At 60.8% G+C, this 57,671-nt stretch carries 41 protein-coding genes and 2 riboswitches (3 of these 43 running past the window's edge); of the genes, 22 read left to right on the plus strand and 19 right to left on the minus strand.

The window, feature by feature from the left end:
• Window positions 1-8: the 5' portion of a hybrid sensor histidine kinase/response regulator NahK/ErcS' gene (gene nahK / locus IB254_RS04605; protein WP_192416568.1), read on the minus strand. The gene continues 2,626 nt to the left of window position 1, outside the view; only the first 8 of its 2,634 coding nucleotides appear in the window; it begins with the start codon at window positions 6-8; its stop codon lies beyond the left edge, outside the window.
• On the minus strand, window positions 1-1,101 hold the 5' portion of the coding sequence (gene nosP, locus IB254_RS04610; RefSeq protein ID WP_192416569.1) for a nitric oxide-sensing protein NosP. The gene continues 63 nt to the left of window position 1, outside the view; the window shows 1,101 of its 1,164 coding nt (coding positions 1-1,101); it begins with the start codon at window positions 1,099-1,101; the stop codon falls past the left edge of the window. Before nosP ends, nahK begins: the two co-directional genes overlap by 71 nt.
• A 493-nt stretch (window positions 1,102-1,594) precedes the next feature.
• Window positions 1,595-2,779 (minus strand): porin, encoded by a 1,185-nt coding sequence (locus IB254_RS04615; protein WP_192416570.1) that lies wholly within the window; start codon window positions 2,777-2,779, stop codon window positions 1,595-1,597.
• A gap of 175 nt (window positions 2,780-2,954) precedes the next feature.
• Window positions 2,955-3,761, minus strand: coding sequence for a sulfite exporter TauE/SafE family protein (locus IB254_RS04620; RefSeq protein WP_192416571.1), 807 nt, complete (start codon window positions 3,759-3,761; stop codon window positions 2,955-2,957).
• A 160-nt stretch (window positions 3,762-3,921) separates the two neighbouring features.
• Here IB254_RS04620 and IB254_RS04625 point away from each other — a divergent pair, with 160 nt between their 5' ends.
• Window positions 3,922-4,785, plus strand: coding sequence for an MBL fold metallo-hydrolase (locus IB254_RS04625; protein WP_192416572.1), 864 nt, complete (start codon window positions 3,922-3,924; stop codon window positions 4,783-4,785).
• A gap of 320 nt (window positions 4,786-5,105) precedes the next feature.
• On the opposite strand, the gene bkdR is transcribed toward IB254_RS04625, so the two are convergent.
• Complete coding sequence (gene bkdR / locus IB254_RS04630; protein ID WP_008034067.1) at window positions 5,106-5,594, minus strand: Bkd operon transcriptional regulator BkdR; 489 nt, start codon at window positions 5,592-5,594, stop codon at window positions 5,106-5,108.
• 186 nt (window positions 5,595-5,780) lie between these two features.
• On the opposite strand from bkdR, the gene IB254_RS04635 reads away from it, so the two are divergent.
• The 5 genes from IB254_RS04635 (at window position 5,781) to IB254_RS04655 (ending at window position 12,009) form a co-directional block, all read left to right on the plus strand.
• Complete coding sequence (locus tag IB254_RS04635; RefSeq protein WP_008034068.1) at window positions 5,781-7,016, plus strand: 3-methyl-2-oxobutanoate dehydrogenase (2-methylpropanoyl-transferring) subunit alpha; 1,236 nt, start codon at window positions 5,781-5,783, stop codon at window positions 7,014-7,016.
• A gap of 1 nt (window position 7,017) precedes the next feature.
• Complete coding sequence (locus IB254_RS04640) at window positions 7,018-8,076, plus strand: alpha-ketoacid dehydrogenase subunit beta (protein WP_008040031.1); 1,059 nt, start codon at window positions 7,018-7,020, stop codon at window positions 8,074-8,076.
• Entirely contained in the window at window positions 8,077-9,348 is a 1,272-nt protein-coding gene (locus tag IB254_RS04645) for a dihydrolipoamide acetyltransferase family protein (protein ID WP_192416573.1), read from the plus strand.
• A gap of 17 nt (window positions 9,349-9,365) precedes the next feature.
• A complete protein-coding gene (lpdA, locus tag IB254_RS04650; RefSeq protein ID WP_192416574.1) occupies window positions 9,366-10,748 on the plus strand; it encodes a dihydrolipoyl dehydrogenase in 1,383 nt (460 codons plus the stop codon).
• 241 nt (window positions 10,749-10,989) lie between these two features.
• Complete coding sequence (locus IB254_RS04655; RefSeq protein ID WP_008034076.1) at window positions 10,990-12,009, plus strand: branched-chain amino acid aminotransferase; 1,020 nt, start codon at window positions 10,990-10,992, stop codon at window positions 12,007-12,009.
• A gap of 170 nt (window positions 12,010-12,179) precedes the next feature.
• Here the strand turns inward: IB254_RS04655 and IB254_RS04660 are convergent, their stop codons facing one another.
• Entirely contained in the window at window positions 12,180-12,983 is an 804-nt protein-coding gene (locus IB254_RS04660; protein ID WP_192416575.1) for an ArsR/SmtB family transcription factor, read from the minus strand.
• 82 nt (window positions 12,984-13,065) lie between these two features.
• Here IB254_RS04660 and IB254_RS04665 point away from each other — a divergent pair, with 82 nt between their 5' ends.
• Window positions 13,066-14,178, plus strand: a complete 1,113-nt coding sequence (locus IB254_RS04665; protein ID WP_192416576.1) for a cytochrome P450 — start codon at window positions 13,066-13,068, stop codon at window positions 14,176-14,178.
• A gap of 116 nt (window positions 14,179-14,294) precedes the next feature.
• A complete protein-coding gene (locus tag IB254_RS04670) occupies window positions 14,295-15,326 on the plus strand; it encodes a D-cysteine desulfhydrase family protein (RefSeq protein WP_192416577.1) in 1,032 nt (343 codons plus the stop codon).
• A gap of 114 nt (window positions 15,327-15,440) precedes the next feature.
• Here the strand turns inward: IB254_RS04670 and IB254_RS04675 are convergent, their stop codons facing one another.
• A complete protein-coding gene (locus tag IB254_RS04675; RefSeq protein WP_032832522.1) occupies window positions 15,441-15,779 on the minus strand; it encodes an FKBP-type peptidyl-prolyl cis-trans isomerase in 339 nt (112 codons plus the stop codon).
• Window positions 15,780-15,942: 163 nt separating this feature from the next.
• On the opposite strand from IB254_RS04675, the gene IB254_RS04680 reads away from it, so the two are divergent.
• The 4 genes from IB254_RS04680 to IB254_RS04695 all read left to right on the plus strand — a co-directional run bounded on the left by IB254_RS04680 (window position 15,943) and on the right by IB254_RS04695 (window position 20,753).
• Window positions 15,943-17,016 (plus strand): sensor domain-containing diguanylate cyclase, encoded by a 1,074-nt coding sequence (locus IB254_RS04680; RefSeq protein ID WP_192416578.1) that lies wholly within the window; start codon window positions 15,943-15,945, stop codon window positions 17,014-17,016.
• A 127-nt stretch (window positions 17,017-17,143) separates the two neighbouring features.
• Window positions 17,144-17,749 (plus strand): LemA family protein, encoded by a 606-nt coding sequence (locus tag IB254_RS04685; RefSeq protein ID WP_192416579.1) that lies wholly within the window; start codon window positions 17,144-17,146, stop codon window positions 17,747-17,749.
• Window positions 17,750-17,773: 24 nt separating this feature from the next.
• Entirely contained in the window at window positions 17,774-18,793 is a 1,020-nt protein-coding gene (locus IB254_RS04690) for a M48 family metallopeptidase (protein ID WP_192416580.1), read from the plus strand.
• 151 nt (window positions 18,794-18,944) lie between these two features.
• Complete coding sequence (locus IB254_RS04695) at window positions 18,945-20,753, plus strand: monovalent cation:proton antiporter-2 (CPA2) family protein (RefSeq protein WP_192416581.1); 1,809 nt, start codon at window positions 18,945-18,947, stop codon at window positions 20,751-20,753.
• A 50-nt stretch (window positions 20,754-20,803) separates the two neighbouring features.
• Here the strand turns inward: IB254_RS04695 and IB254_RS04700 are convergent, their stop codons facing one another.
• Together IB254_RS04700 and IB254_RS04705 are read right to left on the minus strand one after the other, a co-directional pair.
• On the minus strand, window positions 20,804-22,363 hold the full coding sequence (locus IB254_RS04700; protein ID WP_192416582.1) for a TerC family protein: 1,560 nt from the start codon (window positions 22,361-22,363) through the stop codon (window positions 20,804-20,806).
• Window positions 22,364-22,711: 348 nt separating this feature from the next.
• Complete coding sequence (locus IB254_RS04705) at window positions 22,712-23,578, minus strand: LysR family transcriptional regulator (RefSeq protein ID WP_192416583.1); 867 nt, start codon at window positions 23,576-23,578, stop codon at window positions 22,712-22,714.
• A gap of 165 nt (window positions 23,579-23,743) precedes the next feature.
• Here IB254_RS04705 and IB254_RS04710 point away from each other — a divergent pair, with 165 nt between their 5' ends.
• Complete coding sequence (locus IB254_RS04710; RefSeq protein ID WP_192416584.1) at window positions 23,744-25,285, plus strand: MFS transporter; 1,542 nt, start codon at window positions 23,744-23,746, stop codon at window positions 25,283-25,285.
• 108 nt (window positions 25,286-25,393) lie between these two features.
• The gene (locus tag IB254_RS04715; protein ID WP_192416585.1) at window positions 25,394-26,617 is read left to right on the plus strand and encodes an NADH:flavin oxidoreductase/NADH oxidase family protein; all 1,224 of its coding nucleotides are present in this window, start codon (window positions 25,394-25,396) and stop codon (window positions 26,615-26,617) included.
• Between the two features lie 122 nt (window positions 26,618-26,739).
• Here IB254_RS04715 and IB254_RS04720 read toward each other — a convergent pair whose 3' ends face one another.
• The 5 genes from IB254_RS04720 to cobW all read right to left on the minus strand — a co-directional run bounded on the left by IB254_RS04720 (window position 26,740) and on the right by cobW (window position 35,334).
• Entirely contained in the window at window positions 26,740-28,386 is a 1,647-nt protein-coding gene (locus IB254_RS04720) for a phospholipase D-like domain-containing protein (RefSeq protein ID WP_192416586.1), read from the minus strand.
• A gap of 202 nt (window positions 28,387-28,588) precedes the next feature.
• Window positions 28,589-29,200 carry a vWA domain-containing protein gene (locus tag IB254_RS04725; protein ID WP_192416623.1) on the minus strand — a complete coding sequence of 204 codons (612 nt, stop codon included), beginning with the start codon at window positions 29,198-29,200 and terminating at the stop codon, window positions 28,589-28,591.
• A 53-nt stretch (window positions 29,201-29,253) separates the two neighbouring features.
• Window positions 29,254-30,252 (minus strand): ATP-binding protein, encoded by a 999-nt coding sequence (locus tag IB254_RS04730; protein WP_192416587.1) that lies wholly within the window; start codon window positions 30,250-30,252, stop codon window positions 29,254-29,256.
• A gap of 153 nt (window positions 30,253-30,405) precedes the next feature.
• A complete protein-coding gene (gene cobN / locus IB254_RS04735; protein ID WP_192416588.1) occupies window positions 30,406-34,263 on the minus strand; it encodes a cobaltochelatase subunit CobN in 3,858 nt (1,285 codons plus the stop codon).
• A 3-nt stretch (window positions 34,264-34,266) separates the two neighbouring features.
• Window positions 34,267-35,334 carry a cobalamin biosynthesis protein CobW gene (gene cobW / locus IB254_RS04740; protein ID WP_192416589.1) on the minus strand — a complete coding sequence of 356 codons (1,068 nt, stop codon included), beginning with the start codon at window positions 35,332-35,334 and terminating at the stop codon, window positions 34,267-34,269.
• 95 nt (window positions 35,335-35,429) lie between these two features.
• Window positions 35,430-35,642, minus strand: a riboswitch (cobalamin riboswitch).
• A gap of 193 nt (window positions 35,643-35,835) precedes the next feature.
• Window positions 35,836-36,064: riboswitch (cobalamin riboswitch) on the plus strand.
• Between the two features lie 119 nt (window positions 36,065-36,183).
• On the opposite strand from cobW, the gene IB254_RS04745 reads away from it, so the two are divergent.
• The 4 genes from IB254_RS04745 to cobM all read left to right on the plus strand — a co-directional run bounded on the left by IB254_RS04745 (window position 36,184) and on the right by cobM (window position 38,334).
• Window positions 36,184-36,378, plus strand: coding sequence for a CbtB domain-containing protein (locus tag IB254_RS04745; RefSeq protein WP_192416590.1), 195 nt, complete (start codon window positions 36,184-36,186; stop codon window positions 36,376-36,378).
• An 11-nt stretch (window positions 36,379-36,389) separates the two neighbouring features.
• On the plus strand, window positions 36,390-37,094 hold the full coding sequence (locus IB254_RS04750) for a CbtA family protein (protein ID WP_192416591.1): 705 nt from the start codon (window positions 36,390-36,392) through the stop codon (window positions 37,092-37,094).
• Window positions 37,091-37,504: a cobalamin biosynthesis protein gene (locus IB254_RS04755; protein ID WP_192416592.1), complete on the plus strand. Its 414-nt coding sequence runs from the start codon at window positions 37,091-37,093 to the stop codon at window positions 37,502-37,504. The genes IB254_RS04750 and IB254_RS04755 overlap by 4 nt, the downstream gene beginning before the upstream one ends.
• Window positions 37,505-37,587: 83 nt before the next feature.
• A complete protein-coding gene (gene cobM / locus IB254_RS04760) occupies window positions 37,588-38,334 on the plus strand; it encodes a precorrin-4 C(11)-methyltransferase (protein WP_192416593.1) in 747 nt (248 codons plus the stop codon).
• 167 nt (window positions 38,335-38,501) lie between these two features.
• Here cobM and nfuA read toward each other — a convergent pair whose 3' ends face one another.
• Together nfuA and IB254_RS04770 are read right to left on the minus strand one after the other, a co-directional pair.
• Window positions 38,502-39,086, minus strand: a complete 585-nt coding sequence (gene nfuA / locus IB254_RS04765; protein ID WP_008035804.1) for a Fe-S biogenesis protein NfuA — start codon at window positions 39,084-39,086, stop codon at window positions 38,502-38,504.
• A 356-nt stretch (window positions 39,087-39,442) separates the two neighbouring features.
• Entirely contained in the window at window positions 39,443-41,740 is a 2,298-nt protein-coding gene (locus IB254_RS04770) for a fatty acid cis/trans isomerase (RefSeq protein WP_192416594.1), read from the minus strand.
• A gap of 156 nt (window positions 41,741-41,896) precedes the next feature.
• Between IB254_RS04770 and metH the strand changes: the two genes are divergently transcribed.
• Complete coding sequence (gene metH, locus IB254_RS04775) at window positions 41,897-45,607, plus strand: methionine synthase (protein WP_192416595.1); 3,711 nt, start codon at window positions 41,897-41,899, stop codon at window positions 45,605-45,607.
• A 54-nt stretch (window positions 45,608-45,661) separates the two neighbouring features.
• Here the strand turns inward: metH and IB254_RS04780 are convergent, their stop codons facing one another.
• Window positions 45,662-52,633, minus strand: coding sequence for an NEL-type E3 ubiquitin ligase domain-containing protein (locus IB254_RS04780; protein ID WP_192416596.1), 6,972 nt, complete (start codon window positions 52,631-52,633; stop codon window positions 45,662-45,664).
• 193 nt (window positions 52,634-52,826) lie between these two features.
• Here IB254_RS04780 and IB254_RS04785 point away from each other — a divergent pair, with 193 nt between their 5' ends.
• Window positions 52,827-53,045, plus strand: coding sequence for a DUF2970 domain-containing protein (locus tag IB254_RS04785; RefSeq protein WP_192416597.1), 219 nt, complete (start codon window positions 52,827-52,829; stop codon window positions 53,043-53,045).
• Here the strand turns inward: IB254_RS04785 and IB254_RS04790 are convergent.
• Complete coding sequence (locus IB254_RS04790; protein WP_192416598.1) at window positions 53,042-54,115, minus strand: ABC transporter substrate-binding protein; 1,074 nt, start codon at window positions 54,113-54,115, stop codon at window positions 53,042-53,044. The two genes, IB254_RS04785 and IB254_RS04790, sit on opposite strands and share 4 nt — an antisense overlap.
• 523 nt (window positions 54,116-54,638) lie before the next feature.
• Here IB254_RS04790 and IB254_RS04795 point away from each other — a divergent pair.
• The gene (locus tag IB254_RS04795) at window positions 54,639-56,297 is read left to right on the plus strand and encodes a nitrite/sulfite reductase (RefSeq protein ID WP_084322801.1); all 1,659 of its coding nucleotides are present in this window, start codon (window positions 54,639-54,641) and stop codon (window positions 56,295-56,297) included.
• On the plus strand, window positions 56,281-56,775 hold the full coding sequence (locus tag IB254_RS04800; RefSeq protein ID WP_192416599.1) for a DUF934 domain-containing protein: 495 nt from the start codon (window positions 56,281-56,283) through the stop codon (window positions 56,773-56,775). The genes IB254_RS04795 and IB254_RS04800 overlap by 17 nt, the downstream gene beginning before the upstream one ends.
• 47 nt (window positions 56,776-56,822) lie before the next feature.
• Here IB254_RS04800 and IB254_RS04805 read toward each other — a convergent pair whose 3' ends face one another.
• On the minus strand, window positions 56,823-57,671 hold the 3' end of the coding sequence (locus IB254_RS04805; protein WP_192416600.1) for a leucine-rich repeat domain-containing protein. Its footprint extends 2,997 nt past the window's final position; 849 of the gene's 3,846 nt are visible here — the last part of the coding sequence; its start codon lies off the right edge, out of view; its stop codon occupies window positions 56,823-56,825.

A 57,671-nucleotide genomic window follows, 5' to 3' on the forward strand; every position in this document is an offset into this window, starting at 1 on the left:
CATGCCATTGAACTGTTCTCCGTAGGTGTTGAAACCCATCACCCGCTGGTCGCGCAAAAACCTGCCGATCTGCTCCAGATTGCCGCCGTCTTCCAGTTCCAGGCGCCTGAGAAAACAGTCGCAGCCGATGGTCAGCAACAGGTCACCGAGGCGCTCCTGCAAACCGTCGAACAGGGTTTGCAGATTGGGCAGCATCGGCCCTGGGGTCATGACGGTGAGGACGATGCCGTTTTCCACGGCACAGTAGAAACTCAGGCTCAAGTCCGGGTGCACCTGCTGGATGGCCCGCACGTAATACTGATCGTTGATCCGCACTGCCAGCGGGTGGGCGGCGAAGATCCGATGATCGAGTTCAGCCACGGGCACGCCGATGTGCCTGGCGTACTCCTCGGCGGCCGGTTCGGCATTCAGTTCGAAGACCCGGCGCGAGGCACTGTCGGCGCCAGTGACCACCAGTTTTTCCGCCCTCGGCAGGATGTGGTGGGTGGTGAAGACTTCGAAGTCGAGCCAGGTGTTGACCAGCACCACCACCGCCGCGCCGCTGTGGAACTCGCCGCCGAAGTAAACGTGGGTGTGGGTCAGGTAATTGTCGTCGCCGGCCGAGCCACCGAAATGCGGAATGTCACCCAGCGCCGCGCTCAACGCCGCGAGCACCATTTCTTCACGGCTGGACAAACCATCGAGCAAGGTCAGGGCGAAGCTATTGCCCTTGATCGGCGCCAGGGTGTTGCTGCGACAACCACTGACCAGTCGCTCGACCATTTGCTGGGCGTCGATCAGGCTGAAACGCTCCATCTCGTCGATCAATTCGGCATCGATGGAAAAATGCCGATGGTCGAAACCCACCGCCGTCACGCAGTTGCGCCCGTAACCCAGCGGGGTGATTTCCCCGGCGCTGGTGCAACCGACCAGACGGATACCGCCAAAGCTCTGCTGCAAGGCTTGGCCCAGCGCCTGCAAGTCGTACTCGGCGGAGCAGAAAAACAGCACAAAGCCCAAATGTGGATGCAACAACTGCCGCGCCAACTCCTGGGCCACCTGCTCGGCATCGGTCGCCTGGGACATCGCACTGACGACCCCGTCGCTCTGAACCTGCTGCATCGTCGCCTCCCGCAGGTGCGCATGTGTGAGGTTGGAGTGTACGAAGGCAGCGGTCGGCGACGTATGCTACTTGGGTAGCGGTCAGGCGCTTCGATGGGATGAGAGTTCCAGCAAACACCACAAAACCTGTAGGAGCCGGCTTGCTGGCGATAGCGGTAGGCCAGACAACAATGATGGTGACTGATGCGCCGCTATCGCCGGCAAGCCGGCTCCTACAATTCCGCGTCCGGCGTTCCATTGTCTGCCATCACACAAAACCTGTAGGAGCCGGCTTGCTGGCGATAGCGGTAGGTCAGACAACAATGATGGTGACTGATGCGCCGCTATCGCCGGCAAGCCGGCTCCTACAAATCCGCGCCCGGCGCGCCGCTTTCTGCCATGACACAAAACCTGTAGGAGCCAGCTTGCTGGCGATGGCGGTGGGTCAGGCAACAATGATGGTGACTGACAGTCCGCCATCGCCAGCAAGCCGGCTCCTACAAGGGATTGGGGGTTACCAGGTCAACACCGCCCCCACCGCGAAGGTGTCGGTGTCTTCGTTTTGCGCGCTGGTTTGGTGGCCATTGATTTCGAACTGGTTGTACTCGGCCACCAGTTTCAGGTTGTCGTTTACGTCATGGAACAGCGCAATGCCGCGAGTCTCATAGTCCGCGCCGCTGCCCACCACGCCGTTGCCGTCGTCCTTGGTCTTGCCGTAGGACAAGGCCAGGCGGTTTTTGCCCAGCTTGTACGAGCCCTGCAACAGGTAGCCGTCGCTGTCGACATTACGCAGCGTCGGTTCGCCGGCGTTGTTGGTGAAAAACGGGTTGATGCCCTTCGCCTGGAATCCGGAACCGGTCAATGACAAACCGCCCATTTTCGCCTGCACGCCATAACCCAAACCTTTGGAGGTCACTGACTGAATCGTGGAATCGGTGTTGTCCGAAGTCTGGTAGCTGCCGTTGACCCAGCTGTAAATCTTCGCCCCGGCAAGGTCGAACTGGTAAGTGATCTCGCTCTCGGTGCGCGGGTTTTCCTGATAGGCCTTGCCGGTCGCGCTGCTGTCGTTGGTGTCCACCGGGTCCATGATCCCGACCGCGACTCGCAAGCCGTCCATCACCGGGGTTCGGTAAGTGATCTGCGACGTCGGGAACGGGTACGGATAGCCGCTGCCGATGTTGCCGAACGACACCCCGCCGCCATCCACCAACCCGAGCGTGTCGCTGACCTGGCCGTAACCGGCCAGCAACTCATCGAGCAGAATGTTGGAACGGGCAAACAGACCGAAGTCCTTGCCGATCAGCACTTCGCCCCATTCCGGGTTGGCCACTGTGCCGTAGAACTGCCGCACGTCGATGGCGGTGTCGGTGCCGTTGGTTTCGCTGTCGTTGATGGTCACCCAGAACGACGCCCGGGCACCGAGCTTGAGGTCGTCGACCTGCTTGCCCATGTTGAAGCCCAGGTAGTTGGGCAAAAAGCCCATTTTCACCCGCGCCTGTCGACGGTCGAACTGCTCGCCGGCACGGTCGACGTCGCTGTTCACATAGAAGGCGTTGATGTAGCCATCGGTGGAAAACGTGGTCTGGTCCTTGTCGTACAGCATGATTTCGGCTTCGGCCATTGAGCTCAAACCCAGGGTCGACAGGCTGGCGATGAAGGCTGGCAAGTAACGGTGCTTGAAATTCTTATTGTTGTGCATGACGCGCTCCGCAGCGGGGGACTGGATGTCGGAGGCGATTATCGAAAGCGGACCGGCGGCGTCATACGCTGCCTTGGGGGTGGTTTTGAAGTGCTTTGGCGTGGCCGGTGGAGTGCAGCAAGTTGGGTGTAAGACCGGGCCACGACGAGGGCCCGGAACTTAAGGTGTAAGACGCCTAGACGCCGGCCTTGAACAGCATGTAGGCCGCGACCACCACGCAGAGGCTGGCGAAGCCGATCTGCAGGGCCCGGGCCGGGACTCGGGCGCACAACTGTCGGCCAACGATCATGCCGATGACGCTCGCGACGATGAACGACACGCCCAGACCATCGATCCGCACCCCGGCATGAAATGCACCAATCACGCCGATGGCAGAAATCAGGCTGATGACCATCAAGGACGTCGCGACGATCCCGCGCATCTGCACATCGGTCAGTTGCTTGAACGCCGGGACAATCAGAAACCCGCCGCCGACCCCGAGCAACCCGGAGACCACGCCGGTCACCGCGCCGAGTGCGGCCAGGGTTGCGGTGCATTTGGCGGTCCAGGAAAAGCGCCCGGTCTGTTGATCGAGCATGCAGTTTTTCTGGCCCCAGTTGGCATGGCCGTGATCGCTCGGCCCTTCTTCATGGCGCTCACGGCGCAGCATCCGCCAGGCCACCATGACCATCAGCAGGCTGAACAGAATCATCAGGATTTTTTCCGGCAGTTGATGGGCAAAGTAGATGCCGACCGGGGAAAAAATCGCCCCCAGCAAGGCGATCAACAACGCCGCGCGATAACGCACCAGGCCATGGCGCAACCCATCGACGGCCCCGACCGCCGCCGCGCTGCCCACCGCAAACAATGCAACGGGGGCCGCTTGTGTCATGGTCAAACCCAACCCCAGCACCAGGGCCGGAACCGCAAGAATGCCGCCACCGGCGCCGGTCAATCCGAGGACCAGGCCCATGGCCACACCAAAAAAACTTGCCAGCAACATAAAACGCTCGTGATCCATGAGAAGAGCCGGGAACGCCCGGTATCGATGACTGACAGGATAGAGCCCGCGCAGCTTTTTTCCTGCATTGAATTGATCGGGGCTGGTCAGCGCAGGGAAAATGAAACTACCCTGAACACCTGTCCCAAAAGAAACGGCCACCATGCCCGCCTTGATTGAAGCCTTCCTCGACCCCGCCTCATCGACCTACAGTTACGTCGTTTACGAGGCCGACGGTGGCCAGTGTGCAATCGTCGACCCGGTGCTCGACTACGATCCCGCCGCCGGGCGCACCGCCACCACCCAGGCCGATAAAATCATCGCCTTCGTGGGTGAACATCAGTTGCAAGTGCAATGGCTGCTGGAAACCCACGCCCACGCCGATCATATGTCTGCCGCGCCTTATCTGCGTCGGGAGCTGGGCGGCAGGATTGCGATTGGTCAGTCGATCAGCAAGGTGCAGGGCGTGTTCAAAGGCCTGTTCAACCTTGAACCGGAATTTGCCGTGGACGGTTCGCAGTTCGATCACCTGTTTGCCCCCGACGAATCGTTCATGATCGGCAACCTCAAGGCCACGGCGCTGCACGTGCCCGGTCACACGCCGGCGGACATGGCCTATTTGATCGACAGCAGTGTCATTCTGGTGGGCGATACGTTGTTCATGCCGGATGTCGGCACTGCACGCTGCGACTTTCCCGGTGGGAATGCCAATCAACTGTTCGCCTCGATCCAGAAGCTGCTGGCGTTTCCGGCCAGCGTGCGGCTTTACGTTTGCCACGACTATCCGCCTGAAAATCGCAAGCCCCAGTGCCAGACCACGGTGGGCGAGCAGCGCAAGAGCAATATCCACATCCATGACGGCATCGACGAAGCGGCATTCGTCGCTATGCGCACCCGGCGCGATGCGGGACTGGGCATGCCGACGCTGTTGTTGCCGGCGATTCAGGTCAACGTACGAGCCGGGAATTTGCCACCGCCCGAAGAAAACGGCATCACCTACCTGAAAATCCCCCTGAACAAACTCTGACTCTTGCTGACGATGGCGATCCCGAAGCCGCCATCGCTGGCAAGCCAGGCTCCTACAATTGCACGGTGCCGCACCAACCCGCCCCCACCACAAAACCTGTAGGAGCCGGCTTGCTGGCGATAGCGGCTTCGGAATAGCAATCGCCGGCAAGCCAAGCTCCCACAATTGCGCGGTGCCGCACCAACCCGCCCCCACCAAATAACTGTAGGAGCCGGCTTGCTGGCGATAACGGTGTGTCATGCAACAATGATGGTGGCTGATGCGCCGCCATCGCCAGCAAGCCGGCTCCTACAGGTTTTGTGTTGTTTTGGGGGGGCAGGTCAATTGGTCAGGGTCAATCCATTCGCCGGCAACGGCAGCGCGGTTTTATAGCGCACTTGCTTGAGCGCAAAGCTTGAGCGGATGTTCGCCACACCTGGCACTTTGGTGAGGAAGTCCATCATGAAGCGCTCCAGCGACTGAATGGTCGGCACCAGCACCCGGATCAGATAATCCGGATCACCCGCCATCAGATAGCACTCCATCACTTCCGGACGATCCGAGATCGCTTCCTCGAAATGCTGCAACGCCTCCTCCACCTGCTTCTCCAGGCTGACATGAATGAACACATTCACATGCAGCCCCAACAGGTCGGCGTCCAGCAGCGTCACTTGTTCGCGAATCAATCCCAATTCTTCCATCGCCTTGACCCGGTTGAAGCACGGCGTCGGCGACAGATTCACCGAGCGTGCGAGGTCGGCGTTGGTGATGCGCGCGTTCTCCTGAAGGCTGTTGAGAATGCCGATATCGGTACGGTCCAATTTGCGCATGAGAAAAAACCACCTGTTATTTTTGTTTATGCAGATTTTTTAACCTCAAATGACCACCAACGCAACGAAACACAGATAAATATTCTCCTGCGCCGGGCCTATGATGTTTGTAGGACAAGATTTCCATAACACGTGGAATGACGGTCAGCTCACTACAAGAAATTCACAAGATCGAGCGTAGAAGCCATGAACCAAGCGTATGAACCGCTGCGCCTGCACGTCCCTGAACCCTCGGGCCGTCCAGGCTGTAAAACCGACTTCTCCTACCTGCATCTGACCGATGCCGGCACGGTGCGCAAACCCCCAATCGACGTTGAACCCGCCGACACGGCCGACCTGGCCCGCGGCCTGATTCGCGTGCTCGACGATCAGGGCAATGCCCTGGGCCCGTGGGCCGAAGGCGTACCGGTGGAGATCCTGCGTAAAGGCATGCGCGCCATGCTCAAGACGCGGATCTACGACAACCGCATGGTGGTCGCCCAGCGTCAGAAAAAAATGTCGTTCTACATGCAAAGCCTTGGCGAAGAAGCCATCGGCAGCGCCCAGGCCCTGGCCTTGAACATCGACGACATGTGCTTTCCGACCTACCGCCAGCAAAGCATCCTGATGGCACGTGAAGTGCCGCTGGTGGACCTGATCTGCCAATTGCTGTCCAACGAGCGCGATCCGCTCAAGGGCCGTCAGTTGCCGATCATGTACTCGGTCAAGGAAGCCGGTTTCTTCACCATTTCCGGCAACCTCGCCACCCAATTCGTCCAGGCTGTCGGCTGGGGCATGGCCTCGGCGATCAAGGGCGATACCAAAATCGCCTCGGCCTGGATCGGCGACGGCGCCACTGCCGAGTCGGACTTCCACACCGCCCTGACCTTCGCCCACGTGTACCGCGCGCCGGTGATCCTCAACGTGGTCAACAACCAATGGGCCATCTCCACCTTCCAGGCGATTGCCGGTGGTGAAGCCACTACGTTCGCCGGTCGTGGCGTCGGTTGCGGCATCGCCTCCCTGCGCGTCGACGGTAACGATTTCTACGCGGTCTACGCCGCTTCCGCCTGGGCCGCCGAGCGCGCCCGCCGCAACCTTGGCCCGACCATGATCGAATGGGTCACCTACCGCGCCGGCCCGCACTCGACCTCCGATGATCCGTCCAAATACCGTCCTGCCGACGACTGGAGCCACTTCCCGTTGGGCGATCCGATTGCGCGCCTGAAGCAGCACCTGGTGAAAATCGGTCACTGGTCCGAAGAGGAACACGTCGCCGTCAGCGCCGAACTGGAAGCCGAAGTCATCGCCGCGCAGAAAGAAGCCGAGCAGTACGGCACCCTCGCCGGCGGCCAGATTCCGAGCGCCGCGACCATGTTCGAAGACGTCTATAAAGAGATGCCGGAGCACTTGAAGCGCCAGCGTCAAGAGTTGGGGATCTGACATGAACGATCACAACAACAATATTCAACCGGAAACCGCCATGACCACGACCACCATGACCATGATCCAGGCCCTGCGCTCGGCCATGGATGTGATGCTTGAACGTGACGACAACGTCGTGGTGTTTGGTCAGGACGTTGGCTACTTCGGCGGCGTGTTCCGTTGCACCGAAGGCTTGCAGAACAAGTACGGCACCTCCCGCGTGTTCGATGCGCCGATCTCCGAAAGCGGCATCGTAGGTGTTGCCGTGGGCATGGGCGCCTACGGTTTGCGTCCGGTGGCCGAGATCCAGTTCGCCGACTACGTGTACCCGGCGTCGGACCAGATCATTTCCGAAGCCGCCCGCCTGCGTTATCGCTCGGCCGGCGAGTTCACCGCCCCGATGACCCTGCGCATGCCTTGCGGCGGCGGCATCTACGGTGGCCAGACGCACAGCCAGAGTATCGAGGCGATGTTTACCCAAGTCTGCGGCTTGCGCACGGTGATGCCGTCCAACCCGTACGACGCCAAAGGCCTGCTGATCGCCTCCATCGAAAACGATGACCCGGTGATCTTCCTGGAGCCAAAACGCCTGTACAACGGCCCGTTCGATGGTCACCACGAACGTCCGGTCACGCCATGGTCGAAACACCCGGCCGCGCAAGTCCCGGACGGTTACTACACCGTGCCGCTGGACGTCGCCGCCATCACCCGTCCGGGCAAGGACGTGACCATCCTGACTTACGGCACCACCGTTTATGTGTCGCAAGTCGCCGCTGAAGAAAGCGGGATCGACGCTGAAGTCATCGACCTGCGCAGCCTGTGGCCGCTGGACCTGGAAACCATCACCAAGTCGGTGAAGAAAACCGGCCGTTGCGTGATCGTTCACGAAGCGACCCGCACTTGCGGTTTCGGTGCCGAACTGGCTGCCCTGGTGCAAGAGCACTGCTTCCACTACCTGGAAGCGCCGATCGAACGCGTCACCGGTTGGGACACCCCCTACCCGCACGCGCAAGAGTGGGCGTATTTCCCTGGTCCGTCCCGAGTGGGCGCGGCTTTGCATCGGGTTATGGAGGTCTGAATGGGCACGCACGTTATTAAAATGCCGGACATTGGTGAAGGCATTGCAGAAGTTGAACTGTCGGTATGGCACGTCAAAGTCGGCGACATGGTCGTCGAGGATCAGGTGCTGGCCGATGTCATGACCGACAAGGCGATGGTCGACATCCCTTCGCCGGTGCACGGCAAGGTGATTGCGCTGGGCGGCGTGCCCGGCGAAGTCATGGCGGTTGGCAGCATCCTGATCAGCATTGAAGTCGAAGGCGCGGGCAACGTTAAAGAGTCGGCCCAGCCTGCGGTTGCTGCCGCGAAAGAAGCGCCGGCACCCAAAGTCGAAGCTGTTGCAGCAACCAAACCGGCACCTGCCGCAGCGCCGCGAGCGGCCGTCTGCCAGGGCCCGATGGTGGCTCGCGAAGCCGACGAGCGTCCGCTGGCCTCCCCGGCCGTGCGCAAACATGCGCTGGACCTCGGCATTCAATTGCGCCTGGTGCGTGGCACCGGCCCTGCCGGTCGCGTGCTGCACGAAGACCTGGACGCCTATCTGGCGCAAGGTCAGTCGAATGCAACGACCGCCACCGCCGCTTACGCCCAGCGCAACGACGAAGAACAGATCCCGGTGATCGGCATGCGCCGCAAGATCGCCCAGCGCATGCAGGACGCCACCCAGCGCGCCGCCCACTTCAGTTATGTCGAAGAAATCGACGTCACGGCCGTGGAAGAACTGCGTGCGCACCTGAACGAAAAACACGGTGCGACCCGTGGCAAGCTGACCCTGTTGCCATTTTTGGTCCGCGCCCTGGTCGTCGCCCTGCGCGACTTCCCGCAGATCAACGCCCGTTACGACGACGAAGCCCAGGTCATTACCCGCCTCGGCGCGGTGCATGTGGGCATCGCCACTCAAGCCGACATCGGTTTGATGGTGCCCGTGGTGCGTCACGCCGAAGCCCGCAGCCTGTGGGACAACACCGCCGAAATCTCCCGTTTGGCCAGCGCCGCACGTAACGGCAAGGCCAGCCGCGATGAATTGTCCGGCTCGAGCATCACCCTGACCAGCCTCGGCGCATTGGGCGGAATCGTCAGCACCCCGGTGCTGAACCTGCCGGAAGTGGCGATTGTCGGCGTCAACAAAATCGTCGAACGCCCGATGGTGGTCAAAGGCCAGATCGTGATCCGCAAGATGATGAACCTCTCCAGCTCCTTCGATCACCGCGTGGTCGATGGCATGGACGCGGCGCAATTCATCCAGGCCGTTCGTGGCTTGCTCGAACAACCCGCCACCCTGTTTGTGGACTGATTTTAATGGAGCAGGGCATGCAGATTTTGAACACCACGCTGCTGATCATCGGCGGCGGTCCTGGCGGTTATGTGACGGCGATCCGTGCCGGTCAGCTGGGCATCTCGACCATTCTGGTGGAAGGCGAATCGTTGGGCGGTACCTGCCTGAACATCGGCTGCATTCCGTCAAAGGCGCTGATCCACGTTGCCGAGCAGTTCCACCAGACGCAGCACCACAGCAAACATTCTGCGTTGGGCATCAGCGTCTCGGCGCCGACCCTCGATATCAGCAAAAGCGTCGAGTGGAAGGACGGCATCGTTGATCGCCTGACCACTGGCGTTTCGGCGCTGCTGAAAAAGAACAAAATCCAGGTTATTCAAGGTTTTGCGAAAGTTATCGATGGTAAAACCGTAGAAGTCGGCGACACGCGTATTCAGTGCGAACACCTGGTGCTGGCCACCGGTTCGAAAAGCGTGAACCTGCCGATGCTGCCGATTGGCGGGCCGATCATCTCCTCCACCGAAGCCTTGGCACCCACATCGGTACCGAAACGGCTGGTGGTGGTCGGTGGCGGTTACATCGGTCTGGAACTGGGGATTGCCTATCGCAAGCTCGGCGCCGACGTCAGCGTGGTCGAGGCGCAGGATCGCATCCTGCCGGCCTACGACGCTGAACTGACCCAGCCTGTTCATGATGAATTGAAAAAACTCGGCGTGAAGCTTTACTTGAAGCACAGCGTCCAAGGCTTTGATTCTAATAACAATACATTGCAGGTTCTGGAACCGAACGGCGAAACCCTGAACCTGGAAACCGATCAGGTACTGGTCGCCGTTGGCCGCAAACCCAACACCCAGGGCTGGAACCTCGAAGCGCTGAATCTGGACATGAACGGCTCGGCGATCAAGATCGACAACCGTTGCCAGACCAGCATGCGCAACGTCTACGCCATCGGCGACCTCAGCGGTGAACCGATGCTTGCGCACCGGGCCATGGCTCAGGGCGAGATGGTGGCCGAGCTGATCAGCGGTAAAACCCGCGAGTTCAACCCGACGGCTATCGCTGCCGTGTGCTTCACCGACCCGGAACTGGTGGTGGTCGGCAAGACCCCGGACGAGGTCAAGGCAGCAGGCCTGGACTGCATCGTTTCAAGCTTCCCGTTCGCGGCCAATGGCCGGGCGATGACGCTGGAATCGAAAAGTGGCTTCGTGCGAGTGGTCGCTCGTCGGGACAATCACGTGATTGTTGGCTGGCAGGCCGTTGGCGTGGGTGTTTCGGAATTGTCGACCGCGTTTGGCCAAAGCCTGGAAATGGGCGCCCGGCTGGAAGACATCGCCGGCACCATCCATGCGCATCCGACCTTGGGCGAAGCCGTCCAGGAAGCGGCGTTGCGTGCGTTGGGGCATGCGTTGCACCTGTAATTCAGAACAATGGATGGCGGCAGAGATGGCCCCATCGCTAGCAGGCTAGCTCCCACTTTGGAATGCGTTCTCCTGTGGGAGCTAGCCTGCTAGCGATTTCTTGAGGCCAACACAATTTATCTGTCTGTCTTCCGATAGTCCGGGCTGCGATTTAGGCCCGGAATGAAGTATTGTTGTCCCCATCCAAAAAACGTCAGAAGCCTTGAACCGTTTCGACGGTTGTTAAGTGATAGAGGGTGTCATGGGTAACGAAAGCATCAATTGGGACAAGCTGGGTTTTGATTACATCAAGACAGACAAGCGCTATCTGTCGCACTGGCGTAATGGCGAGTGGGACAAAGGCACCCTGACCGAAGACAATGTGCTGCACATCAGCGAAGGCTCGACTGCCCTTCACTATGGCCAGCAATGCTTCGAAGGCCTGAAGGCCTACCGTTGCAAGGACGGTTCGATCAACCTGTTCCGCCCGGACCAGAACGCCGCCCGCATGCAGCGCAGCTGCGCCCGCCTGCTGATGCCGCATGTGTCGACCGAGCAGTTCATCGAAGCGTGCAAGGAAGTGGTCCGCGCCAACGAGCGTTTCATCCCGCCTTACGGCACCGGCGGCGCGCTGTACCTGCGCCCGTTCGTGATCGGCGTGGGTGACAACATCGGCGTGCGTACCGCACCCGAGTTCATCTTCTCGATCTTCTGCATCCCGGTCGGCGCTTACTTCAAAGGTGGCCTGACCCCGCACAACTTCCTGATCTCCAGCTACGACCGTGCCGCCCCACAAGGCACCGGCGCAGCCAAGGTCGGTGGCAACTACGCCGCCAGCCTGATGCCTGGTTCCCAGGCCAAGAAGGCGCATTTTGCCGACTGCATCTACCTGGACCCGATGACCCACACCAAAATCGAAGAAGTCGGTTCGGCCAACTTCTTCGGGATCACCCACGACAACAAGTTCGTCACCCCGAACTCGCCGTCGGTGCTGCCGGGCATCACCCGTCTGTCGTTGATCGAATTGGCCAAGACGCGTCTGGGCCTGGAAGTGGTTGAAGGTGACGTGTTCATCGACAAGCTGTCCGACTTCAAGGAAGCCGGCGCTTGCGGTACGGCTGCCGTGATCACCCCGATCGGCGGTATCAGCTACAACGACCACCTGCACGTGTTCCACAGCGAAACCGAAGTCGGCCCGGTCACCCAGAAGCTCTACAAAGAGCTGACCGGTGTGCAAACCGGTGAGATCGAAGCGCCAGCAGGCTGGATCGTCAAGGTTTGATCTGACCTCTGCTGCATCCAAGCCCCCCATCGTCTTGGCGATGGGGGGCTTTTTTATGAGCCAGACATTCCATTCGCCTCAGAACTGTAGGAGCCGGCTTGCTGGCGATAGCGTTCGTCCAGTCGACATATTTATCGCCTGAACGAACGCTATCGCCAGCAAGCCGGCTCCTACAAATGCTCGGTGTTCGCCGAAATGAGGCGCTTGCCCACCCTGCCCTTGATGCCGCTGACCTGATCGGCCTGGGTGATCAATCCCGGAATCAGCGTGCCTACGGGCAGATTTTGCTTCAGATCAAACCGGGCGCCGATTTCCTTGCGGCCCAACGCGGTCAACGTCAGCGCCCGGCTGTCCAGATCCTGCGTCACCCATTTGCGCTTGATCGCCGTTTGCAGCAACGCCGCGCCCAACGAACCACCCAGATGCGGTCGGCGCATGCTCCAGTCCAGGCACGGGCAGGCAAACCGTCGGCGCTGCGTGGTCAGGTCGTTGACTTCAATGCCCAGCCCTTCGAACAACGCCTCGCCGCTGTCAGTCAGCCGATAAGCCTGCTCATCGGTTTCCAGCAACCAGCCTTTTTCCAGCAGCCGGTCATGCAGCAACACCGCCAGCGTGCCGGCCATGTGGTCGTAGCACGTGCGGGCAAATTGCAGGCGGTCCGGAGTGCGTGGGTTGAAGGTCGGCGCGGTGTTCTGGCCGATCACCATCAACGCTTCCAGCGCCTGGGCCACGCGTTTGTCCGCGAGGCTGTAATAGCGATGACGCCCTTGAACATGCAGACGCAGCAGCGCCAGGTCCTTGAGTTTGGCCAGATGCGCGCTGGCAGTGGAAGCGCTGACTTCGGCAATCGCCGCCAACTCAGTGCTGGTGCGGGCGTGGCCGTCCATCAATGAACACAACATTTTGGTCCGGGCCGGTTCGGCAATGGCCGCCGCCACCTGTGAAACACCGAGGTCGTGAAGTTCTGCGTTCATATTTCGCTCCCGGACGAATCAAGCCCTTTTCGGACTGGAGATAGTAGCAACACTTTTCCCACCACGAACAAGGCTGCGACCCATGGACCCGATCATCGCTGCGACTCATGCCGATCCTTATCCTTATTACGCGCAGTTGCGCGCTCAAGGCGGACTGGTTTTTCACCAGGGACTGAAACTCTGGGTGGCCAGTAGCGCCAAAGCCGTCTCGGCGGTGCTTACGCATCCTGACTGTCACGTGCGGCCGACTCACGAACCAGTGCCCAAGGCCATTGCCAGTGGCATGGCCGGCAAGGTCTTCAGTCAGTTGATGCGGATGAACGAGGGCGAACGCCAGCGCTGCCCGAGATCGGCGATCCAGCCGGGGCTGGCGCTGATTGACGTGGAAGAAGTCAACGTGTTGGTCGGTGCGCGGTTGCTCAGCCCCGACGCCGAAGGGCTGCACAAGGCAATGTTTCTTGGCCCGGTGTGCGTAGTGGCGGCGTTGCTAGGGGTTTCGCCCGCACAGGCTCGGGTGATCAGCCAGCTGACCGGGGATTTCGTCGCGTGCCTGTCGCCCCTCAGCGCTCAGGCACATCTGGACGCTGCCCATGCGGCGGCGGAGCAGTTGCGCGGTTACTTCATTGAGTTGCTGGACGACCCGGACAATCAAAGCGCCCTACTTGCCGGTATCCGCCAGCGGTTTTCGGCAAGCTCCGCCGACAGCGAAGCCCTGATTGCCAACCTCATCGGCCTGTTCTCCCAAACCTATGAAGCCACCGCCGGGCTGATCGGCAATGCGTTACTGGCGTTGATTCGACATCCGCAGTGGCTGAACGATTCGATCAACATTGACGACCTGTTGGCCGAAGTCCAGCGCTTCGATCCGCCGGTACAGAACACTCGTCGCTTCGTCGCCGCACCCTGTGAAATCGAGGGGATGAACTTCAATGCGGGCGATGTGATCCTGGTGCTGCTGGCGTCGGCCAATCGCGATCCGCAGTTCAATGAGCAGCCTGATGCATTCATACTCGAACGCCCGCAGCGACGCAGTTTCACCTTCGGTGCCGGTCGTCATCAATGCCCGGGGCAGGTACTGGCCATGAGTATCGCCAGCGCCACGCTGAGGCAGATTTTGGCCTTGAAACCCGCGCTGGAGCACTTGACCTGGCGCTACCGCCCTTCCCTGAATGGCCGAATCCCACTGTTCTCGTGAAGAGCACGCGTGCGCATTTGTTACATCAGGTTAAGGGTGTAATGACTGGCAATGCGTTTATCGCGAGTGACTTTCTCCCTAGAGTCACTCTGATAAACGTCAGCGAGGCGCCATCGATGCAAACCCAACTGGACAAAGCCCTGAGCGCTTTTGCGCGAGCAGACCTTCTGCAAGGCCCCACGCCCATTCAACGAGCCGAACGCCTCGAACAGCTGTTGGGCCTGGGAGCGCGGGGAATTCGCCTGTTTCTCAAACGCGACGATCATATGTTGCTCGGCGGTGGCGGCAATAAACTGCGCAAACTCGAATTCCATATCGGTGTGGCGCAGCGGGCCGGCATTGATACGATTATTACCGTCGGCGGCGTGCAGTCCAACCATGCGCGCCTGACCGCCGCAGCCTGCGCACGCCTGGGCATCGCCTGCGAATTGATCCTGACGCGCTCGGTCCCCAAGACTGATGTGGATTACGAACTCAACGGCAATGTGCTGCTCGACCAATTGTTTGGCGCGCAACTGCAAGTGCTGGCAGGAGGCACCGACTCGCTCGCCCGGGCCGAGGCTCGCGCGGCGCAACTTCGGGACGCGGGACACAAGGTGCTGGTGATTCCCATGGGCGGCTCAACGCCCCTCGGCAGTCTCGGTTATGCGCGTTGCGCTGCAGAAATCACGCAACAGGAGACGGCACTCGGCCTGCTCTTCAATCAGGTCGTGGTGCCCAACGGCAGCGCCGGCACCCACGCCGGGCTTGCGGCCGGCTTCCAGTTGCTGGACCGAGGGGCCTCGATGGTCAAGTCTTATTCGGTGTTGTCGGATCGGGAATCGTCAGCCGCCAGAACCCTGAAATTGACCCAGGAGACGCTGGCATTACTCGGCGGCAACGCCAGCGTGCGGCCAGAAGAGGTTGTGATCGACGGCAGTCAGTTGGGCGAGGGATACGGCCTGCCGACGCCAGCCATGCAAGACGCCGTGCGCCTGATGGCTCGCGCCGAAGGTCTGTTGATCGACCCGGTGTACTCCGGCAAGGCGTTTGCCGGCCTGGTGGCGGATCTCGAGCAAGAACGTTTTCGCGCCGGGGACAACGTGCTGTTTGTGATGACGGGCGGGACACCGGGGTTGTATGCGTACCGGGAGACGTTTCAGGGTTAGCACGCCAGATTGACCGCGTTATCGTTCATCGCCAGCAAGCCGGCTCCTACAGGGATTGCGTACTTGCCGGCGATGGCGGCATGACAAACAACACACCTCCCCCTGACGCGCCAATCAATCATCCCGCGTCAAAACCTCCAGCAATTCAATCTCGAAAATCAGGTTCGAGTTCGGCGGGATCGCCCCCATCGTGCGCTCGCCATAGCCCAGATGCGCCGGCACCAGCAATTTGCGCTTGCCACCGACCTGCATCCCCATGATCCCCTGATCCCAGCCCTTGATCACGCGCCCGGTGCCGATCACGCACTGGAAAGGTTTGCCCCGGCTGTAGGAAGAATCGAACTCGCTACCGTCTTCCAGCCAGCCACGATACTGGGTGGTGATCAGCGCACCTTTGACGGCAGCTTTGCCGTCGCCCGCTTCAAGATCGATTACCTGCAGTTCATCATTCATCATGTTCACTCTAATGTTCACTCGCCCAATTGGACGTAACGGCGCCGTTTTCCCAGAAACGTGCGCGATTGGCAACCTATTCGACCTGTTTCTGCCATTAGTCGTGAACTAAGATATGCAGCACCTACCCTAGGGATCAAAACGCCATGACGGCAATCTCTGCATGATTCATGTCTGGACCGGCGCAGCCATTTGCGCGTTGCTGCTTGCCCTGATTATCGCGTTGCTCTGTCGCGAGCGTTCGCTGCGAAAGCAGCTCGACGAATATCGCGTGCTCATCACCCATCTGTCCGAACGACAAAACATCCATCAGGACAGCGACGCCGAACGCTTCAAACGCAGCCAGTATTTCGCTCGCATCGGCACCTGGGACTGGGATGTCGACACCGATCGGCTCTACTGGTCGGACGCGATTTACGGCATGTTCGGCTTCAAGATCGGCGAAGTGACGCCCTCCTACGCCTTGTTTTGCGCCTGCGTGCATCCCGACGACCGGGTCAGGGTCCGGGCCGGTGAGCTGCGCTGCCTGGAAACCGGCGAGAACCATGACGAGGAATACCGGGTCATCTGGCCCGACGGCACCATCCGCTGGTTGCGCGAGACCGGCAACGTGGTGAAGAACAACCACGATGAAACGATCAAGATGATGGGCGTGGTCCGCGACATCACCGAGGAAAAAGCCTCCGCCAGTTACCTGCAGCACCTGGCCCATTTCGACCCGTTGACCGGTCTGCCCAACCGGCTGGTGCTCGAAGAGCGTTTGTCCGAGGCGCTGGAACAAGCCCGAATCACCGCCACCCGAGTCGCACTGGTGTTCGTCGACCTCAACGGTTTCAAGGCCATCAACGACCGTTACGGCCATGCCGCCGGCGACCGCGTTCTCGTCACCACCGCCACACGCCTGAAGCGAATCCTGCGCTCAACCGACACCGTCGCCCGCATCGGTGGCGACGAATTCGTGGTCATCCTCCAGGGCCTGCCGCAAGGCGGCAGTTTGCAAGACGAAGCCCGCAACATCTGCCAGAAAATCTTCGTCGAACTCTCACCTCCCGTCACCATCGGCAACGACCAGCGCCACATCGGCACCAGCCTGGGCGTCGCGGTGTTCCCGGACCATGCGCCGAGCATGGACCGGTTGATTCATATTGCAGACCTGGCGATGTATGAAGCCAAGCGCAGCGGGAATAATCAGTATCGGTTGGGCACCGAGCCCCCGGTGCGGGTTCACAGCGAATAGGGTTTGACGCGCCACTGGCCGACATGAAGCTGCACGATCAACCTGACTTAACCGAAAGCAGTCAGGCCCTGGGTTTTCCGTTAACATCCTGCGCAAAATCTCCTTCCGTGAACAAGGACATCACACCATGAGCACTAACAGCATCGTCTTGCTGGTCATTTTGGCCGTTCTGGTTCTAGGCATTCTGTACGTCATCGGGCTCTTCAATAGCCTGGTTGCCCGCCGCAATGAAATAGCAAATGCCTTCGCGCAGGTTGAGGTGCAACTCAAGCGCCGTTATGACCTGATCCCCAATCTCGTAGCAACCGCCAAAGGTTATCTGACCCATGAGCGCGAGACGCTCGAGGCCGTCATCGCCGCCCGCAACAACGCACTGGCCGGGCTCAAGGCCGCCCAGGCTCAACCGGGTGACGCGCGAAATATTGCGCAACTGAGTCTGGCCGATGGTGTACTCAGCAGCGCCATGGGGCGACTGAATGTCACCCTGGAAGCCTACCCGGAACTCCAGGCTTTGCAGGCCATGCAGCAACTCAGTGAAGAAATCAGCAGCACTGAAAACAAAGTGACTTTCGCGCGCCAAGTATTCAACGACGCGGTGCTGACCTACAACAATCTCAAACAAAGCTTCCCCGCCGTGCTACTGGCCGCTCGCTTCGGCCATGCCGCCGATGCCACCCCGCTGGAATTCCCCGATACCGCGTCTATCCAACAAGCACCTCAGGTTTCCTTCTAAAACGCTTTGCCCACGGATGGTCCGATGAATTTTTTTGAGCAACAGCGCCAGGCCAGACACCGAACGGCGCTGCTCGTCCTGTTGATGATCCTGTCGGTGCTAAGCCTGATCACCATAACCTGCCTCGCATTCAGTCTTGACCATGCGAATGACGGCAGCCGCAGATTGACCCTCAACTGGCAAGCCGTCGGGGTTGTGGCGCCGTTAATCATCGGCGTTGTTCTGCTGGGCAGTCTGGTCAAGTACGCAGAGCTCCGGGCCGGCGGCAAGGTCATCGCAGAAAAACTGGGTGGACGTCAGCTCAATCACGGTGGGCGAACGCTCGAAGAGCAACGCCTGATCAACATCGTCGAGGAAATGGCGCTTGCCTCAGGCATCGCTGTGCCGACGGTCTATCTGTTACCGGATGAGGGCATCAACGCCTTCGCGGCCGGGTTCACCCCCGAAGATGCAGTGATCGGCGTGACACAGGGTGCGATATCGCTGCTCACGCGAGAAGAGCTGCAAGGCGTGATTGCCCATGAGTTCAGCCATATCTACAACGGGGACATGCGCCTCAACATGCACATGCTGGCAATCATTAGCGGACTGCTGGTGCTCGGACTGGCGGGCAGCCTGATATTGGTCAAAGCGAGTCAGAGCAACCACCGTGACCAACGACTGAAACTGGCGGGTGTACTGATCGGCATTTTTTTGTGTATAGCCGGATTCGCCGGGAGTTTTTTTGGCAGTCTGATCAAGGCCGCCGTCAGTCGGCAACGTGAATTTCTGGCCGATGCCACGGCGGTGCAGTACACCCGAAATCCGCAGAGCATTGCCGGTGCACTGAAAAAGATTGGCGGTCATGCACAAGGTTCGCACATCAAGGCCGTCAGGGCCGGTGAGTTCAGTCACCTGTATTTCAATACTGGCGTGTCGTCGGCAATGGATCGTTTATTTGCAACCCATCCTGATTTGAGTGAGCGAATCCGGCGGATCGATGCGCAATGGGACGGCGTTTTTCCTCACGTTGAAATCCCTCGTTCTCAACTAAAAAGGAACTGAATAAACATTGGGGGTTTCTGCTCATCGGCTTTGTTGCAGGTGAAATAAGCAACAACGCGCCATCCATACAATCATTGCAGGCCCGGCTTGCGCCCGTCGTCTCAGCCTTTATCCTTGTACCCCCCGCCGTACCGAGTTCTGGAGTTTCCCCATGCCCCATGAAGGCAACCTGTTGCAAGCCGCTGTCGTGTTCCTGTTCGCGGCGGTGCTCACCGTTCCTTTAGCCAAGCGCCTGCAACTCGGGGCGGTGCTGGGTTATCTGTTTGCCGGGGTGATCATCGGGCCGTCGGTACTGGGGCTGATCGGCAACCCGCAAAGCGTCAGTCATATTTCCGAGCTCGGTGTGGTGTTGCTGCTGTTTATCATCGGCCTGGAGCTGTCGCCGCGACGCTTGTGGGTGATGCGCAAATCGGTGTTTGGCGTCGGTCTGGCGCAGGTGCTGCTGACCGGATCGGTGATTGGCGTGGTGGCGCTGTTCGTGTTTGGCCAGCCGTTGAACAGCGCGATTGTGCTGGGGCTGGGCCTGGCACTGTCCTCCACGGCCTTCGGCCTGCAAAGCCTGGCCGAACGCAAGGAATTGACCAGCCCCCATGGGCGCCTGGCATTCGCGATTCTGCTATTCCAGGACATCGCAGCGATCCCGCTGATCGCCATGGTGCCGTTGCTGGCGGGCGGTGATCACACCAGCACCGCGACTGAGGATTTGAACCACGGCTTACGGGTATTGGGCAGCATCGCCGTGGTGGTGATCGGCGGACGGTATCTGCTGCGGCCGGTGTTCCGCGTGGTCGCCCGCACCGGTCTGCCGGAGGTTTCCACCGCCACCGCGTTGCTGGTGGTGATCGGCACGGCGTGGCTGATGGATCTGGTCGGCGTATCGATGGCACTGGGCGCGTTCCTCGCCGGTTTGCTGCTGGCGGATTCCGAATACCGCCACGAACTGGAAGCGCAGATCGAACCGTTCAAGGGCCTGCTGCTGGGGCTGTTTTTCATCAGCGTCGGCATGGGCGCGAATCTCAGCCTGCTGCTCAGCGCGCCGATCACCGTGCTGGGCCTGACCCTGCTGCTGATCGCCATCAAGCTGCCTCTGCTGTTTGTCGTGGGGCGACTGGCTGGCGGTTTGGGCAAGGTCAGTGCGATTCGCCTCGGCATCGTACTGGCGGCGGGCGGTGAGTTTGCGTTTGTGGTGTTCAAGATCGGCCGCGACCAGAATTTGTTCGAACCGCGCCTGTACGATCTGCTGGTGCTGACCATCACCCTGTCCATGGCGGTGACGCCGTTGTTGTTGCTGATCTGCGCGCGACTTGTCAGCCCCAAGGTGCAGCCGGTGGTGGTGCCGGAGAAATTCCGCGAGATCGACACCGACGAGCCGCGTGTGGTGATTGCCGGCATGGGCCGGATGGGGCAGATCGTCGCCCGTATCCTGCGCGCGCAGAACATCAAGTTCGTCGCCCTCGACACCTCGGTGGAAACCATCGAACTGTCGCGCAGCTTTGGCGGCGTGCCGGTGTTCTACGGCGACCCGATGCGCCCGGAAATCCTCAGCGCGGCCAAGATCGAGCACGCTGAATACTTCATCATCGCCACCGACGACCCGGACACCAACATCAAGACCGCCGAGGTGGTGCACCGGCTGTATCCGCACATCAAGATCATCGCCCGCGCCCGTAACCGTCAGCATGTGCACCGCTTGGTGGACTTGGGGGCCGAGGCGATTCGGGAAACCTATTATTCGAGCCTGGAAATGAGCCGGCGCACGCTGGTGGGATTGGGCCTGACCCAGGCGCAGGCGGATGCGCGGATCAAGCGTTTCCAGCATCACGACGAGCAAGTGCTGGAAGCGCAGCATGCGGTGTATGACGACGCGGCGAAGGTGTTGCAGACCGCGCAGGAAGCCAGGGCGGAACTGGCGAAGCTGTTTGAGTCGGATCAGCTGGAAGAGCAATCCGCGAAGGGTTGAGGTGAATGTGAGGGCCTCACCGCGATGAGGCCCTCAAACTCAACGAATAATCACCCGCCAATCCGCGTCAGGAACACCCGCGTCACCCGCCGCTCCTCAACCGCCATCACCGTCATGCGCCAGCCTTCCCACTCATGGCTGTCGCCAATCATCGGCAGTCGATCCAGCAAGCTCATCACCAGCCCTGCCAAGGTCTGATAGTCCTCGGTCGGTTCTACGGCGAACCCGGTCCGTTGGCGAACCCGCATCAGGTTCAATGCACCATTGACCCTGAACCCGCCCGGCTCTTCCACCACGTCCGGCCCCTCGATTTCGCTGGCGTCGGGCAACTCACCGGCAATCGATTCGAGAATGTCGGTCATGGTCAGCACGCCCACGAAGTCACCGAACTCATTGACCACAAAGGCGATGTGCGTCGAGGCTTTGCGCATCTGTTCCAGGGCATTGAGGATCGAATAACTATCCAACAAATTGATGGTCTTGCGCGCCAGATGCTCAAGGTCCGGCTCGTTGCCGGCCAGGTATTCCTTGAGCAATTCCTTCTTGTGCACGAAGCCCAGCGGCTCATCCACCGCACCGTCGCGTATCAACGGCAGGCGCGAGTAGGACGAATGCATCAGCCGTGTACGAATGGCTTCGGCATCGTCGGACAGGTCGATGTGATCAACGTCGGCGCGTACCGTCATCAACGTGCGAATCGGGCGCTCGGCCAGTTGCAGCACGCCGCTGATCATCACCCGCTCACGACGGTCGAACAGCTCTTCGCCCGGCGCCTCGCCGTTGTCGAGCATGTCGGCAATCTCTTCACCGACCTCTTCCACCGCCAGTTTGCGACCACCCAGCAAACGCAAGACCGCGTGGGCCGTGCGCTCGCGCATCGGTCGCAGGCCCTGCATGGACTTTTTGCGGCGCGCCCGGGCGATCTGGTTGAACAGCTCGATCAGGATCGAAAAACCAATGGCCGCGTACAGGTAACCCTTCGGAATATGGAAGCCCAGGCCTTCAGCGGTCAGCGCGAAGCCGATCATCATCAGGAAGCCCAGACACAGCATGATCACCGTCGGGTGTGCGTTGACGAAACGGGTCAGCGGCTTGCTGGCGACAATCATCAGGCCGATGGAGATGATCACCGCGATCATCATGACCGCCAGCTCATCGACCATGCCCACGGCGGTAATCACCGCGTCGAGGGAGAACACCGCGTCGAGCACCACGATCTGCGCGACGATCGGCCAGAACAGCGCGTAAGCCGTGTTGGACGAGCGCTGGCCAACATGGCCTTCAAGTCGCTCGTGCAATTCCATCGTCGCTTTGAACAACAGGAACACACCACCGAACAACATGATCAGGTCACGGCCGGAGAAACTGTGCTCGAACACCTCGAACAGCGGCTGGGTCAGGGTCACCAGCCAGGAAATACTCGCCAGCAGGCCCAGGCGCATCAGCAAGGCCAGGGACAGACCGATGATTCGCGCACGGTCACGCTGCTCGGGCGGCAGTTTGTCCGCCAGGATCGCGATAAACACCAGGTTGTCGATGCCGAGCACCAGCTCCAGCACGATCAACGTCAACAGGCCCAGCCACGCGGTGGGGTCAGCTATCCATTCCATAAAAACGTCTCGATCTCTTCAGTGAATTCAGAATGCCGGGCACGGCAAGGCGCGGCGCAGAGGCCGTGGAGTTGCAATGACAAGGGTGTTCGGAAGGCGAAAGACCGGGTGTTTCGCGTGTATCAGGCGCGCAAGATGGCGCTGAGAGGAAGGATAACTGGGGGGCTCCGAGAGGGTGTTCATGCAAGTCCTGAAAGGAAAAAGGCCTTGGAGCGTACAGGTGAAAGCGACTTTTCCTACAGTCAGAAATCATTACAAAATCTGTAGAAGGTCAAAAGATCGCAGCCTACGGCAGCTCCTGCAGAACATCGTCGAACGACTGTAGGAGCTGCCGTAGGCTGCGATCTTTTAACGGTCTTTCACCCGCTCGATATACCGCACCACCGCCGCTGACTTCTCGAACCGCCGATAAACCAACGACAACCACGAGCTCGCCTCACACCCTTTGATCGACCGGTAAACCACACCGGGCAACCCGACGTGCCCGACCACCGACTCCGGCACCACCGCCACGCCCTGCCCCAGCGACACCAGCGCCAGCACCGCCACCAGCCCGCCGGGTTGCGCCCCGAGTTTCGGCGCAAACCCGCCCTCGGCGGCGACTTGCAAGGTGCCGCTGATCTGCTCCGGCAGGATGAACGTCTCGCCCTGCAAATGCTCCGGGCCGATCTCGCTCAAACGGCACAGCCACGACTCGCTCGACAGCGCCAGCACAAAACCTTCCGCGTCGAGGCGAATGGCTTCCAGCCCCTCGGGCAACGTCATGGGTGAACGCACATAACCGATATCGAACCGGCCTTCGAGGACCATCGCCGGCAAGCTCGCCATCGGGCTTTCGCGCACGTTGAGGCTGACGTCCGGGCATTCGCGGCTGAACGCCTGCACCTGCTTTTGCAGCAGGCCCGAGTACACCGCAGAAGCCACGTAACCCAGCTCGATATGACCGATATCCCCTCGCCCGGCGCGCTGGGCGTTGCGTTGGGCGTATTCGAATTGCCGCACCGTCGCCTCGGCTTCGATCAGCAGTGCAGCGCCGGCTTCGGTCAGGCTGACTTCACGGGTCTGGCGCACGAACAGTCGCGTGCCGAGTTCGTTCTCCATGTCCTGGATCTGTCGAGTCAGGGTCGGCGGTGCGATACCGAGTTGTTCGGCGGCACGCGTGAAGTTGCCTTGCCGGGCAACGGCCAGAAAGTAGCGGAAATGCCGTATGTCCATGGGCGCATTAGCTCAAAGGTAATGAAATGCCGGTTTTCGGCTAACGAAGCCGGCAAGCGGTCGCGATAAGCTCATTCGGCAATCACAGTAGAGAGCCCACAGCATGTACGTCAAACCCCTTTTCGCCGTTACAGAAAGCAGCCTTGTGCAAAAGGCAATCCGCTCATGAGCCGCGTCAATCCGCGCCTCACATTGTTGACCGCCTCCGGCGTGTGTTCGTTGATCGTCCTCGATACCAACATCGTCGCCGTCACCCTGCCGACGATTGCCCGGGATCTGGGTGCCAATTTTGCCGACATCGAATGGGTGGTCAGCGCCTACATGCTCGCCTTCGCCGCCCTGTTGCTGCCGGCGGGCAGCATCGCCGACCGCTTCGGCCGGCAGAAAACCCTGCTCTGTGGCCTGGGGATTTTCATTCTGGCGTCCATCGGTTGCGGTGCTGCGCCCAACGCGTTGTTCCTCGACATCGCACGGGCGATCAAGGGGGTCGGCGCGGCGTTGCTGTTGACCTCGGCCCTGGCCTCTATCGGCCATACGTTTCACGATGAAGTGGAACGGGCCAAGGCCTGGGCGTTCTGGGGCGCGTGCATGGGCGTGGCGATGACCGCCGCGCCGACCGTCGGCGGCTTGATCACCGAATTCATTGGCTGGCGCTGGATCTTCTACCTCAATTTGCCGGTGGGCCTGTTCCTGATGGTCATGGTCTGGCGTGCCGTGCCGGAATCCCGCGACCCTCAATCCGCACGCCTCGATCCGTGGGGCAGCCTGGCGTTCAGTGGCAGTTTGTTGTGCCTGATCTGGGGCCTGATCGAGGCCAACCGGATCGGCTGGAACAACCCGATCACTTACGCCCGACTGATCGGCGGTGCGCTGTTACTGGGGTTGTTCGTCGTGATCGAGCGGATGCAGCGGCGGCCGATGGTCGACCTGCAATTGTTCAAACATCCGCGCTTCATTGGCGCGCTGCTGGGCATGTTTGCCTACGCCGGCTGCGCGCAGGTGATGATGACGTTGCTGCCGTTTTATCTGCAAAACGGCTTGGGTTTCTCGGCCATCGCCTCAGGGCTGGGCATGTTGCCGTTTGCCCTGACCATGTTGATTTGCCCGCGTATCGGCGTGCGCCTAGCCAGTCGGTTTGCCCCGGCCACGTTGATGGCGACCGGTTTGACCCTGGTCGGCAGCGGCAATCTGCTCAGTGCCTGGGCGGTCAGCAGCGGCGGTTACCTGCCTTTCGCCCTGGCGATTGCCGTCACCGGCGCGGGCGCCGGGCTGCTCAACGGCGACACGCAGAAAAACATCATGGCCTGCGTGCCCAGGGAACGCACCGGGATGGCCTCGGGTATGAGCACCACCATGCGTTTCAGTGCGATCGTGCTGGCCATCGGCGTGTACGGCGCGTTGCTGTCCAGCCATGCCGAACAGTTGTTGCGCGCAGATTTGTCGGCACAAGGCGCGCAATGGCTCGCCCAGACCCAGGGCATCGCGTCGCGGGTGGTGGCCGGTGACATGCCGGCAGCGCTGGACCTGTTGCCGGAAGCCGCGCGCAGCGTGGTCGAACCGTTGGCCCGACAGGCGTTCGTCGGCGGCTTCAGTCTCTTGTTGTTGGTCGCCGGATTACTCGCATTGCTGGGGGCGTTGGTGGTGGGCACGTTGATGCGCAATCCGATTCCCGCCCCATCGGCTGCCGCCATCAGCGCGAAGGCTTGAAGGATGCCAGAGCCAAGTCATCAATTTTCATCCCGGTCTCGTTTTCCTGCTTGACATTAAAGTGAGCTTTAAGCTTAGCCTCTGTTCTCCACTGATGAAGAGTCAAGCATGTCGCCCTTCCAAGCGTTGAATTTGCCCAACGGCCAGACAATCGGCAATCGCATTGCCAAAGCGGCGATGGAAGAGAACCTTGCCGACACCGGGCAGGCGCCGTCCGATGCACTGTTTCGCTTGTACCAGGCCTGGGCCGGGGGCGAAACCGGGTTGTTGCTGACGGGCAATGTGATGATCGACCGCCGCGCCATGACCGGCCCCGGTGGCGTGGTACTGGAAGATGAACGCGACATGGAACGCTTTCGCCAATGGGCAACGATTGGCCGCTCCGGTGGCGCGCAATTCTGGATGCAGCTCAATCATCCTGGGCGCCAGACCATGGCCAACCTCGGCCAGCAAGCGTGGGCGCCCTCGGCGGTGGCACTGGATCTCGGTTCATTTTCCAAGATGTTTGCCGAACCCAAACCGATGTCCGAGGGCGATATCGCCGAGGTCATCACGCGCTTCGCCACCAGCGCTGCCCTCGCCGAAAAAGCCGGCTTCACCGGCGTGCAGATTCATGCGGCGCACGGTTACCTGATCAGCCAGTTCCTGTCGCCATTGACCAATCGCCGCACCGACCGTTGGGGCGGATCGCTGGAGAATCGCGCACGCTTGTTGCTCGACGTGATCAGCGCCGTTCGCCAGGTCGTATCACCGAAATTCTGCGTCTCGGTAAAACTCAACTCGGCCGACTTCCAGCGCGGTGGCTTCGACGCCGACGATGCTCGCCAAGTGATCCAGTGGCTCAACGAGCAACCGATCGATTTGCTTGAGTTGTCGGGCGGCAGCTACGAAGCACCGGCCATGCAGGGCGAGGCACGCGATGGCCGGACCCTGGCGCGGGAAGCGTACTTTCTGGAAATGGCCGGTGAACTGGCGAGTGTGGCGCGTATGCCGGTGATGGTGACTGGCGGGATTCGGCGCTTGGCGATCGTCGAACAAGTGCTCGACAGTGGCATCGCCATGGCCGGGATCGGCACGGCGTTGGCCCTCGAACCGCAGTTGGTCAAACACTGGCGCGAAGGCCGGAACAGCCATCCGCAACTGCCGCCGATCCAGTGGAAACGTAAACCGTTGGCCGCGCTGGCGAGCATGGCTGTGGTGAAATTCCAGCTCCAGCGCCTGAGCCGTGGCCGCAAGCCCCGGCCTGAGGTGTCGGCAGTCTGGGCGCTGATCCTTGACCGTTTGAACATTGGGCGGCGTACGCGGCAGTACCGACAGGCGATGGGGAAGTAATCGGAAATCAGAGCGTAGACCGCGTCACACCCATCGCCGGCAAGCCGGTCTCGCTCCCACAGGTATTGCGCCGATCCTGTGGGAGCGAGCCTGCTCGCGATGGGGGCATTGAATCCACCAAACTACCGTCCGGAGAAACGCAGTCGCGACAGCTCCCTCAAATCCCCCGCCAGGTAATAATCATCAGTCCAGCTGTCATCCGCCTTCAACGGCTGCACCTGTTTGAGCGCAAGTTTCTTCGCGAAGTAGCGAAAGCGGTAATGCTCGTAAAACCGCAGCAACTCCAAACCATAACGATCAGCCAGATCGGTATCGCCGCGCACGATCAGGTAGTTTTCGTCGTTGCCGTTACTGGCCGCAGCGCTGAGGTTGTGGCTGCCGCTGATGATCGTCGGCGCGTCGCTGGTGAAGTCGGTGACCACGGCTTTGGTGTGCACCAGCAAATTGCCCTTCTGACCCTTCATGTTCTCTCGAAGCCAGCCCTCCAGCCCGGTGTTGAGCAGCGCAGTCGCGGCAAATTCGGCGCTGCGATCAGCGTGAAAACCGGTGATGCGGCTGGCGGTGTTTTGCAGGCCGTAACGCAAAATGTCGTCGTGGGGCTGGCCGAGCAGCGCGTTGAGAATGTCATCGGGCAAGGCGAACGCAGTGACAAACAGCACGTCCTTTTTCGCGGCGTTGATGATCTCGACAAACGCCCGCAAATCACCCTGCCCCGAACGCGGTGAGAACCCGGCGAACAGCGGTTGCTGCGGGTCTATCGGGTTGTGTTGCGTGATCCATTGCCGGGTGACGCCGACGTCGTCCGGTGTTGCCCAGACTTGCTCGAAAGTCTGCAGATAGCTGGCGCCGATACGCGCGTCGTCCAGCACATGCACCACGTTAGCCTGGCGATAAACGCCATTGGGCGTGAAATTGGTGCTGCCGCACAGCACCGCTTCAGGCTGAAGCTGCCCGGCGGCATCGACCCGGCTCAGCACCATGAATTTGTTGTGGAAGATGTTGTGAGTGACACGCCCGCGCTTGTTCGCCGCCGGGATTTTTTCCAGGCTGGCCTGGTTGATGACGGTGTCGTCATCGTCGGGTTGTGCGTGATACAGCACGCGAACCTTCACACCCCGTTCGAACGCCGCGTTGACGGCGTCGACGATCACCTGCAACTCGTACTCGTAAATGGCAATGTCCAGCGCCCACTGACCATCCACCGCCCGTTCGATAAACCCCAGCAAGCGCCCGAGCAAACCGTTTTCCAGCCACTGGCGCGGCGCATCGGGCCAGGCCTCGATGGGCAGGTTCTTATTGGCGCTGATCAACGCGTCGAGATCGGGAAACTTGCGCTGGAATGCCTGGCTGGCGGCCACCGCGCGGTTGAAAATCACACTCTGATTGTGCGGCAGGCCGTTGTCGGACGTGACGGTCACCTCCAGAAATTCGCCCAGCTGCGGTGCATCCGCGCTGCCATAGGCGAGGTGGATTCGGTAATGGATCGTCATCCCCGGATTGACCGCGTAATCGGCCCAGCGAAATTTCTGCAACGGCGCGAGGTCGCTCGGGGTGGCGTGAAACTGCGGGAACGTATGAGCCTTGCCGGGGAACGTCAGGCTATTGAACAGGAACAACCAGGGCTTGCTGCCTTGCTGTTTTTCGATGGCGAAACCCAGCAGGCCTTTACGGCGGGATTCGGCCAGGTCCATGGCCAGCAGCACGCCGTTGGTGCCGGCGTAGGCTTTGACGCGGAAATCGTCCTGACTGTTTGTGGCTAGAACACGCATGCTTCACTCCTGTGAATGGCTGCTTTCAGAGCATAGGGCAGGGATGTCGGTAAGCCGTGATTATCCAAAACCAAATGGATGCCATCGCGAGCAGGCTCGCTCCCACATTAGATCTACAGTGAACACATTATTTGCGAACGACATAGCCCCCCTGTGGGAGCGAGCCTGCTCGCGATGGGGCCAGAGTAAACACCCAAATAACTCAGCCTGAAACCAGCTCATCAATATGCCGATAATCCGTTTGCAGCTCCGTCGCCAACTGCCGCGCCCGCCCCAGCCGGATCGGCCCACGCTCGATGTCGATCAGCAGCCCCGGACACGCCAGCGCCGGTAACCCCGACCACTCCTTCAATCGCCCATCCGTCACCAGCAACAACCGTTGCTGCTCCGCCGGAAAGCGTTTTTGCCGGACCGCGAGCCATCGCCCCGCTTCGCCCAGTGCCGCCAGCAACGGCGTACCGCCGCCCGCGCCAAGGCCATCGAGCCAGTGGCGCAATCCGCTGGAAGCTTTCAACCCCTGCACTTGCCACTTCGGCGCATGGCCGCTGGCGGTCAGCAACGCCAGATGCGCACGCTGGCGATAAGCGTCGTCGAACAACTGCGCCAACAGCCCCTTGGCGTCGCTCAAGGCCTGATGGCGACGCGTCGAGGCCGAGGCATCGACGATCACCAGCCACAGCTCATGGGGCGAACGGGTGCGCAATTGAAACAGCACATCCTGGCGTTGGCGCGGGCGGCCGTTGAGCAAGGTGCCGGGCCAATTGATCGAGCCGCTGCGGGCGGCATGACGCTTACCCTGTTTGCCGTGGTCCAGCCGTCCGGCGCGGGGCCTGGCATTCGCCCCCGCGTCAGATCGAGGGCGAATGCCTAGGGCTTTTTTGGCCAGCTCGGCACTTCACGTCGAGCACCGACCGGCAGCGCCTGCGCGGGCATTTCGCCCCATTGACCCTGGCCTTCGCTCGGACTGGATTGTTGCGGCGCGGGTTGCCGGGCCTGCTGCGGGGCTGGTGGCGACTGTTCGCGACGGCGATGGCGCAAGGCGAACTCGGCAACGGCATCGATATCTTCCTCGGCAATGGCGCTCGCCCCCCGCCATGCCGCATGGGCACGGGCGGCACGCAGCCAGACCAGGTCAGCGCGCAGCCCATCGACACCGGCGGCGAAACAGCGCTCGGTAATCTGTGCCAGCGCCTCATCGTCGAGGGGGATGCTCGCCAGTGTGCTGCGCGCTGTCTGGCAACGCTCACGCAACGACTGCTGCTGGCTTTCCCACTCGGCGCAGAAGCGTTGCGGATCGCTGTCGAAATCCAGCCGCCGACGGATGATCTGCCCACGCTGGGCGGGTTCGGTATGACCGCTGAGGGCGACGTTCAGGCCAAAGCGGTCGAGCAGTTGCGGACGCAACTCGCCCTCTTCCGGATTCATGGTGCCGATCAACACGAACTTTGCCGAATGCCGATGGGAAATGCCGTCACGCTCGATCAGGTTGGTGCCGCTGGCGGCAACGTCGAGCAGCAAGTCCACCAGGTGATCGGGCAGCAGATTGACTTCATCGACGTAGAGCACGCCGCCGTCAGCCTTGGCCAATACACCGGGAGAAAATTGCGCGCGACCTTCGCTCAGGGCGGCATCAAGGTCGAGGGTGCCGACCAGGCGTTCTTCAGTGGCACCCAGCGGCAAGGTGACGAACTGACCGCTGGCGAGCAGGTCCGCGAGGCCTCGGGCCAGGGTGGATTTGGCCATGCCGCGCGGACCTTCGATCAGCACGCCGCCGATTTTCGGGTCGATGGCGGTGAGGTACAAAGCGAGTTTGAGATCGTCGGCGCCGACCACGGCGGATAAGGGGAAATGTGGGGTGTCAGTCATTATCAAATCTCGGTCATGGTCGGTGAAATGCTTCTAACTGTGGGAGCGAGACCGGCTTGCCGGCGATAGCGGTGTGTCAGGCAAATCAATATTGACTGACCCAACGCTATCGCCGGCAAGCCGGTCTCACTCCTACAGGGGATCTACGGTGTGTCAGGTGTCTTCTTCTACGTCCAGCAGCAGGTTTTCCAGTGCTTCTTTATAGGCGCCCGGCTCCTGCCACATCCCCCGCTGCTGCGCTTCCAGCATGCGCTCCGTCATGTCGCGCAACGCATGGGGATTGTGCTCGCGGACAAAATCCCGGGTCGCCGGGTCCAGCAAATACGCATCGGCCAGCAACGCGTATTGGTGATCGTCGATCAACTGCGTCGTCGCGTCGAAGGCGAACAGGTTATCGACCGTCGCCGCCAGTTCAAACGCACCTTTGTAGCCGTGGCGCTTCACGCCGTCGATCCACTTCGGATTGGCCGCCCGCGAGCGGATCACCCGGTTCAGTTCTTCCTTCAACGTACGGATTTTCGGCAAGTCCGGTTGGCTGTGGTCGCCATGGTAACTGGCCGCCGCCGCGCCGCTGAGGCTTTCCACGGCCGCGAGCATACCGCCCTGGAACTGGTAATAGTCGTTGGAGTCGAGCAAATCATGCTCGCGGTTGTCCTGATTTTGCAGCACGGCCTGAACCTGGCTCAGGCGCTGGGCGAACTGCTCGCGGGCCGCCGTGCCTTCGTCGGCACCGCCGTAAGCGTAGCCGCCCCAGTTCAGGTAAACCTCGGCCAGGTCTTCGCGGCTCTGCCACAAACGACCATCGATTGCCCCTTGCACGCCGGCACCGTAAGCACCGGGTTTGGCGCCAAAGATGCGCCAACCGGCCTGCCGTTTGGCCGCTTCTTCATCAAGGCCCGATTGCAGCAGCGCCTCGCGTTCGGCGCGGACCTTGGCCGCCAATGGATTGAGGTCGTCCGGTTCATCCAGCGCAGCGACTGCCTGCACCGCCGCATCGAACAGGCGGATCAGATTGGCAAAGGCATCACGGAAGAATCCGGACACGCGCAAGGTCACGTCCACGCGTGGGCGGTCGAGCAGGCTCAGCGGCAGAATTTCGAAGTCATCGACCCGCTGACTGCCCGTCGCCCAGACCGGGCGCACACCCATCAGCGCCATGGCTTGCGCGATGTCGTCGCCGCCGGTGCGCATGGTCGCGGTGCCCCAGACCGACAGGCCGAGCTGACGCAGGTGATCGCCGTGGTCCTGCAAGTGCCGCTCGAGAATCAGGTTCGCCGATTGGAAACCGATGCGCCATGCGGTGGTGGTCGGCAAGTTGCGCACGTCCACCGAATAGAAATTGCGTCCGGTCGGCAGCACGTCCAGCCGCCCGCGACTCGGCGCGCCGCTGGGGCCGGCGGGGACGAAACGACCGCTGAGGGCGTCGAGCAAGCCGCGCATTTCCGACGGGCCGCAGGCGTCGAGCCGTGGCGCGACGACTTCGCGCAGGTTGTCGAGGATGGCTTGCACCTCTGACCACCCCGGACCCTGTGGGAGCGAGCCTGCTCGCGAATGCGGTGTGTCAGGCAAATCAATGTCGACTGACACTCCGCAATCGCGAGCAGGCTCGCTCCCACAGGTTTTTGGGGGGGCATTTAAAACTTGTGAGATCAGTTGAGCGGCGAACAGTTCGAGGCGTTCGCGGGTATCGCCTGCCGTGCGCCAGACTTCATCGTTGAGCGATTGCAGCTCAATTGGTCGCGGCCCAACCCAAGGCTCAGCCAACGCGCAATCCAGCGGATCAAAGCCCAACCCAAACGCCTTGGCCAACGCCCGCAACAAACTCGACTGCGCGCCACGGCCATCGCCGCGTGGAATCCGCAACAAAGCCAACAACGTGTCGATGCGCAGACGCCCGGTCGGCGACTCACCAAAGATGTGCAACCCATCGCGGATCTGCGACTCCTTCAGGTCGCACAAATACGTGTCCAGACGCGGCAGCCAGATCGCTGCATCGGCGTCGCTGTCGAGCTTCTCGTCCAGTTGCAGCTCACGGTCGATGTGCGTGTCGCGCACCAATTGCAGAATGTCGCGCTGCAATTCACGGGCGCGGCGCGGGTCAAGCAATTGCGCTTCGTAATACTCGTCGGCGAGCAGTTCGAGGTTGCGCAGCGGGCCGTAGGTTTCAGCGCGGGTCAGCGGTGGCATCAGGTGATCGATGATCACCGCTTGCGTGCGGCGCTTGGCCTGGGCGCCCTCGCCCGGGTCGTTGACGATGAACGGATAGATGTTCGGCAGCGGCCCGAGCAATGCGTCCGGCCAGCAATGCTCGGACAGTCCGACGCCTTTGCCCGGCAGCCATTCGAGGTTGCCGTGCTTGCCGACGTGGATCACGCCGTGGGCGCCGTAGGTGTTGCGCAACCAGAAATAGAACGCCAGATAACCGTGGGGCGGCACCAGGTCCGGGTCGTGATAGACCGCGCTCGGGTCCACCTGATAACCGCGCGCCGGTTGAATGCCGACGAAGGTCAGGCCGAAACGCAGGCCGGCGATCATCATTCGCCCGTCACGGAACATCGGATCGTTTTGCGCGGTGCCCCAACGTTCCAGCACTGCCTGGCGATTAGCCTTGGGCAAGGCGTTGAACATCAGGCTGTAATCATCCAGCGCCAGGCTTTGCTGGCACGGACGCTGATCGAGGGTGTCGAGATCGTTACTGACGCCGCCGAGCAATTGCTGGATCAGTTCGGTGCCGCTGCCCGGCAGTTCGGCCGGCAGCGGGTAACCTTCTTGATGCAGCGCACGCAGGATATTCAGTGCAGCGGCCGGTGTGTCGAGGCCCACGCCGTTGCCGATGCGCCCGTCGCGGGTCGGGTAGTTGGCGAGGATCAGGGCGATGCGTTTTTCGCTGTTCGGCACACGCGCCAGATCGATCCAGCGCCGCGCCAGTTCGGCGACAAAATCCATGCGTTCCGGTTGTGGTCGATAGCACACCACGTCTGACTGACTGCGCTCACTGCGCCACGCCAGGTCCTTGAAGCTGATCGGGCGACTGATGATCCGCCCGTCCAGCTCCGGCAACGCGATGTGCATCGCCAGATCACGCGGGCCAAGGCCTTGCTCGCTGGCACGCCAACCGGGTTCGTTGTCCTGGGCGCAGATGGCCTGGATCACCGGAATGTTGCGTCGAAACGGTCGCAAGTGCGGCGCTTCGGGGCTGGATTGGGCGAAGCCGGTGGTGTTGAGAATCACCGAGGCTTCGACGTCATCCAGCCAGTCCTCGACCACCGAGAGGCAGCCGGGTTCTTTGAGACTGGCCACGGCAATCGGCAAGGGATTCAACCCCGCCGCTTGCAAACGCTGGCAGAAAACATCAATGAAAGCGGTGTTCGCCGCCTGCAAATGCGAGCGGTAAAACAGCACCGCCGCCACCGGTTGATCGGCCTGCCAGTCGGCTTGCCAATCCTGCAGTGCGGCGGGGCTTTTTTGTGGGTGGTAAATCGCTGTGCGCGGCAGGGTTTGTGGTTCGGCCCACTTGTAGTCGCGCTCCAGCCAACGAGTGGCCAGGCAGCGAAACAGATCGAGCGCGTTGGCCATGCCGCCCTGACGCAAGTAATGCCAAAGCCGGTCGCGGTCTTCGACAACCACCGTGCTCAGGTCGCTGAGTTCCGGGTCCGGGCGATCATCGCCGGGCACCAGAATCAGCTGCACGCCGCGCTGTGAGAGCTCGACCAACCGCTCGACGCCGTAACGCCAATACGCAATACCGCCGTGCAGCGAGATCAGAATCACCTTGGCGTGGCGCAGCACTTCGTCGACATACAAATCGACAGAGGCGTGGTTCTGCACCTGCATCGGGTTGGCCAGACGCACGCTCGGGTAATCGTCCGGCAACTGTTGCGCGGCTTCGGCGAGCAGCGCGAGGCTGGAATCGCCGCTGCACAGGATCACCAGCTCGGCAGGGGTTTGTCCAAGGTCGGCAATGTTGTCATCCGAGACGAAACCGCCGGGCTGGGTCCTGAGCAGGTGCATGGGTTAAACGCTGAGCGCGGCGCGCAGTTGCGCTTCGAGTTGCGCGGCGTCGAGCGCCTGGCCGATCAGCACCAGACGCGTGGTGCGCGCTTCGTCGACGCCCCACTGACGGTCGAAATGCTTGTCAAAACGCGTGCCCACGCCCTGGATCAACAGGCGCATCGGCTTGTTCGGGATCGCCGCGAAACCCTTGACCCGCAGGATGCCGTGCTTGACCACCAATTGCGTCAGCGCGTCCATCAGCAGGCTTTCATCGGCTTGTGGCAGCTCGATGGAAATGGAGTCGAACGCGTCGTGATCGTGGTCGTCATGGTCATCGCCGTCGTGGTGATGATCGTGGTGGCTATGACGGCTGTCGATGTGTTCTTCGGAGCCGGCGCCGAGACCGATCAGCACGTCCAGTGGCAGGCGACCGCTGCTGGCTTCGATGACTTTGACGGCGGGCGGCAGTTCTTCGGCGACTTCCAGGCGTACGCGGGCCAGGTCTTCGGCGCTGATCAGGTCGGCCTTGTTGAGAATCACCAGGTCTGCGCTGGCCAGTTGGTCGGCGAACAGCTCGTGCAGCGGCGATTCGTGGTCCAGGTTCGGGTCGAGTTTGCGCTGGGCATCCACTTGGTCCGGGAACGCGGCGAACGTGCCGGCCGCCACGGCCGGGCTGTCGACCACGGTGATCACCGCGTCAACGGTGCAGGCGCTGCGGATTTCCGGCCACTGGAAGGCCTGGACCAAAGGTTTTGGCAGGGCCAGACCCGAAGTTTCGATCAGGATGTGATCGAGGTCGCCGCGACGGGCGACCAGTTCGCGCATCACCGGGAAGAACTCTTCCTGAACGGTGCAGCACAGGCAGCCGTTAGCCAGTTCGTAGACGCGGCCGTTGGCTTCTTCTTCGGTGCAACCGATGGAGCACTGCTTGAGGATTTCGCCGTCGATGCCCAGCTCGCCGAACTCGTTGACGATCACCGCGATGCGGCGGCCTTGTGCGTTATCGAGCATGTGCCGCAGCAAGGTGGTTTTGCCCGAGCCGAGGAAGCCGGTAACGATGGTGACGGGGAGTTTGGCCAGTGTTTTCATCGGATGCCCTTTGGCAAGGTGGCGGGCATGCGGGACGACGACCGCAGCGACAGGAGCGCGGAAGAGTTCGCCACCGGATCACCCCGCCCGGTTGTAGTGAGAATTCGTGTCGAGGCAGGTCTCCTGGCTGACGGTGTGCCTGTCGCGAGACTGGCGTTGGCTGCGCCTTCCCGCGAACCCGTTGGACAGGTTTGCAGTGGCGTGGCAGCGAACATCACCGTTCACAGTTGCGGGGGCAGCCGCGGCATCGACCGCGTTCCCTTCTTAGCTCCGGCAAACGCCGAAGAACCTCGAGTGCGCAAGGCTACGCATGGTGTGGGGGCGGGTCAATGTCTTGTGGTAGCCGCACGGGCCCCTTCGCGGGCAAGTCGGGTCGCCGCATCGCTCGCTCCTACAGAGAAATGCGATCCCCTGTAGGAGCGAGGCTTGCCCGCGAAGGGAGCGACTCGGTTCCGAGTTGAGAACCCTTGCCAATTGACGCCCAACCCCCGCCCATGCTCTCCTACACACCTTGTTACGGGTGCCCTTCACAGGGTGAAACGGGAAACCGGTGATTCATGTGCTTTACTCAAAGCCATGTCAGTCCGGTGCTGCCCCCGCAACGGTAAGCGAGCGAAGCGTCAGATCCACTGTGCCAGCAGTTCGGCATGGGAAGGTGACGCTTGCAGGTTTCGGCTGACGCCAAAGCCCCTCGTGAGCCCGGAGACCGGCCCGCAACACAAAGTGACGATTACGTTCACTGAATAACAAACCCGCGGTGGGCGGGCGCTGTTTGAATCTCTGCGAGCCCGATTCGCAGGGGTCTTCCATGCGCTCTATTCACCCGCTGACAGACCAGAGGGAAGCGCCATGTCGATCATCAGCAGCACCGGCCACACATCCGCCAGCACCACCACGACCACCCTGGCTCAACGCCTGACCGCCGCCGTCTGCGCGTCGATCCTTGGCGCGTGCCTGGTGTATTTCGCCGGTTTCTCGCACATCGAAGCGGTGCACAACGCTGCGCACGATACCCGTCACAGCTCCGCCTTCCCGTGCCATTGAGACCTGCCGACATGATCAAGCGTATTGCGCAAACCGCGGGTTTCACAGGGCTGCTGGCCGCCCTGTTGCTGACCCTGCTGCAAAGCTTCTGGGTCGCTCCGCTGATTCTGCAGGCCGAGACTTACGAAAAATCCGAGCCGGCCGCTGTTGAAGTTCATGAACACGCCGCCGGTACCGCCGCTCACACCCACGATGCAGAAGCCTGGGAGCCGGAAGACGGCTGGCAGCGCGTGCTGTCGACGACTGGCGGCAACCTGGTAGTGGCTGTCGGTTTCGCCCTGATGCTTGCGGGCCTCTACACGCTGCGCTCGCCGACCAAAACCTCGCAGGGCCTGCTCTGGGGCCTGGCCGGTTACGCGACGTTTGTACTGGCACCGACCCTCGGCCTGCCGCCGGAACTGCCGGGCACGGCAGCAGCTGACCTGGCACAACGACAAATCTGGTGGATCGGCACTGCAGCGTCCACCGCCGTCGGCATCGCGCTGATCGCTTTCAGCCGCCACTGGCTGATGAAGCTCCTGGGCGTGGCGATTCTCGCCGTCCCTCACGTGATCGGTGCACCACAACCGGAAGTGCACTCGATGCTCGCGCCGCAAGCCCTGGAAACGCAATTCAAAATCGCTTCGCAGCTGACCAACCTCGGATTCTGGCTGGCCCTGGGCCTGATCAGCGCCTGGTTGTTCCGCCGCAAAAGCGATGGCCAATACCACGCATGAGCGACACCAGCACAGCGCCGACGTTAGTGGTCGGCCTGGGCTGCCAGCGCGGCTGCCCCGTCAGCACGCTTCGGGCGTTACTCGATCAGGCATTACAGGCGCATCAAATCGGACTTCAGCAGATCACGGCGTTGGCCAGCATCGACCTGAAGCGCGACGAACCGGGCCTGATCGAGCTTGCCGCACAACTCGAATTGCCGCTGACGTACTTCAGCAGTGAAGAACTGGCCGGTTATCAACCGCAACTCAGCCACCGTTCGGAAATCGCTTTTGAGCGCACCGGCTGCTACGGCGTAGCAGAAAGCGCCGCCCTCGCCCTGGCCGAACAACTGGCCCAGGCACCGGCAAAACTACTGATCTCGCGACAAAAATACGCCCAGGCCACCCTGGCATTGGCCTGCGCTGCGTAAAATCCTCGATAATCCCCGCCTTCGATCATGAGCAATCTTCATCTGAAGCCTTGCCCAGACCCTTTTTCTGACAGGAAACGACGATGACCGTCTACTTCATTGGCGCAGGTCCCGGCGACCCGGAACTGATCACCGTCAAAGGCCAGCGACTGATTCGCAGTTGCCCGGTGATCATCTACGCCGGCTCCCTGGTGCCTGCCGCGGTACTGGAAGGCCATTGCGCCGAACAGGTGGTCAACAGCGCCGAACTGCACTTGGAACAGATCATCGAGCTGATCAAAACCGCCCATGCCAACGGCCAGGATGTGGCGCGTGTGCATTCCGGCGATCCGAGCCTGTATGGCGCGATTGGCGAGCAGATTCGTTACCTGCGCGAACTCGATATTGCGTTTGAAATCATTCCCGGTGTTACCGCGACGGCGGCGTGCGCGGCGTTGTTGGGCGCGGAGCTGACGTTGCCGGACGTGTCACAGAGCGTGATCCTGACTCGCTACGCCGACAAGACCGCGATGCCGGTCGGTGAAGAACTGGGCAGCCTGGCGCAGCATGGGGCAACCATGGCCATTCATTTGGGGGTGAATCACCTGGAGAAAATCCTGGTTGAATTGCTGCCGCATTACGGCGCGGACTGCCCGATTGCGGTGATTCACCGGGCGACCTGGCCGGATCAGGATTGGGTGGTGGGGACGATTGCGGATATTGCCGGGAAGGTTGAGGCGAAGGGGTTTCGGCGCACGGCGTTGATTCTGGTGGGTCGGGTGTTGGGCAGTGATCATTTCAGTGAGTCGTCGCTGTATCGTGCCGGGCATGCGCATTTGTATCGGCCATAGGCCCCCAATCGCGAGCAGGCTCACTCCCACAGGGGATTTGTGTCCGCCACAAATCCCCTGTGGGAGTGAGCCGGCGCCGGGCGGCGTTCCGACGATGGGGCCCATGAATTTCACCCATAAAAAAACGGCGCTCACGGGGCGCCGTTTTTCATGTCGCAGCGAACACCTTAGTAGTAGGCGTTTTCTTTCTGCGTGTGGTCAGTCACGTCACGAACACCCTTGAGCTCGGGAATGCGCTCGAGCAAGGTGCGCTCGATGCCTTCACGCAGGGTAACGTCTGCCTGGCCGCAGCCCTGGCAACCGCCGCCGAACTTCAGAACGGCGATGCCGTCATCGACCACATCGATCAGGCTGACCTGACCGCCGTGACTCGCGAGCCCCGGGTTGATCTCGGTTTGCAGGTAATAGTTGATGCGCTCGTTGATCGGGCTGTCGGCGTTGACCATCGGGACTTTGGCGTTAGGCGCCTTGATGGTCAGCTGGCCGCCCATGCGGTCGGTGGCGTAGTCGACAACCGCATCGTCCAGGAAAGCTTCGCTGAACGAGTCGATGTAAGCAGTGAAGCTTTTCAGCCCCAGCGCAGTGTCTTCGGGTTTTTCTTCGCCCGGCTTGCAATAAGCAATGCAGGTTTCGGCGTACTGGGTGCCAGGCTGGGTGATGAAGACGCGGATGCCGATGCCCGGGGTGTTCTGCTTGGAGAGCAGATCAGCCAGGTAATCGTGGGCGGCGTCGGTAATGGTAATAGCGGTCATGGAAACTCCTCGCAGGCTTGGGCGCAGTTTACGCCAATCATCGCGCCGCACAAAGTCCTAGTATTTTTGTCGGGAAAGCGCCAGCGCGCCAGGGCCCGGCGATTCGCCGTCAATCCGGGCTTTAAGCCACCGATAGCTGCATTTTGCCACCCATTCATAATTTGCCCACGACCTCAAACCAATGGTCGCGACGCACACGGCGGACACTCCACCGCCCCTGTAGGAGCCGGCTTGCTGGCGATGGCGGCGTCACATTCAACATCAATGTGATTTCAAGGACGCTATCGCCAGCAAGCCGGCTCCTACAGGGGGGGGTCGGCGTCCATAGAGACCGGCACCGGCCCGCTGTCAAAAGATCAAAGATTCTCGTAGCGGTTCATGTCCAGCACGCCCTCTTCCACCGGGTCGGTTTCGTGAACGTACCGGCTCAGGTCATGGAAGTAGAACCAGAATTGCGGATGACTGCGGCGAATCCCCCAGCGTTCGACGATTTTCTCGAAGCGATTGGCATCCTTGGCGTTTTCCATCGCCTCGACAAAGTCCGGCACCTGATCGGCAGGAATGTTGAACATGAAGTTCGGATAGCTGCTGAGCACACCCGGAAAGATCGTGAGCGTGTCTAGCCCCGGCTGATAACGCAGCGACTCACCGAGCAGGAATGCGACGTTGCTGTGCGCGAGGTTGCGCAACAGGCTATAAACCTCGCGTTTGCCGCTCGCGGCTTCGATACGCAGCATCGTCGCTTCCGGCAGTTGATCAATGACCTTCAGCCCGGCGGCGGGCCGTGAGGTCAGGCGACTCAAGGCCTGCTCGGCACTCTGCAAATCCGGGTCGATGTTCGGCCGCGAGCAATAGGCCCCGTCGCAGCGGTTGATCGGATCGGGCTTGGCATTGAGCTCGCCGTAACGGGCCAGCAGTTGCATGGAAAAGTCGCGTTTCGGGTCTTTTTCGTCGAGGTTCAGTGCCGTCGGCTTGTCGTTGTCGATGGCCTCGTAATCCAGCCACATCTTGAATTTGCCGCTGCTCTGGTACCAGTCGTCGAGATAGTCGTCGCGTGAATCGGCGGGCATCAGGCGCAGGAAATTCTGCTCGGCGCCATTACGGATCAGGTCAAAATACAGGCGCGTCTGCGCTTGATGGGAAACGTTGCCGTACACGTCGAAATTGACCGCCAACTGATAATACGTGCGCTCCAGCAACGGGAAATCGAACAGCCACATCGTTTGCGGCACATCGCCGATCAGGCCCTTGTTTACCGAGGCGCTGTCGAAATGCCGGAAGATGGTCAGCAGCGCGTTGTCATTGCCAGCCCATAAAGTCGACCAGCTCGGCGCGGGCGCGTCAGCGTAGTTGTCGCGGCGCAGCACTTCGTACTCGTTACGTTTGTCGCGATAGTCATGCCACAGGCTCAGCACGCTGCCGACATCGTCGTTCTGCCCCGGCATGGCCAGCAACGGCGTGGCCTGGCCGCGGTAGATCGGGTCGATGATGTAGAGATCATGTTCCGGCGCCTGGAACAGCGCCCAGAAGTTGTCGCGAATCACATCCGTGGCGATCTGCCCACGGCACACCGGCCCGCGGATAAACGTGCGCACGAAGTATTCGGCGTTATCGAGCATGAACTGATAGCGCGCCTGCGCCGGAATCGCCTCGAACGTGGCAAACGGATTGGCCCGGCGTTCCGGACCGTAGCCCGGCAAGGCATTGGCCTGCCAGTTGCCGTTGTAGAACAGGCTTTTGACCCGCGCCATCTTCGCCGCACTCAGCGGGTAGGTGATGTGGGTCTTCTGCACGATCACGCCCTGCACCGGCCACAAGCGGTAATACACCTGCGTGCCCGGATCGTCATTCGGGCGGCGGGTGTTGATCAGGTCAATCGGCTGGCCGGTCGGCGTGCGCGAACGCACCCACTGGAAGAAATGCCCCGGCTCACCGTCCTTGAAGTAAATGTGGGCAAGAAACCAGTGCTCGAACAACCAGCGCCCCACCAGACTCTGCCGGGCGCCCGGCGAGTTGAGCAGGTTTTCCCACTGCACCACTTGCAAGGCTTCTTTCGCCGAAGGCACCAGGCTTTGTTCATCGATCGGCGCACCCGAGGCCAGCCAGCGTTGCAGCGTCTGGTACTGCTGATCGGTCAGGCCGGTGACCGCCAGTGGCATGCCTTCCTTCGGATGAGCCCCCGCGTAACCGTCGAACTCGGCCGGCATCGCGCACATGTTTTCACGATTGAGGCCCAGGACGATGTCTTCCGGCAATTTGGCATTGGGCGTCAGCGGCGTTTTGTGACCCAGCTCCAGCATCCGCGCCATCAACGCGGCCTGGCTGCCCTGGGCGTCAAGTACGGGGTAGAAGCCTTTTTGCTGCCAGGCATGCTTGCCGAAGGCGTCATAAAACAGCCGCGTCGGTGCGGCCGCCTGGCTGCGTTCGCCGTCGTAGACCGGGACTTTCGACGCACCGCGCGCCGCGCCTTCGCCGCTGCCCAGGTTGAGCTGACAGGCGGCGTCATTGCAGGCATGGCAGGCCACGCACTTTTCGGTGAAGATCGGTTGGATGTCGCGGGTGTAGGAAATGGCAGCGGAAGACGCCAGACCCTGCGCCACGGCGCCCCAGCTTAAGAACAGCAATACGCTGCTGATGACGACGCGATACGACATGTCCCTGTTTCCGATCCTTGAAAAAACGCAGCGATTCTACCGGGACAGCGCGCCGACCAACATGAGCGATATTCATGCAATTCCCCGACATGCTCTAAAACCGCACAGGTTTGCTATGATCCCGCCCCTTCGTCATGGTCTTTCCGAGTAGTCCCAATGTCCGATCGCAGTGTTCGCCTTCAAGCCCTCAAGCACGCCCTCAAAGAGCGCATTCTGATTCTCGATGGCGGCATGGGCACGATGATCCAGAGCTACAAGCTCGAGGAACAGGATTACCGTGGTAAACGCTTTGCCGACTGGCCAAGCGATGTCAAAGGCAACAACGACCTGTTGGTGCTGACGCGCCCGGACGTGATCGGTGGCATCGAAAAAGCCTACCTGGATGCCGGCGCTGACATTCTGGAAACCAACACCTTCAACGCCACGCGGATTTCCATGGCCGACTACGGCATGGAAGAACTGGCCTACGAACTGAACGTAGAAGGCGCTCGCCTGGCCCGCAAGATCGCCGATGCGAAGACCCTCGAGAACCCGGACAAGCCGCGCTTCGTCGCCGGCGTGCTCGGCCCGACCAGCCGCACCTGCTCGCTGTCCCCGGACGTGAACAACCCCGGCTATCGCAACGTGACCTTCGATGAACTGGTGGAAAACTACACCGAGGCCACCAAAGGCCTGATCGAAGGCGGCGCCGACCTGATCCTGATCGAAACCATTTTCGACACCCTGAACGCCAAAGCCGCGATCTTCGCCGTGCAAGGGGTGTTCGAAGAGTTGGGCATCGAACTGCCGATCATGATTTCCGGCACCATCACCGACGCCTCCGGCCGTACCCTTTCCGGCCAGACTACCGAAGCGTTCTGGAACTCCGTGGCCCACGCCAAACCGATTTCGGTCGGCCTGAACTGCGCCCTCGGCGCCAGCGAACTGCGTCCGTACCTGGAAGAGCTGTCGAACAAGGCCGGCACCCACGTTTCGGCGCACCCGAACGCCGGCCTGCCGAACGAATTCGGCGAGTACGACGAACTGCCGTCGCAAACCGCCAAGGTCATCGAAGAATTCGCCCAAAGCGGCTTCCTCAACATCGTCGGTGGTTGCTGCGGCACCACGCCGGGCCATATCGAAGCCATCGCCAAAGCCGTGGCCGGTTATGCACCGCGTGAAATCCCGGACATTGCGAAGGCCTGCCGCCTCTCCGGCCTGGAGCCGTTCACCATCGATCGCAGCTCGTTGTTCGTCAACGTCGGCGAGCGCACCAACATCACCGGTTCGGCCAAATTCGCCCGCCTGATCCGTGAAGACAATTACACCGAAGCCCTGGAAGTCGCCCTGCAGCAGGTCGAAGCCGGCGCCCAGGTGATCGACATCAACATGGACGAAGGGATGCTCGATTCGAAGAAGGCCATGGTGACCTTCCTCAATCTGATTGCCGGCGAACCGGACATCTCCCGCGTGCCGATCATGATCGACTCCTCGAAGTGGGAAGTGATCGAAGCCGGCCTGAAATGCATCCAGGGCAAGGGCATCGTCAACTCGATCAGCATGAAAGAAGGCGTCGAGCAGTTCATCCATCACGCCAAGCTGTGCAAGCGCTACGGCGCTGCAGTCGTCGTGATGGCGTTCGACGAAGCTGGCCAGGCCGACACCGAAGCGCGCAAGAAAGAGATCTGCAAACGCTCCTACGACATTCTGGTCAACGAAGTCGGCTTCCCGCCGGAAGACATCATCTTCGACCCGAACATCTTCGCCGTGGCCACCGGTATCGAAGAACACAACAACTACGCTGTGGACTTCATCAACGCCTGTGCCTACATCCGTGACGAACTGCCGTACGCCCTGACTTCGGGCGGCGTGTCGAACGTGTCGTTCTCGTTCCGTGGCAACAACCCGGTGCGCGAGGCGATTCACTCGGTGTTCCTGCTGTACGCGATCCGCAACGGCCTGACCATGGGCATCGTCAACGCCGGCCAACTGGAGATCTACGACCAGATCCCGGTGGAATTGCGCGACGCCGTCGAAGACGTGATCCTCAACCGCACCCCGGAAGGCACCGACGCCCTCCTCGCCATCGCCGACAAGTACAAGGGCGACGGCAGCGTCAAGGAAGCCGAGACCGAAGAGTGGCGCGGCTGGGAGGTCAACAAACGTCTTGAGCACGCACTGGTCAAGGGCATCACCACGCACATCGTCGAAGACACCGAAGAATCGCGTCAGTCGTTCGCCCGCCCGATCGAAGTGATCGAAGGCCCGCTGATGTCCGGCATGAACATCGTCGGCGACCTGTTCGGCGCCGGCAAAATGTTCCTGCCGCAGGTGGTGAAATCCGCCCGCGTAATGAAGCAGGCCGTGGCCCACTTGATCCCGTTCATCGAACTGGAAAAAGGCGACAAGCCAGAAGCCAAGGGCAAGATCCTGATGGCAACGGTGAAAGGCGACGTGCACGACATCGGCAAGAACATTGTCGGCGTGGTGCTCGGCTGTAACGGCTACGACATCGTCGACCTCGGCGTGATGGTGCCGGCCGAGAAGATCCTGCAAGTGGCCAAAGAGCAGAAGTGCGACATCATCGGCCTGTCCGGCCTGATCACGCCGTCGCTGGATGAAATGGTCCACGTCGCCCGCGAAATGCAGCGCCAGGATTTCCACCTGCCGTTGATGATCGGCGGCGCGACCACCTCCAAGGCACACACGGCGGTGAAGATCGAGCCCAAGTACAGCAACGACGCAGTGATCTACGTGACCGACGCTTCCCGCGCCGTGGGCGTGGCGACGCAGTTGCTGTCCAAGGAATTGAAGGCCGGTTTCGTCGAGAAGACCCGCCTGGAATACATCGACGTTCGCGAACGCACTGCCAACCGCAGCGCCCGCACCGAACGCCTGAGCTATCCGGCGGCCATCGCCAAGAAGCCGCAGTTCGACTGGAGCACCTACGCGCCGGTCAAACCGACGTTCACCGGATCCAAAGTGCTGGACAACATCGACCTCAAAGTCCTGGCCGAATACATCGACTGGACGCCGTTCTTCATCTCCTGGGACCTGGCCGGCAAGTTCCCGCGCATCCTCACGGACGAAGTGGTCGGTGAAGCCGCCACCGCGCTGTACGCCGATGCCCAGGAAATGCTTGCCAAACTGATCGACGAGAAACTGATCAGCGCCCGCGCAGTGTTCGGCTTCTGGCCAGCCAATCAGGTGCGTGACGACGACATCGAAGTCTACGGCGATGACGGCAAGCCCCTGGCCAAGCTGCATCATCTGCGCCAGCAGATCATCAAGACCGACGGCAAGCCGAACTTCTCCCTGGCCGACTTCGTTGCACCGAAGGACAGCGAAATCACCGACTACGTGGGTGGCTTCATCACCACCGCCGGCATCGGCGCCGAGGAAGTGGCCAAGGCGTATCAGGACGCCGGCGACGATTACAACTCGATCATGGTCAAGGCCCTGGCCGACCGTCTGGCCGAGGCGTGCGCCGAATGGCTGCACCAGCAGGTTCGTAAGGATTACTGGGGTTATGCCAAGGACGAGACGCTGGACAACGAGGCGCTGATCAAAGAGCAATACACCGGCATCCGCCCTGCTCCGGGCTACCCGGCATGCCCCGATCACACAGAGAAAAGCACGCTTTTTGCCTTGCTTGACCCTGAAGCGAGCGAAATGAAAGCGGGCCGCAGCGGCGTGTTCCTCACCGAACACTACGCGATGTTCCCGGCGGCGGCGGTCAGCGGCTGGTACTTCGCTCACCCGCAGGCGCAGTACTTCGCAGTGGGCAAGATCGACAAGGATCAGGTGCAGAGCTACACCTCGCGTAAAGGTCAGGAGTTGAGCGTGACCGAACGCTGGTTGGCGCCGAACCTGGGTTACGACAACTGATCCAGTGAGCTCTGGAGTCGACCCTGTCGACTCCAGAGTGTTGCCGATCGAGGATCAGGTCATCGCGGCCTGCTCGGCCAGTTCACGGGACGTGAGTTCGCTCAGCAGGTTCTTGCGGTCGACAAGGTTGTCCGATTCCAGCGCCTTCAGCTCCTGAAAGTATGCCTTGTTGAATTCGGCGTACCTGTCTTCAAGGTCCGTGCACTTTGCCTGGAATTGCTGTTGCAGCCGGGTGAATTCAGCCGGGTACTTTTCTTCCAGATAGTCTCTCCAGTATTTGCGCGCAATCAGTTGGTCGTTGAACAACGTTGTCTGCTCCTGGGCAATGATGCTGGCATAGGCTTGGTCCAGATCCGCAGCCGCCACTCGCGCCATGTTGGCAAAGTGCATGCTTTTGGGTTGATCGGGAAGATCCAGGCGTTGTGCCAGGCCGATGCGATAGGCCAGGCGAACTTCCGCCTCATCAATCCCCGGATGAGCAGCGATTTTGGTACTGGCGACCTCTTCCACCTGCGACAGGCGAAACAGCCGCCTGGACAGTTTGAGCAGCTCGCGACCTTTATGCTCAGGAGCAATGGACTTCAAAGCCTCGTACTCGAACACCTCAACTTCCAGCTCGTTGAACAAAAGGATTCGGCCGTCGCCGCAGGTCGCCCTGTACCTTAGCGCTTTTGCCAGGCCCATCAGGCGCTCCCTCAGCCGCTCGTCAGCAAAAGCCGACGCAATGACGCGCCAGACCCGCCGGGTCAGACCGAGTCGATCCACGCTAAAATCCCGGGTATGGCGCAGCTGCGACAGGATGTAGGAAAAATCATGGGTGGTATCCTGTTCCATCATGGCGTTCCACATGGCGTGCTTTTCCGAGTCCGCCGCAACGCCACTGAACCACCGTTCTTTCTGGGCGGCGTCTGACTCTTGTTCAGGATGCACATCGGCCTCGTCAGACTCCGACGATTCCCCATCGCCAAATCCCGCCATCTGTTCATCGATATCCATGTCAGTGAAACCTAACCCTCGCCCGGTTTCCTGCAAGTATCCCTGCAAACGGATGAACTCATCGGGCTCCAACAGGTTATCGAACAGGTTGGTGCCGGCCATCAGATTCGCGTGTTGCGGTGCAAATGCTGCTTGAGGGATGGTCGATATCCGGTTGTTTCTAAGGTCTAAAGTGGTCAGTTCGGGTGCCTGCAGTACCCCCGTCGGCCAATCGCCCAAGGTGTTGCCACGCAGATCCAGACCTTGCAGCTGGTCGAGACCGGTCATGTCAAATTCGCTCAGGTAATTTTCGCCCAGGCTCAGCCATTGCAGGCGCGGCAACGCACGCAATTGGCGCTGTAAAGGCTCGTTGGTGCGAATGTCCACGAAAGTGGCGTTCAGGCGGGTCAGATCCTGGCACTGGGTCACAGCCTCGGGCAAGTTGCCCAAGTCGTTCTGGTTGAGCGTCAGGCTGCGCAAGCGTGGAAAAGAACGCAGGAACCCTTCGGAATTCGCCGATAGCCCGACGCCAGTGAGGTCGAGTTCCACAACATGATTGAAAATGAACGGCATGGTGGGCGGATCACCGATGATCAGGCCGGTAAAATCGAGCGTCCCCTCCACTCCGGGCGCGTCGGTTAGCGTGAGACGCCAGCTTTCCAGCAATCGGTCAGCTGCCCGACGACGGTCCACAGCGTTCAGCCATGCGTTACGCAGGCGTGAAGCCGGTACTGCGATCCATTCATTTAAACGACCGATCAGTTGGGTCTGCTGCTGCTCCCATTGCACCAGCCGCGCATCAATCTCCGTCAACGCCAGGCCTCGGGCCAGCCATGCATTGATTCGCTCAGCGACTTCGGCCTCGCCCAGTTGCGGATCAAGGCGCTGCAACCGGGCGTCAAAAGTCTGCGGCAAAGTAATGTCATTTGGCGCAAGATTCTGCGGCAATAGAAGATCCGGCTGCTCCCACACTTCGACCGGGAAAAATTCAGGATCTCCGCCTGTGCGACCTGCCGCCAGATGCGCCCGGGTGATGCCCATCGGCGTCGGGAGCACCGCGCGCTCACCGAAGGCGCGCACTGCCGCCAGGCTTTGCGGGCTCAATCGGCAACCTTGCAGCAGGGTCCCCCTCAGCAGTCGATCATGACCGGTCAACGCCTCTGTCGGGATATCGGTGATGGCGCTGTTATTGAGGGCCAGAAGACGTAGTCGGGGTAACGAAAGCGCACCCTCTGGCCAGCGAGTGATGCCTGTACTCCCCAGGTCCAGACTCTGCAGATTCCTCAACGCACTGACGTCCAGTGTGCCTACCCGGTTTAACGACAGGCTCAGCGTTTGCAAAGAGGTCAGGCGATTGATCCGGGCCTGAGACGTCGCCGTGATGGTCAACTCATTGAACGAAAGGTTGAGCTCGGTCAGTTCGGTCAATGCTTCGAGCGCCTGGGGCAGTTCGGTCAAGCGGTTATTGCTGAGTTCAAGGGTGCGCAGTTGCGGAAAGGCTCGCACGAAGTCATTGACCTGGGCGGTCGTCAGACTGCAGGCGGCCAGGTTCAGGCGACGAATATGAGCAAACACCATATCGCCCAGTGCAGGCAGATCACCGATAGGTCCCATTCTTGTCAGGTCGAGCCACTCGTTGACGAGGCCGGGAGATGTCGACGATGGTCCCGCCACCGGTTCGCCTGGCGCATATTGGGCACGCAAGCCGTTACGTGCACATTCACGAACCCTGTTGGCAATCTCCTGGCGACGATAAGTCGGGACCTCTTGCCCCTCAACCCTGACAGGGGTGTCCTGCCACGTATTCAACGCCAGATCCAATGTCCTGCGCTGTTGGTGCAGGGCGTCGACCCGTTCGAGCAGTGCCGTGCCCGTGACACCGTCGGCATTGAACCGCGCCAACGCGTCGTTAGCGAAGGAAACATCCATGGGCACCAGCGAGGCAAGTTGACCACGACAGTAATCCGTGACCATCTGTGATTCATCCACCAGATGCGCCGGATTGTCGTGCACGTAATTGTAGGCCTTGCGCCACGCCTGAGGCTCCAGGGCTCCCCACTTTAACCTCAAGCCACGCCAAAGCGCTTCATGCCCGGTATAGAGTTCGGCGGGCAGGTCCGGAATCGCCATAAAGTGCGAGTCCAGGGTTTGGAGCGCCGGCAGATCCAGCACCCCTGTCGGCCAACGGCCGGGTTGACCGGGTTGGCCGACCAACTTCAGGGAACGCAGGCGCGTCAACTTGCTGAAGTCCATCAAGCCCGCGTCCCCCGTCAGAGACAGGGCCTCAAGCTGTGTCATGCCCTCCAGTGCGCGCAGGAATTGGGGCGCATACGCCTGCCCATAGGTTTCAAGACGCAGCTCAGTCACCGTGGTCCATTCAGACAGTTTCCCCGCCAGGGCGTCTATATCCTGCCCTTCAACGAGAATGTCGAGCTTCTTGACCTGCGCAAACCTTGCCAGCAGTGCTGGAGGGGTGTCGGTGGTGAGCTGGCCACTTTTGAGCCGCAAGCTTTTCACATGACTGAAGTCGGCGTCCCACTCGGGTAATGCATCTCCCCCCCTCAAGTCCAGTTCAAATTCAGGTTCAAGCCCTCGATAGAGCCCATTGCGCCAGCACTGCATCACTCTTTCAGCCTGAATCCGGCGCGCGATTTGCCTGGCGCCGGTCCCGATCCAATTGCTTAGCTGGCGGGACAGTCCTTGGAATTCCCGCATACGGTTATTCAGCAGGTTGAAAACCTGCTGATGGCTGTCCCCAGCGCTCAGGCGGCTGCTGATGAACTGATTGGCTTGTTCATCGGAAATGTTCGGGTAGAGCACTCGTACGCGGGTAACCAATCTGGCATCGGACACGTCAGGGAAACCGGCCCCGCGACCGCTGGCCAGGTAGCCGAGTTGGCCTGAAGGCAGGCGCAGGGACGGCGCCGGCCCGTCGATGGGACGTTGGTTGAGCACGCGCGCCATCTCCTCGCGGTGGGAGCTGGCATAGTTGGCCAATTCCTTCCGCAAGGTCTGGCCCTGATGACCTTGCAGGTTATCCCGGGAAGCCTGGGGCAGGACCTCCACCAGCGATTCGAAAAGATTGCGCCCATGGGCAGGAATGCTATTCAGTGCCACGCCCTGTGCATTGAATGCCCGGTAAGTACCCTGGCTTTCTACCAGATAGAAACCGGGCCTCGCGGTTGCGCCGCCGACGCTGTCCAACAGCGGCCCCCTAATGAACCCGGCGCGCACTTCCACGCGCATCTGCGCGGACCAGCCGGGCACGTATTGCAGGTTGTGCAATGCCAAACGGTCACTGGCCAGCGAGGCCATGCTGTCCAGGCGTAAGCCACACAGAGCACGATTAAGGGCAGCTTGCTGAAGATGCAGGCGAATTGCCTTGGCCTGGCGCAAGGACATTTTGCCGCTACTGCGCAACCGGGCCAAATCGCTGGCACGGGAGCCATTGAGCACGTCCTGGGCGGCCTCGGTCGACAGCGTTGGAAAACTGCGCTGCAGGCGCTGGATATCGGGATTGGATGTCGATTCCGGCGTGTGCAGACGATTGAACATTGACTGTCTGCGATTCAGCGCCTGATCGGCAAGCCGGTCCCTGAACATCTGTACCCGGTCCGCACCGGGTCCCGCGCCGTGAGCACCCAGCAGTTGAATTTTTTGCGGTTCGTCGAGCGCCGTCAGCACGATCTCCGGCAGCTTGCCGGCGCGGACTTCGGCTTGAGTGATCTTGATCGTTGGCCGGGTACTGTGCTCCCCCGCCTGCGCAGCGTAGCGCCGGGAAGTGCCCCAGTATTCGGTTCCCTCGAACACTTCCACTACTTCTTCAACTGGCCAGTTGGGCAGCTCGAGGGCCAATGGCACCGTAACCTCGGAGGTTGCATTCAGGCGGGTGCCACGACGCAGGTCCAGGATGAACTCATCCACCTGCCGATCGGCGCTGAACGCCGCTATAGACTCCGCCAGGCGCGGCGGCGGTGGCTGATGATCGATGTGCATCTGGCGCAAGCCATCGTCACTGACTCCGCTGACCTCGGCGATCTGCTGCAACTGCGCATCGGAGAAGGCGTCCATCTGCGAGCCGATGCGCCGCAACAGTGTCAGGCGGTCCCACTCCAGTGGTCGCTCATCAAGGTGGCGCCAGGCGCCGAGCTGGTTGTGCTGCAAGATCGGCTCAAAGGCTTCAGGGTCGGTGGGGTGCTTGATACGCCATTGTTTGAGTGACGGGTCGTAGGTCTGCTCGTAGGCATTGCCCTCGAGCTTGATGCAGGTCTTGCCCCCCACCTCATATTGCCCCAGTGCGTTTGGCGTCACGCCTTCGAGTGAAACGCTGCTTTTGTACGCCACCAGGTCGGGGTTCCATAGCCGCGGTTCGCCGAACGGCGTGGTGACTTTGCGCATGCCATCGATGAAGCGCGAAGCCGTTATCGGTGGTGCCTTGCTGGCCACTGCGCCCAGCACTGCCATGAAGGCCACGTTCTGCATGACCGACGTGAGATGCCCCCAGGCCTCTTCGGCATCGCCCTCCTTCCAGGCTTCCACGCCCTGATACACCTCACGGCCCAGTTGCACCGCGGTCACCAGCAGCATCACTTCGCCGAGTCCTGGGACGAAGAACGCGCCAACGTTGAGTATGTTCAAGCCCCATCCAGCCAAGTGTTCGAGGCGCTCGACCCAGGCCTGGTGATCAACGGCGGCAGTAGGAATAGCCAAGAGTCTGGCGTTGGATTTGATCCTGGCCAGGTGGGCCTCGTAGCGCGCGCCGAATACTTCGGCGTCGATGAAGGCTTCACTCAGGGCCACATTGACGTCATCGTTCCAGACCTCCTCATACATGCCATTGCGGTAGGCCTCCGGATTATAAGGCGGGCCCGGCCAGACCCGATTCGGATTCCATCGGTGGGTTTTGAGCTGGGCGTTGAGCCTGCGGAAAAACCTCGGCGACTCGTCCTGGGGCAGCAATCCGGCGATAAAGCGCTGAAAGCTTCGCGAACGCAGTCGGACGGCAAAGTCTTTGGCAAATGCGGCCAGCGACGTGAACTCCTTGATCGGGTGCCTCGTGTCACCCGGGATGTAGACGATGATTCGCGCATGGGTGTCGATTGCCATACTCCAGACGGGTACCGGCAGGAATGCCTCGGCGATGTCCTCCAGGGTCGAGGTGGGTTTTCGGGACACAGGGCCAATGATCAACACATCGCTGAACTGCGAGCCCAGTGCCGTCAATTGGCTAAACGCCACCTCCCGGCCATCGATTTTGGGTTGCGGGCTACCGTCGAGCACCGCCAGCAAGGTCGCATACGCCGATTCACTGACGTCCGACCTCATTCGCGCGATGTGTACTTGCAGGCGCATCAGGTCTTTGTTGGCCGTGATCGTCTGCTCACGCACGATAGCGCTGGTACCCGGCGCATCGAACACAGTGCTCAGGTGAGCCTGATACTGCTGGCCCAGGTCCAGTTGCCGGCACAGTCTGGCGAACTCCGCAGGCTTGATCGATAGCTTGTCGTGGATCTTGTAGCGCGTACTCCAGAACGGGTAGCGCTCTCGCGGATCGTAAAGTTCATTCTGCAGTGCCCCGACGGGGGCCAGCGCACTGGTCTCCTGCAGGGCGACTTCATCAAAGGGCTCATCGTCCTCGAAATTGCGCAACGCGGCCTGAAGCAGTGTCTGCTCTTCGGCCCGGTTGGGCGCTCGCAGGTGATACAGCATGGTTTTGGTCACATCGGGAGACTGGCCAAAGGTCTTGTTCATCGCCTCTGCCAGCAACGGCGTGGCAAATTCGGTGATGCCCTTGAAGTCTTTGAGGGTCTTGGCCAGTGCCTGGGTCGAGTTGTTGCTACGCACCTGACTGTCGTACAGCGCCAGGCGCAGTGCAGGCGACGCCTCGGCGTATAGACGCGGATAGTTCCTGGCAAATTCCTCGGCCGGATCCCTGGCCCGGGTGAGGTTGTCGATATGTGAGGGTGCGAGGTGTCGAGTCCAGTCGGGCAGGCGTTTCTTGATAAACGGAACATGAAACCCATGGTCCATGGGCGGGGAAAGCTCGGGCATGACGTGCATCCTGATCACTGTGGTTGAAGCATCAGGAAATCACGGCCATCCAGCGCCATGGCGGTACATATTTATAGAAGACAGCAGGGCTGTTGGTACTGCAGTCAGAGGCAGACTTCGCAAAAGCCCGCCTCATTCACCCTCACGGTTGTTTGACTATGCTTACAGTTCAAAAATGCATGACGAGGGGTTTATGGACGATCCAGCCGACAACAAGCCGCCAACCTTCTGGCAAATGCTGCACAGCGTCATGGCGGCGGCGTTCGGGGTGCAAAGCGGGAAGAACCGCGCGCGGGATTTCACTCACGGCAAGCCGAGTCATTTCGTGATTCTGGGGATTCTGTTCACAGCGGTGTTTGCGTTGACGCTCTATGGCATCGTGCAACTGGTGATCATGCTGGCCGGGGTTTAGCGCATCAGGGTTTGCAGGCTGAACGGATAGCGATAGGACACAGGCCGGCCCTTGGCCGACATTCGGCGGAAGTTCACGCCGTAGTCCGGCGACTCACCCATGGCCAGCATTCGCCTGGCGGTTGCCCTGTCGACCAGTTGCAGCAGCGGGATCTGGCGGTCACGGCCGCCGTACTGGCTGATGTCCACGCCACGATCAAGGTCATGCACCTGCACCAGCGCCCAACCGCCCAAAGTGAAATGCCCGCCCAACAATACGCTCAACTTTCCATCGACCTTCGCCTGCAACGCGGCCGTCGAGGTATTGACCGCGCTGAACAATGCGTCCTTTCCGGGCACACCGCCCGTCTCCGAATACGCCTGCATGGCGCCAAACGCCATTTCGTCATTGGCTGACCACACCAGCGAGACTTTCGGGTAGCGCCGGAACAGCAACTTTGCCTGTTCATACGCACGTTCGCGGGTCCAACCGCTGTAAACCAGTTGCCGCAAATGCACTTGCGGGTGTTCGGCCAGCGCTCGCATCATGCCTTGCTCACGCAGTTGCGCCGACGGCGTGATCTTCAGGCCGGAGAACGCCAGCAACTCGATCACCTGACCAGGCGCCACGGGCGGATGCTGGCGAATCAGCTCCTTGGCCATCAGGTAACCGCCCTCCTCGTCGTTGGGCACCAGGCTGCCCAGTCGATCAGGGCGCTCACCCAGCAGGTTCATTTGGTTGGCCGTCAGCGACGCGTTGACCATAAACAGTTTCACGCCGCTGCCTTGCGCCAGGCGCAACACTTGCGGGGCAATGTACTGTTCGTTGGCGAAGATCAGATAGTCCGGACGATCGGGACCTTGCAGTGCACGGCGCGCTTGCGCCAGCGTGAGTTCCGGCATGCGTCGGGAATAGAGAATCCGCAGGTCGATACCCAGGTCCGTGGCGGCCGCCTGCATGAATTGCGAATAGCTGACCCAGAAGGCTTCGTCAGTTTCCCCGGGATTCAGGAACAACACCGATTCCGCTCGCGCAGCAGGGCCGTAAACCGTGCCGAGCAGCAACAGAAAGGTGTAGAAAAACTTCAACATTGATCGTCCGAGCCCCCGGAAATTCGCCGCGCATTATAGCCAGCGGACACCCGTAAAACGGCGTTTATTGCAGTTTTTGTCCGACAATTGTCGGGACCAGGCCCGGACGGGGTCGGTTATTGATGGCTGACCCAGAATACCGCTGTCCCCACGACCAGAATGATCAGAAACAGAATGGCCCAAGCATCGACCGTACTGTCAGGCTTTGTAGCTTTGGTAGGGTTGCTCATTGCATCGCCTCTTGTCGGTTTTATCGGTGATTGCATAAAGACTCGACCACAGTTAAGACGATGATTGTCCACACCACAAATACGGGTTTAGTAATAACGATTCTCGTTAGTCGATTTGGTTCTTTACATATACTCAAACATCACTTTTGCGCATAACTCCAAACTGGTATCTTGCCCCGGCTCCGTTGGGAGTGCGCGGCCGTGCGCGCAGAATTGCCGAGGCAGTATCGGAGACTTTCCAGGCGAAAAACGCAACTGGATCCGACCGGCCCAAGCCTGAGAACAGGACTTATATGTACGTATACGACGAGTACGATCAGCGGATCATCGAGGACCGCGTCAAGCAGTTCCGTGATCAGACCCGACGCTATCTGGCAGGCGAGCTGAGCGAAGAAGAATTCCGCCCTCTGCGTCTGCAAAACGGGCTTTACATCCAACGCTTCGCGCCGATGTTGCGAGTGGCGGTGCCTTACGGCCAGCTGACTTCGCGCCAGACGCGAATGATGGCGAAAATTGCCCGCGACTATGACAAGGGCTACGCCCACATCAGCACCCGCCAGAACGTGCAGTTCAACTGGCCGGCGCTGGAAGACATCCCGGACATCCTTGCCGAACTGGCGACCGTGCAGATGCACGCGATCCAGACCAGCGGCAACTGCCTGCGCAACGTCACCACCGACCAGTTCGCCGGTGTCGCTGCCGACGAGCTGATCGATCCGCGCCCATGGTGCGAGATCGTCCGCCAGTGGACTACGTTCCACCCGGAATTCGCTTACCTGCCGCGCAAGTTCAAGATCGCCATCAACGGTTCGACTTCCGACCGTGCGGCCATCGAAGTCCACGACATCGGCCTTGAGCCGGTGCACAACGCCGCTGGCGAACTGGGTTTCCGTGTGCTGGTCGGTGGCGGCCTCGGTCGTACGCCGGTGGTCGGAGCGTTCATCAATGAATTCCTGCCGTGGCAAGACCTGTTGAGCTACCTCGACGCCATCCTGCGCGTGTACAACCGCTATGGCCGTCGTGACAACAAGTACAAGGCGCGGATCAAGATTCTGGTCAAGGCCCTGACGCCTGAAGTCTTCGCGCAGAAAGTCGACGCGGAAATGGAACACCTTCGCGGTGGCCAGACCACGCTGACCGAAGCCGAAGTGCATCGCGTCGCCAAACACTTCGTCGACCCGGACTACAAGGCGCTGGACAACCAGACCGCCGAACTGGCCGAACTCGACAAGCAACACCCGGGCTTCGCCCGCTGGCGTACCCGCAACACCCTGGCGCACAAAAAGCCGGGCTATGTTGCCGTGACCCTGTCCCTGAAGCCGACCGGCGTTGCGCCGGGCGACATCACCGACAAGCAGCTCGACGCCGTGGCCGACCTGGCCGATCGCTACAGCTTCGGTCAGCTGCGTACGTCCCACGAGCAGAACATCATTCTGGCCGACGTCGAACAGTCCCAACTGTTCGCGATGTGGGGCGAATTGCGCGAGCAAGGTTTCGCCACGCCGAACATCGGTTTGCTGACCGACATCATCTGCTGCCCTGGCGGCGATTTCTGCTCGTTGGCCAACGCCAAGTCGATCCCGATCGCCGAGTCGATCCAGCGCCGTTTCGACGACCTGGATTACCTGTTCGACATCGGTGAACTGGACCTGAACATCTCCGGCTGCATGAACGCCTGTGGTCACCACCACGTCGGCCACATCGGCATTCTCGGGGTGGACAAGAAAGGCGAAGAGTTCTACCAGGTATCCCTCGGCGGCAGCGCCAGCCGTGATGCGAGCCTGGGCAAGATCCTCGGCCCGTCCTTTGCCCAGGAAGCCATGCCAGACGTGATCGAGAAGCTGATCGACGTGTACATCGAACAACGTACCGAAGACGAGCGTTTCATCGACACCTATCAGCGTATTGGCATCGACCTCTTCAAGGAACGCGTCTATGCAGCGAATAATTAAGAACAACGAAGTCGTCGACGAAACCTGGCACTTGCTGCCCAAGGATTTCAGTATCGACGAGATCACCAACTGCGACGACTACATCGTCCCGCTGCAGCTGTGGCGCGAACACAGCCGTATGCTCAAGGCCCGCGATGGCGGCCTGGGTGTGTGGCTGGATGCCGATGAAGAAGCCGAAGAAATCGGTGAAGACGTGGCGAGTTTCCAGGTCATTGCCTTGAACTTCCCGGCCTTCACCGATGGCCGCAACTACTCCAACGCCCGCCTCCTGCGTGACCGTTACGGTTTCAAAGGCGAACTGCGGGCGATCGGCGATGTGCTGCGCGACCAGTTGTTCTACATGCATCGCTGCGGTTTCGATGCGTTTGCAGTGCGTCCCGATAAAGACCCGTACGAAGCCCTGGAAGGTCTCAAGGACTTCTCGGTGACCTACCAGGCCGCCACCGACGAACCGCTGCCGCTGTTCCGTCGCCGCTGACGTTTAAAGCCTTGGCCCCGGACGGGGTCAAGGCTTTGTTGGCGTTCCTATCGCAGGATCGGTATCGGTTGTCCCAAGGTCATCCAGTCCCGGTATAGCTGCATACGGTTTTCCAGCACCGCGAAAACCGCAAGAGGGTTGTCGAAAGCTCCCTCCGGCATAGGTGTATTCCTGCTCAATCGCCCCCACAACTGGTCCGAAGCGTCTGCTTCCGTCAACAGTCGCCATACCCGTGCCTGAAGGTCCAGATAGTTGACCTGGAAATCCGGGGTGAGCGTCAATGTGTTCATGGTCCCTAAAAACCGCCCACCACCTGGCTTGAGCGCCAGTCGCTGCCAGATTTGCAGCCGGGCATCGCGCAGCCCTGCTTCAGCCCCGTTCAACCAGGCCACCGGATTCCCATAGTCAGGCCCCGCCGCACCCAACCACAAGTTGATCCCCGTTTGTTCTCGATGCGTAATCAGACGGCGCAACGTGTCTTCGTCGGTCAACGGGTTGTTCCACAGCAGCACTCGATCCCTGGCGATGGCCTGGTTCAGCACCGCCTGGGGGACCCGCGTGATCTGGTTATCACGCAAATCAAGGGAGGTCAGGTACGGCTCATGCTTGATCCCGACCGGGCATCGACTTATTCCGGTATTCCTCAGGTTGAGCTTACGCAGGTTGTTCAAGCCGAGCAGCATCGGCGGTACGCCCAACGGGTTGTCGCTCAGGTCGAGGCTTTGCAGGCGGGTCAGGTCGGTCAGTTGTGAAGCGGCGCGCTCAGTGAATACCAGTTGGGTGGCGCGCAGATTGAGTGAGGACAGATGTCTCAGCCCGCAGAGCGCAGGCGGTAAGGCACACCCCTCGTGGCCGTCCTCGGAGAAATGACGCAAGTCGACGTTTTCCAGATTCAA

The sequence above is a fragment of the Pseudomonas sp. PDM03 genome (assembly GCF_014852385.1).
GTDB classification, from domain to species: Bacteria; Pseudomonadota; Gammaproteobacteria; order Pseudomonadales; family Pseudomonadaceae; genus Aquipseudomonas; species Aquipseudomonas migulae.

Excerpts from the sequence above, each read along its gene's own strand:
- IB254_RS04615 (WP_192416570.1), bottom strand. The coding sequence starts at position 2,779 with ATGCACAACAATAAGAATTTCAAGCACCGTTACTTGCCAGCCTTCATC.
- IB254_RS04620 (WP_192416571.1), bottom strand. The coding sequence starts at position 3,761 with ATGTTGCTGGCAAGTTTTTTTGGTGTGGCCATGGGCCTGGTCCTCGGA.
- IB254_RS04625 (WP_192416572.1), top strand. The coding sequence starts at position 3,922 with ATGCCCGCCTTGATTGAAGCCTTCCTCGACCCCGCCTCATCGACCTAC.
- bkdR (WP_008034067.1), bottom strand. The coding sequence starts at position 5,594 with ATGCGCAAATTGGACCGTACCGATATCGGCATTCTCAACAGCCTTCAG.
- IB254_RS04635 (WP_008034068.1), top strand. The coding sequence starts at position 5,781 with ATGAACCAAGCGTATGAACCGCTGCGCCTGCACGTCCCTGAACCCTCG.
- IB254_RS04640 (WP_008040031.1), top strand. The coding sequence starts at position 7,018 with ATGAACGATCACAACAACAATATTCAACCGGAAACCGCCATGACCACG.
- IB254_RS04645 (WP_192416573.1), top strand. The coding sequence starts at position 8,077 with ATGGGCACGCACGTTATTAAAATGCCGGACATTGGTGAAGGCATTGCA.
- lpdA (WP_192416574.1), top strand. The coding sequence starts at position 9,366 with ATGCAGATTTTGAACACCACGCTGCTGATCATCGGCGGCGGTCCTGGC.
- IB254_RS04655 (WP_008034076.1), top strand. The coding sequence starts at position 10,990 with ATGGGTAACGAAAGCATCAATTGGGACAAGCTGGGTTTTGATTACATC.
- IB254_RS04660 (WP_192416575.1), bottom strand. The coding sequence starts at position 12,983 with ATGAACGCAGAACTTCACGACCTCGGTGTTTCACAGGTGGCGGCGGCC.
- IB254_RS04665 (WP_192416576.1), top strand. The coding sequence starts at position 13,066 with ATGGACCCGATCATCGCTGCGACTCATGCCGATCCTTATCCTTATTAC.
- IB254_RS04670 (WP_192416577.1), top strand. The coding sequence starts at position 14,295 with ATGCAAACCCAACTGGACAAAGCCCTGAGCGCTTTTGCGCGAGCAGAC.
- IB254_RS04675 (WP_032832522.1), bottom strand. The coding sequence starts at position 15,779 with ATGAATGATGAACTGCAGGTAATCGATCTTGAAGCGGGCGACGGCAAA.
- IB254_RS04680 (WP_192416578.1), top strand. The coding sequence starts at position 15,943 with ATGATTCATGTCTGGACCGGCGCAGCCATTTGCGCGTTGCTGCTTGCC.
- IB254_RS04685 (WP_192416579.1), top strand. The coding sequence starts at position 17,144 with ATGAGCACTAACAGCATCGTCTTGCTGGTCATTTTGGCCGTTCTGGTT.
- IB254_RS04690 (WP_192416580.1), top strand. The coding sequence starts at position 17,774 with ATGAATTTTTTTGAGCAACAGCGCCAGGCCAGACACCGAACGGCGCTG.
- IB254_RS04695 (WP_192416581.1), top strand. The coding sequence starts at position 18,945 with ATGCCCCATGAAGGCAACCTGTTGCAAGCCGCTGTCGTGTTCCTGTTC.
- IB254_RS04700 (WP_192416582.1), bottom strand. The coding sequence starts at position 22,363 with ATGGAATGGATAGCTGACCCCACCGCGTGGCTGGGCCTGTTGACGTTG.
- IB254_RS04705 (WP_192416583.1), bottom strand. The coding sequence starts at position 23,578 with ATGGACATACGGCATTTCCGCTACTTTCTGGCCGTTGCCCGGCAAGGC.
- IB254_RS04710 (WP_192416584.1), top strand. The coding sequence starts at position 23,744 with ATGAGCCGCGTCAATCCGCGCCTCACATTGTTGACCGCCTCCGGCGTG.
- IB254_RS04715 (WP_192416585.1), top strand. The coding sequence starts at position 25,394 with ATGTCGCCCTTCCAAGCGTTGAATTTGCCCAACGGCCAGACAATCGGC.
- IB254_RS04720 (WP_192416586.1), bottom strand. The coding sequence starts at position 28,386 with ATGCGTGTTCTAGCCACAAACAGTCAGGACGATTTCCGCGTCAAAGCC.
- IB254_RS04730 (WP_192416587.1), bottom strand. The coding sequence starts at position 30,252 with ATGACTGACACCCCACATTTCCCCTTATCCGCCGTGGTCGGCGCCGAC.
- cobN (WP_192416588.1), bottom strand. The coding sequence starts at position 34,263 with ATGCACCTGCTCAGGACCCAGCCCGGCGGTTTCGTCTCGGATGACAAC.
- cobW (WP_192416589.1), bottom strand. The coding sequence starts at position 35,334 with ATGAAAACACTGGCCAAACTCCCCGTCACCATCGTTACCGGCTTCCTC.
- IB254_RS04745 (WP_192416590.1), top strand. The coding sequence starts at position 36,184 with ATGTCGATCATCAGCAGCACCGGCCACACATCCGCCAGCACCACCACG.
- IB254_RS04750 (WP_192416591.1), top strand. The coding sequence starts at position 36,390 with ATGATCAAGCGTATTGCGCAAACCGCGGGTTTCACAGGGCTGCTGGCC.
- IB254_RS04755 (WP_192416592.1), top strand. The coding sequence starts at position 37,091 with ATGAGCGACACCAGCACAGCGCCGACGTTAGTGGTCGGCCTGGGCTGC.
- cobM (WP_192416593.1), top strand. The coding sequence starts at position 37,588 with ATGACCGTCTACTTCATTGGCGCAGGTCCCGGCGACCCGGAACTGATC.
- nfuA (WP_008035804.1), bottom strand. The coding sequence starts at position 39,086 with ATGACCGCTATTACCATTACCGACGCCGCCCACGATTACCTGGCTGAT.
- IB254_RS04770 (WP_192416594.1), bottom strand. The coding sequence starts at position 41,740 with ATGTCGTATCGCGTCGTCATCAGCAGCGTATTGCTGTTCTTAAGCTGG.
- metH (WP_192416595.1), top strand. The coding sequence starts at position 41,897 with ATGTCCGATCGCAGTGTTCGCCTTCAAGCCCTCAAGCACGCCCTCAAA.
- IB254_RS04780 (WP_192416596.1), bottom strand. The coding sequence starts at position 52,633 with ATGCCCGAGCTTTCCCCGCCCATGGACCATGGGTTTCATGTTCCGTTT.
- IB254_RS04785 (WP_192416597.1), top strand. The coding sequence starts at position 52,827 with ATGGACGATCCAGCCGACAACAAGCCGCCAACCTTCTGGCAAATGCTG.
- IB254_RS04790 (WP_192416598.1), bottom strand. The coding sequence starts at position 54,115 with ATGTTGAAGTTTTTCTACACCTTTCTGTTGCTGCTCGGCACGGTTTAC.
- IB254_RS04795 (WP_084322801.1), top strand. The coding sequence starts at position 54,639 with ATGTACGTATACGACGAGTACGATCAGCGGATCATCGAGGACCGCGTC.
- IB254_RS04800 (WP_192416599.1), top strand. The coding sequence starts at position 56,281 with ATGCAGCGAATAATTAAGAACAACGAAGTCGTCGACGAAACCTGGCAC.